Annotated in this window: 48 protein-coding genes and 1 tRNA gene (1 of these 49 running past the window's edge); 22 read left to right on the forward strand and 27 right to left on the reverse strand. The window is 32.6% G+C overall.

The window, feature by feature from the left end; all coding sequences use genetic code 11:
• The first annotated feature begins 148 nt into the window (after nucleotides 1-148).
• The 3 genes from istA to MODO_RS03525 all read left to right on the forward strand — a co-directional run bounded on the left by istA (nucleotide 149) and on the right by MODO_RS03525 (nucleotide 3578).
• A complete protein-coding gene (gene istA, locus MODO_RS03515) occupies nucleotides 149-1696 on the forward strand; it encodes an IS21 family transposase (protein WP_006260108.1) in 1548 nt (515 codons plus the stop codon).
• Between the two features lie 25 nt (nucleotides 1697-1721).
• Nucleotides 1722-2474: an IS21-like element helper ATPase IstB gene (gene istB / locus MODO_RS03520; protein WP_006260107.1), complete on the forward strand. Its 753-nt coding sequence runs from the start codon at nucleotides 1722-1724 to the stop codon at nucleotides 2472-2474.
• 426 nt (nucleotides 2475-2900) lie between these two features.
• Nucleotides 2901-3578 (forward strand): hypothetical protein, encoded by a 678-nt coding sequence (locus MODO_RS03525; RefSeq protein ID WP_006259092.1) that lies wholly within the window; start codon nucleotides 2901-2903, stop codon nucleotides 3576-3578.
• A 55-nt stretch (nucleotides 3579-3633) separates the two neighbouring features.
• Here the strand turns inward: MODO_RS03525 and MODO_RS03530 are convergent, their stop codons facing one another.
• Together MODO_RS03530 and MODO_RS03535 are read right to left on the reverse strand one after the other, a co-directional pair.
• Nucleotides 3634-4221, reverse strand: a complete 588-nt coding sequence (locus tag MODO_RS03530) for a hypothetical protein (protein WP_006259091.1) — start codon at nucleotides 4219-4221, stop codon at nucleotides 3634-3636.
• A gap of 671 nt (nucleotides 4222-4892) precedes the next feature.
• Nucleotides 4893-5903 carry a hypothetical protein gene (locus tag MODO_RS03535; RefSeq protein WP_006259089.1) on the reverse strand — a complete coding sequence of 337 codons (1011 nt, stop codon included), beginning with the start codon at nucleotides 5901-5903 and terminating at the stop codon, nucleotides 4893-4895.
• A gap of 247 nt (nucleotides 5904-6150) precedes the next feature.
• On the opposite strand from MODO_RS03535, the gene MODO_RS03540 reads away from it, so the two are divergent.
• The 7 genes from MODO_RS03540 (at nucleotide 6151) to MODO_RS03570 (ending at nucleotide 16962) form a co-directional block, all read left to right on the forward strand.
• Nucleotides 6151-7896 (forward strand): MFS transporter, encoded by a 1746-nt coding sequence (locus MODO_RS03540; protein WP_006259086.1) that lies wholly within the window; start codon nucleotides 6151-6153, stop codon nucleotides 7894-7896.
• Nucleotides 7897-8077: 181 nt separating this feature from the next.
• Nucleotides 8078-9205, forward strand: a complete 1128-nt coding sequence (locus MODO_RS03545; RefSeq protein ID WP_006259085.1) for a cysteine desulfurase family protein — start codon at nucleotides 8078-8080, stop codon at nucleotides 9203-9205.
• 166 nt (nucleotides 9206-9371) lie between these two features.
• Nucleotides 9372-10544: an AIR synthase related protein gene (locus MODO_RS03550; protein ID WP_006259084.1), complete on the forward strand. Its 1173-nt coding sequence runs from the start codon at nucleotides 9372-9374 to the stop codon at nucleotides 10542-10544.
• A 19-nt stretch (nucleotides 10545-10563) separates the two neighbouring features.
• Complete coding sequence (gene ruvX / locus MODO_RS03555; RefSeq protein WP_006259083.1) at nucleotides 10564-10971, forward strand: Holliday junction resolvase RuvX; 408 nt, start codon at nucleotides 10564-10566, stop codon at nucleotides 10969-10971.
• An 87-nt stretch (nucleotides 10972-11058) separates the two neighbouring features.
• Entirely contained in the window at nucleotides 11059-12555 is a 1497-nt protein-coding gene (locus tag MODO_RS03560; protein ID WP_256597098.1) for a malate:quinone oxidoreductase, read from the forward strand.
• 183 nt (nucleotides 12556-12738) lie between these two features.
• A complete protein-coding gene (locus MODO_RS03565) occupies nucleotides 12739-14757 on the forward strand; it encodes a tetratricopeptide repeat-containing sensor histidine kinase (RefSeq protein ID WP_006259081.1) in 2019 nt (672 codons plus the stop codon).
• Between the two features lie 216 nt (nucleotides 14758-14973).
• Nucleotides 14974-16962 carry a tetratricopeptide repeat-containing sensor histidine kinase gene (locus MODO_RS03570; RefSeq protein ID WP_230486152.1) on the forward strand — a complete coding sequence of 663 codons (1989 nt, stop codon included), beginning with the start codon at nucleotides 14974-14976 and terminating at the stop codon, nucleotides 16960-16962.
• Nucleotides 16963-17017: 55 nt separating this feature from the next.
• Here MODO_RS03570 and creD read toward each other — a convergent pair whose 3' ends face one another.
• The 3 genes from creD to MODO_RS03585 are packed head-to-tail and all read right to left on the reverse strand — an operon-like array spanning nucleotide 17018 to nucleotide 19289.
• Nucleotides 17018-18301: a cell envelope integrity protein CreD gene (gene creD, locus MODO_RS03575; protein ID WP_006259079.1), complete on the reverse strand. Its 1284-nt coding sequence runs from the start codon at nucleotides 18299-18301 to the stop codon at nucleotides 17018-17020.
• A gap of 50 nt (nucleotides 18302-18351) precedes the next feature.
• Complete coding sequence (locus MODO_RS03580) at nucleotides 18352-18651, reverse strand: winged helix-turn-helix domain-containing protein (protein WP_006259078.1); 300 nt, start codon at nucleotides 18649-18651, stop codon at nucleotides 18352-18354.
• A 14-nt stretch (nucleotides 18652-18665) separates the two neighbouring features.
• Entirely contained in the window at nucleotides 18666-19289 is a 624-nt protein-coding gene (locus MODO_RS03585) for a hypothetical protein (RefSeq protein WP_006259077.1), read from the reverse strand.
• Between the two features lie 513 nt (nucleotides 19290-19802).
• Between MODO_RS03585 and MODO_RS03590 the strand changes: the two genes are divergently transcribed.
• Nucleotides 19803-20570, forward strand: coding sequence for a hypothetical protein (locus MODO_RS03590; RefSeq protein ID WP_006259076.1), 768 nt, complete (start codon nucleotides 19803-19805; stop codon nucleotides 20568-20570).
• Between the two features lie 138 nt (nucleotides 20571-20708).
• Entirely contained in the window at nucleotides 20709-24143 is a 3435-nt protein-coding gene (locus tag MODO_RS03595) for a methylmalonyl-CoA mutase family protein (protein WP_006259075.1), read from the forward strand.
• A gap of 454 nt (nucleotides 24144-24597) precedes the next feature.
• Here MODO_RS03595 and pheT read toward each other — a convergent pair whose 3' ends face one another.
• From pheT to MODO_RS03610, 3 genes are all read right to left on the reverse strand, one after another.
• Nucleotides 24598-27033 (reverse strand): phenylalanine--tRNA ligase subunit beta, encoded by a 2436-nt coding sequence (pheT, locus tag MODO_RS03600; RefSeq protein ID WP_006259074.1) that lies wholly within the window; start codon nucleotides 27031-27033, stop codon nucleotides 24598-24600.
• 101 nt (nucleotides 27034-27134) lie between these two features.
• Nucleotides 27135-27548 (reverse strand): thiol-disulfide oxidoreductase DCC family protein, encoded by a 414-nt coding sequence (locus tag MODO_RS03605; RefSeq protein ID WP_006259073.1) that lies wholly within the window; start codon nucleotides 27546-27548, stop codon nucleotides 27135-27137.
• Nucleotides 27548-29722, reverse strand: coding sequence for an endonuclease MutS2 (locus tag MODO_RS03610; RefSeq protein ID WP_006259072.1), 2175 nt, complete (start codon nucleotides 29720-29722; stop codon nucleotides 27548-27550). Before MODO_RS03610 ends, MODO_RS03605 begins: the two co-directional genes overlap by 1 nt.
• Before the next feature lie 432 nt (nucleotides 29723-30154).
• On the opposite strand from MODO_RS03610, the gene MODO_RS03615 reads away from it, so the two are divergent.
• The 3 genes from MODO_RS03615 to MODO_RS03625 all read left to right on the forward strand — a co-directional run bounded on the left by MODO_RS03615 (nucleotide 30155) and on the right by MODO_RS03625 (nucleotide 32570).
• Nucleotides 30155-30712, forward strand: coding sequence for a Crp/Fnr family transcriptional regulator (locus MODO_RS03615; RefSeq protein WP_006259071.1), 558 nt, complete (start codon nucleotides 30155-30157; stop codon nucleotides 30710-30712).
• A 65-nt stretch (nucleotides 30713-30777) separates the two neighbouring features.
• Complete coding sequence (locus MODO_RS03620; protein ID WP_006259070.1) at nucleotides 30778-31176, forward strand: DUF3995 domain-containing protein; 399 nt, start codon at nucleotides 30778-30780, stop codon at nucleotides 31174-31176.
• A 128-nt stretch (nucleotides 31177-31304) separates the two neighbouring features.
• Nucleotides 31305-32570, forward strand: a complete 1266-nt coding sequence (locus MODO_RS03625; RefSeq protein WP_058699559.1) for an acetyl-CoA hydrolase/transferase family protein — start codon at nucleotides 31305-31307, stop codon at nucleotides 32568-32570.
• Between the two features lie 159 nt (nucleotides 32571-32729).
• On the opposite strand, the gene MODO_RS03630 is transcribed toward MODO_RS03625, so the two are convergent.
• A complete protein-coding gene (locus MODO_RS03630; protein WP_006259068.1) occupies nucleotides 32730-34178 on the reverse strand; it encodes a hypothetical protein in 1449 nt (482 codons plus the stop codon).
• A 62-nt stretch (nucleotides 34179-34240) separates the two neighbouring features.
• Between MODO_RS03630 and MODO_RS03635 the strand changes: the two genes are divergently transcribed.
• From MODO_RS03635 to MODO_RS03645, 3 genes are read left to right on the forward strand one after another with little or no spacing between them, the layout of a single operon-like run.
• Nucleotides 34241-35026, forward strand: coding sequence for an MBL fold metallo-hydrolase (locus MODO_RS03635; protein WP_006259067.1), 786 nt, complete (start codon nucleotides 34241-34243; stop codon nucleotides 35024-35026).
• Nucleotides 35027-35040: 14 nt separating this feature from the next.
• Nucleotides 35041-35535, forward strand: a complete 495-nt coding sequence (locus MODO_RS03640; protein ID WP_006261055.1) for a hypothetical protein — start codon at nucleotides 35041-35043, stop codon at nucleotides 35533-35535.
• A 27-nt stretch (nucleotides 35536-35562) separates the two neighbouring features.
• Nucleotides 35563-36105 (forward strand): hypothetical protein, encoded by a 543-nt coding sequence (locus tag MODO_RS03645; RefSeq protein ID WP_006259065.1) that lies wholly within the window; start codon nucleotides 35563-35565, stop codon nucleotides 36103-36105.
• 63 nt (nucleotides 36106-36168) lie between these two features.
• On the opposite strand, the gene MODO_RS03650 is transcribed toward MODO_RS03645, so the two are convergent.
• The 13 genes from MODO_RS03650 to porX all read right to left on the reverse strand — a co-directional run bounded on the left by MODO_RS03650 (nucleotide 36169) and on the right by porX (nucleotide 49282).
• Nucleotides 36169-36822, reverse strand: coding sequence for an alpha/beta hydrolase (locus MODO_RS03650; RefSeq protein ID WP_006259064.1), 654 nt, complete (start codon nucleotides 36820-36822; stop codon nucleotides 36169-36171).
• A gap of 2 nt (nucleotides 36823-36824) precedes the next feature.
• Nucleotides 36825-37169 (reverse strand): hypothetical protein, encoded by a 345-nt coding sequence (locus MODO_RS03655; RefSeq protein ID WP_006259063.1) that lies wholly within the window; start codon nucleotides 37167-37169, stop codon nucleotides 36825-36827.
• A 17-nt stretch (nucleotides 37170-37186) separates the two neighbouring features.
• On the reverse strand, nucleotides 37187-38437 hold the full coding sequence (locus MODO_RS03660; protein ID WP_006259062.1) for a dihydroorotase: 1251 nt from the start codon (nucleotides 38435-38437) through the stop codon (nucleotides 37187-37189).
• 114 nt (nucleotides 38438-38551) lie between these two features.
• Complete coding sequence (locus MODO_RS03665) at nucleotides 38552-39307, reverse strand: carboxypeptidase-like regulatory domain-containing protein (RefSeq protein WP_006259061.1); 756 nt, start codon at nucleotides 39305-39307, stop codon at nucleotides 38552-38554.
• 70 nt (nucleotides 39308-39377) lie between these two features.
• Nucleotides 39378-41261 (reverse strand): DEAD/DEAH box helicase, encoded by a 1884-nt coding sequence (locus MODO_RS03670; RefSeq protein ID WP_006259059.1) that lies wholly within the window; start codon nucleotides 41259-41261, stop codon nucleotides 39378-39380.
• A 502-nt stretch (nucleotides 41262-41763) separates the two neighbouring features.
• Complete coding sequence (locus MODO_RS03675) at nucleotides 41764-42342, reverse strand: non-canonical purine NTP diphosphatase (protein WP_006259058.1); 579 nt, start codon at nucleotides 42340-42342, stop codon at nucleotides 41764-41766.
• Nucleotides 42343-42356: 14 nt separating this feature from the next.
• Nucleotides 42357-44459 (reverse strand): ATP-dependent DNA helicase RecG, encoded by a 2103-nt coding sequence (gene recG / locus MODO_RS03680; protein WP_006259057.1) that lies wholly within the window; start codon nucleotides 44457-44459, stop codon nucleotides 42357-42359.
• A gap of 154 nt (nucleotides 44460-44613) precedes the next feature.
• Nucleotides 44614-45021 carry a DUF4377 domain-containing protein gene (locus tag MODO_RS03685; protein WP_006259056.1) on the reverse strand — a complete coding sequence of 136 codons (408 nt, stop codon included), beginning with the start codon at nucleotides 45019-45021 and terminating at the stop codon, nucleotides 44614-44616.
• A gap of 497 nt (nucleotides 45022-45518) precedes the next feature.
• Nucleotides 45519-45593 (reverse strand) — tRNA-Val (locus tag MODO_RS03690).
• 61 nt (nucleotides 45594-45654) lie between these two features.
• Nucleotides 45655-46029 (reverse strand): DUF4258 domain-containing protein, encoded by a 375-nt coding sequence (locus MODO_RS03695; protein ID WP_006259055.1) that lies wholly within the window; start codon nucleotides 46027-46029, stop codon nucleotides 45655-45657.
• A gap of 63 nt (nucleotides 46030-46092) precedes the next feature.
• Nucleotides 46093-47289: an alanine dehydrogenase gene (locus MODO_RS03700; protein WP_006259054.1), complete on the reverse strand. Its 1197-nt coding sequence runs from the start codon at nucleotides 47287-47289 to the stop codon at nucleotides 46093-46095.
• Nucleotides 47290-47303: 14 nt separating this feature from the next.
• Entirely contained in the window at nucleotides 47304-47723 is a 420-nt protein-coding gene (tsaE, locus tag MODO_RS03705) for a tRNA (adenosine(37)-N6)-threonylcarbamoyltransferase complex ATPase subunit type 1 TsaE (RefSeq protein ID WP_006259052.1), read from the reverse strand.
• 2 nt (nucleotides 47724-47725) lie between these two features.
• Nucleotides 47726-49282 (reverse strand): T9SS response regulator signal transducer PorX, encoded by a 1557-nt coding sequence (gene porX / locus MODO_RS03710; RefSeq protein ID WP_006259051.1) that lies wholly within the window; start codon nucleotides 49280-49282, stop codon nucleotides 47726-47728.
• A 145-nt stretch (nucleotides 49283-49427) separates the two neighbouring features.
• Here porX and MODO_RS03715 point away from each other — a divergent pair, with 145 nt between their 5' ends.
• The 4 genes from MODO_RS03715 to MODO_RS03730 all read left to right on the forward strand — a co-directional run bounded on the left by MODO_RS03715 (nucleotide 49428) and on the right by MODO_RS03730 (nucleotide 53401).
• Nucleotides 49428-50420, forward strand: coding sequence for a glycosyltransferase family 2 protein (locus MODO_RS03715; protein WP_006259050.1), 993 nt, complete (start codon nucleotides 49428-49430; stop codon nucleotides 50418-50420).
• 10 nt (nucleotides 50421-50430) lie between these two features.
• Entirely contained in the window at nucleotides 50431-51018 is a 588-nt protein-coding gene (gene coaE, locus MODO_RS03720; protein WP_006259049.1) for a dephospho-CoA kinase, read from the forward strand.
• Nucleotides 51019-51162: 144 nt separating this feature from the next.
• Nucleotides 51163-52671 carry a sensor histidine kinase gene (locus MODO_RS03725; protein ID WP_006259048.1) on the forward strand — a complete coding sequence of 503 codons (1509 nt, stop codon included), beginning with the start codon at nucleotides 51163-51165 and terminating at the stop codon, nucleotides 52669-52671.
• 7 nt (nucleotides 52672-52678) lie between these two features.
• Nucleotides 52679-53401, forward strand: coding sequence for a response regulator transcription factor (locus MODO_RS03730; protein ID WP_006259047.1), 723 nt, complete (start codon nucleotides 52679-52681; stop codon nucleotides 53399-53401).
• A 57-nt stretch (nucleotides 53402-53458) separates the two neighbouring features.
• On the opposite strand, the gene MODO_RS03735 is transcribed toward MODO_RS03730, so the two are convergent.
• The 5 genes from MODO_RS03735 to MODO_RS03755 form a co-directional block, all read right to left on the reverse strand.
• On the reverse strand, nucleotides 53459-54400 hold the full coding sequence (locus MODO_RS03735; RefSeq protein ID WP_006259046.1) for a LysR family transcriptional regulator: 942 nt from the start codon (nucleotides 54398-54400) through the stop codon (nucleotides 53459-53461).
• A gap of 51 nt (nucleotides 54401-54451) precedes the next feature.
• On the reverse strand, nucleotides 54452-55054 hold the full coding sequence (locus MODO_RS03740; RefSeq protein WP_006259045.1) for a DUF8845 family protein: 603 nt from the start codon (nucleotides 55052-55054) through the stop codon (nucleotides 54452-54454).
• A gap of 12 nt (nucleotides 55055-55066) precedes the next feature.
• On the reverse strand, nucleotides 55067-55561 hold the full coding sequence (locus tag MODO_RS03745) for an RNA polymerase sigma factor (RefSeq protein ID WP_006259044.1): 495 nt from the start codon (nucleotides 55559-55561) through the stop codon (nucleotides 55067-55069).
• A 107-nt stretch (nucleotides 55562-55668) separates the two neighbouring features.
• Nucleotides 55669-56784 carry a TlpA disulfide reductase family protein gene (locus MODO_RS03750; protein WP_006259043.1) on the reverse strand — a complete coding sequence of 372 codons (1116 nt, stop codon included), beginning with the start codon at nucleotides 56782-56784 and terminating at the stop codon, nucleotides 55669-55671.
• 136 nt (nucleotides 56785-56920) lie between these two features.
• On the reverse strand, nucleotides 56921-57671 hold the 3' portion of the coding sequence (locus MODO_RS03755; RefSeq protein WP_006259042.1) for a redoxin domain-containing protein. It continues 380 nt past the right edge of the window; the window shows 751 of its 1131 coding nt (coding positions 381-1131); its start codon lies off the right edge, out of view — the gene reads right to left on this strand; its stop codon occupies nucleotides 56921-56923.

Raw genomic sequence — 57671 nt, forward strand, 5'->3', positions numbered from 1 at the left:
TGGAGAATCCAGTGAAATTGACCACCTAATTCCGTTAAAAGTGATCACTTAATTCCGGTGGAAAGTGACCACCTAATTCCGGTGAAATTGACCACCTAAAAAACCAAGTTAAAACATGTCTAAATATCTTAGCTAAAATGCAAGAGATATGGCTAATAAAAAGATCGACATGTTACAATTAAAACAACTACTACGTCTATATACTCAAGGAGTAAGTAAACTTCAAATAAGTTCCCAATTAGGTCTTTCACGTAATACTGTTAAGAAATATATTACTCTCTTTACGACTTCAAAATTCACTTATGAAGAGATAAAAGAATTAAATGATACAGATATAGAAGATTTATTTGACACTAAAGAATTGGATTCTGATGAAAAAGAAGCAATCTTGTATAAATATTTCCCTTACTTTACTAAAGAACTACTTAAAACGGGAGTAACAAGACATATCTTGTGGCAAGAGTACCTTTTGAAACATCCTGAAGGTTATCGTTATTCTCAATTTTGCTATCATTTGCGAACTTGGCAGAAAAAAACATCTCCTTCTTTACACATGCAACACAAAGCTGGAGATAAGATGTTTGTTGATTACACAGGGAAAAAGTTGTCTATTATTGATAAATCTACAGGAGAAATAACTTCTGTAGAAGTATTTATTTCTATTCTTGGTTCAAGTAGAATGACTTATGTAGAAGCCAGTCTAACTCAAAATACAGAAGATTTTATATCAAGTCTCACCAATTCCTTACATTTTTATCAAGGAGTCCCACTTGCCATTGTACCTGACAACTTAAAAGCAGCTGTAACTAAAAGTGATAAATACGAACCTAAAATAGCTCATAATCTTCAAGACTTTGCTCTACATTATAACACAACTATTTTACCCGCAAGAAGTTATAAGCCAAAGGATAAAGCCTTAGTAGAGAATGCAGTAAAAACAATCTATACTCGTGTATTTGCTCCTCTTAGAAATAGAGAGTTCTTTAGTTTGCAAGAACTAAATCAAGCAATAGCAGAATTGTTAGAACAGCATAATGAAAAACTACTTTCACGAGAAAGAGTTTCAAGAAAAACGTTGTTTAAAGAAATTGAACAACCTGTTTTACAATCACTACCAGCACACAGGTATGAATTAAAATATGCTATAAAAGCAACTGTTCAAAAAATTAGTCACATCTACCTAAATAAAGATAAACACTACTATAGTGTTCCTTTCCATTATATTGGTAAAAAGGTAAATATTCTTTATAGCAAAGATATTGTTGATATATATCACAATCAAAGACTTATCGCTTCACACAATAGAGAATTAGGAAAGTATCGGTATACTACTGTAAAGGAACATATGCCTTCATCTCACCAATATATCACAGATTGGAATCCTACACAGTTTTTGAAATGGGGACAAGAAATAGGAGAATCTACACAAAAATATTTAGCAATGATATTAGATAAGCGACAGCACCCAGAACAATCATATAAGTCTTGTGCTGGAATTTTAAGCTTAGGTAAACGCTTTTCTAATATTCGATTAGAAAAAGCCTGTACACGGGGTTTAGAATACGAAAGATATAGTTATAAAATGATCAAAAGCATTTTAGAAAAGGGATTAGATGCTATTGAAGAACAACCATTAAACAAAGAAAGAGAAGTTCCTACTCATCAGAATATCAGAGGAGCAGCTTATTATCAATAGAACAATAATATTAAATTATAGAAACATGAATCAAACAACTTTAGAAAAATTAAAGTATTTAAAACTTTATGGAATGCATAGAGCATTCGCATCAACACTACAACTTCCTACTTCGGATTATACAAATGATCAACTTATTGCTTATTTAACTGATAGTGAATATGATGATAGGGAGAACAGAAAGATAGAAAGACTAATAAATACAGCTAAATTTAGATACAAAGCTTATATACAGGATATTAATATAGATTCATCCAGAAATATTGATAGGAATATGATTGATCGATTAGCTGCTTGTCAATTTATAAAACAGCAACAAAACGTATTAATTACTGGTAGTACAGGAGTAGGAAAAAGTTATATTGCTTCTGCAATTGGTTATCAAGCTTGTATGTTAGGATATAAAGTCATGTACTTTAGTATCAATAAACTATTCTCTAAATTAAAGATGGCTAAAGGAGATGGTTCTTTTTCTAAGGAAATAGATCGAATTGAAAAACAAGACCTAATTATATTAGATGATTTTGGATTACAACCCTTAGACAATCTTAAAAGACAAGATTTTATGGAAATTATTGAAGATCGCCATGGTAAGAGATCTACAATTATAGCTTCACAACTTCCCATTGAAACATGGCATGATATAATTGGAGAACAAACTATAGCTGACGCTATTTTAGATAGAATGGTACATAATTCTATTAGAATTGAACTTCATGGGGAGTCTTTAAGAAGTAAAAATACATTAGCAAAAATTCAACAAAACTCTATTAAATAACTATACTTATTTTTTGTATTTTTAACTGAAATATAAAACATGTTTTTGACTTGATTTTAGGTGGTCACTTTCCACCGGAATAACATGGTCACTTTCTCCGGAATCTACAATTAGATACTGGATCAAATACTTGGGATTTAGAAAACTATAGAGAAGAAAACAATCAGTTGATTTTGATTTTTAGGATATATCCAGAAGGAAATGTGTCCTACACCTTGACTGTTGATTTTGATCTCCAAAAAATTATTTATGAAGGACAATTATATGATTTTAATTCTTTAAATACTATTATAAGTAAATGAAAGAATAAATAGTTTTTAAATAAAATGGAACTTATTATAATTAACAGCTGTTTCACAATTAGGCAAGTGTATTTAGATAAGAAAATAGTATCTTTCAAGCTGTAAATAGAGAGTTAAACAATATATGGGACTACAGATAGGAGGTATAGTAATAGATAAAAATTATCAATCTGATTTGGAAGGGTTAGAAGTAATACTAAAAAGTAAGTTAGTACATGAAGAAGAAGTTACTTTTAAGAAGGCTACTGTTAGTGATAAGGAATCAGATATATTAGATATTTGTTTTTTAGAGGATGCTACTTTAGTTTTGGTATCGATAGGTATGGCTTCGCTAGTGTATAAAGCTTCTAAGCAGAAGGTGATGTCTTTCGTTATAGATGAGGAGATGATGTCGTTTAACCTTCATTATACAGAGAATGGTTTTTTGATTAGAACAGTGCTAGAAGTAGAAGGAGAGGTTGTAGAAAGTATAGGTGAACCATTGGAATATGAAGAGGTAGAAGAAAGTAAAATAGAACTAATATATCATCTAATAGAGGATATAATAGGTGAATATTTGTGGGATATAGAACCTCAGGAAAGATGTATGCGTTTTGGGTTAAAAGAAGATAAGGTAGAAGACGAAATATTTGTTACGAGCTCTTCTATACCTACTTTTGAATTCGAAGATCTAGGGGATGAAGAATATTCTTGTGATGAAAACAAAGTGGTCAATATGAATGAAGAAATCACTAAAGTTAAAAGGCAAAAGAAGTCGTCAATTATAAAGCAAGTTATAAAAGGATTAGGATTAAAGAATTAATCCTAATTTGATTTAAATATAAAAGGGAATCTACACGGTAGATTCCCTTTTATATTTATTCTTTTTTCTCAACTGGTTTGTTCTTGTTGATTTCATCTTGAAGTTGACGGCGTATTCTTTGTTCGCGTTCAAGAGAAGATTTTCTTAATTCTTCAAGTTCTTCTTCTGTCTCAGATAATTTTCTGTTTACTTCTCTGATTTCAGAAAAGCTTCTTTTAAAGCGATAGTATATTATTCCTAAAACAATAATTAGTATACCTATAATAGCCCATATAATCGTCAAGAAAGTTGATTTCTCTGAAGATATTCCTAAAACTTCAATATTCTTTGTAGTAGTTAATGAAGTTGAAAGAGAATCTCTAGTTATTTGTAACTGCGATGTTAAGCTTTCAACAGATTCTTTATGTTCTAAAGAAGCATCTTTATTATTAGCAATAGTTAGATGTAACTTAGTAAGAGAGTCATTTACATTTTTTTGTAATTGGTGCAATTTTTCTACCTCGACAATTTTAGACTTTTGCCAGTTTGTTGATTCGTTTAGTAAAGTATTAAATTGATTATCTATTGTATTTGTTCTTTCTTGTGCAAAGCTCGCCAAACTAATTGCAATTAAAGCAACAGTAAATGTGAATTTATTTCTCATCTATATTTTTTATTCTCGTATCTTCAGAGTGACACTTGTTAATATAATTTATTTAGCCCTTTCTTGTAAAATCTTCATTGTAGAAAATATCAAAACTAAAAAAGTGAATAGTACAATAACTTTTTACTCTTTGAATACTTTTAAAAATTATAGAAAGAATAAAGAACTATTATTTTATTTAAGACCTTTTTGGTTTTGTTTACATGTGCAATATATAAAATGTTTAGTATTATCTAAAATTGTTTTAAAATTCTAATAAAATTGAATGTAAATACTTCTAATGTTAGATATCAATATGCTTATTTGTATAAAAGTTGTGTTATATTGAATAAAATTGAAGATATTTAAAATATTTAAATTTTATTGTAGTAGCAATTTTTGAATTTTAGAGGGAATAAAAGTTAAAAAGTGCCATATAATTATGTAGTACAAAAATAAAAGTTAATCTTCTTTCTTTTTAAAGAAGCTTTAGAATCATTGTATTTGTTCCTATTTAGACTTTTAAATGGTTTTAATTTTAGCAATGCTATAGAGCTATTTAGTACCATTTTTTAGAACTTTGATGAATATTTATTTTTGTAATATTTATAAGAAAGGTTTAGTATTATTACTAATAATAAAAAAGTCGCTGTTTTTAACAGCGACTTTAAGTGTCCTAATATCGGATAGAATTATTTTTTATCTGTAACAATAGTTCCGAAAGGTAATGTCGGTTTTACGAATGTTCTATCCGTGTTACTTGCTTTTATGAATGTTAGGTTTCTTAGTGAGATCTCATGTAGTAATTTTGGTTCAGATCCATCTACAGGTTCAGTCCATCTAGATTTGATAACTATTTGCCCTTTAGGTGCAACCCAATATTCTTCTAATTTATTTGGGTTGTTAGTATTTGATCCAGGTATGTCTCCTTCATACTCACATACTTGATTTAGATTAATACCTGTACGACTATATTGTTTTATACTAAGTAGTCTTTTATCGTTTAGTTCTATAATACTTTCAGCCGTAGCTTCTGTTGGAAGATCATCTTCAGTGATATTCAAGATAAGAGCTTCTTTGTCTTTTAAGTTATATAATGAGTTGTTACAATTAAAATTGTTTAGACCATTACCATTGTTATTATCAAACTTAAAAGCTAAAGTTCTATTTGCATAAGTTGTAGATCCAAAAGTCATCTGATCATATTTAATACTAGTGTCTCCTTGATTAAAATGTATATTTAATAAAGAAAACGTGTACTGATAAATTAGGTTGACGCTATTATCAGTTGCTGTTGTATTATTATTAACCTGTACTGTTCTATCTATGATGACTGTTCCACCTGGAGATGCAGGTATACTCTGAATGACAGAAGGAGTAGCTGGAGGAGGAAGGTTACATATAGATGTGCCTTCTACTTTATCAGTATATTTTCTATAATCTAAGCTAGTATCTGTTCCACTAATCTCTACTCTAGCTCTGTTGATAGTTTCATCTTTCATGATGTTATCAGCATCAATAACAAGTATTAGTGCTTCATCATTCTGAAGTTTGTAGAAAATCTTATCAGCTCCTGGTGTAGTACATCTCTGTACAGCAGTTACGTTGTTAAAATCAATGTCTTTATAAACTAGATTACCATCATCACAAGAGGTAAGTAAAAACATAAAAGATATACCTGTAAGGGTAAAAAACTTTTTCATCAGTCGTGAATATATTATTGTATACAGCAAAAATAGTTTTTTTATTGCTATAAAATAGTTTGCATGGGTATATTATAATTTTTTATTATTATTTCTGGGTCATTTTTTACATTTTAGATGGTGTATTCAATGCTTATTAGGGATATAAAAGGAGTCAATAAAAAAAATGACTGTCTTTTTTATGCACAAATAGTATTTGTCTATATTTGAAAATGTTAATGTAATCGTAATAAACTCTTGTTATCACATGAATAATTCGACAGTAAAAACTAATTATCCTGCACTATATACTTTAGTTACGGTATTCTTCTTTTGGGGATTTTTTGGAGCAGGTAATAGTATTTTTATTCCATTTTGTAAAGCTTATTTCCACTTAGATCAATTTCAATCTCAATTAATTGATTTTGCTTTTTATACAGCATATTATTCAGGAGCTTTGATTTTGTTTATTTTAAGTACTATTAAGGGGAAGGATCTCGTAACAAGTTATGGTTATAAGAAATCAATTGTATTTGGTCTGCTGTTTTCAGCAATAGGGGCAGGATTAATGATTTGGGCAGTGAATGTAAATATTTATACTGCTTTGTTGATTGGGTTATTTGTAGTAGCTCTCGGTTTTTCGTTACAACAGATAGCGGCTAATCCTCTAGTGATTTCTGTAGGAGATCCTAAGACAGGGACGAGTAGAGTGAGCTTAGGGGGAGCGGTTAATTCACTGGGAGGAACTATAGGGCCATTGTTAATGGCGTTTGCTTTATTTGGAAGTACAGTCGCACTAACTGATGATCAAATACAACATCTGAGTCTGTCGAGTATGACAATGTTATATGCGGGAGTAGGAGCTCTTTTTGTAATTGCGGCAATGTTGTTTAGATTCTCAAAAAAAATACCTGATGGAGTGCGTATTGAGCCTATGGAACCAGCAAAGAAAGCAATAGGAACTTTAGTTACGATGACACTACTATTAATAATGATATATATTCCTGTATTTAATACCTATAGTCAATCAGCTAATGAACCAGTAGAATTATTGGTTAAAGAAAAGGAAGTTTTGAGCAATAAAGAAGTAGAGGCTTCTCAGTTAGTTGAAAAAGAGAAAGCAATCACTTTTTTAGATACTCAAATTGTTGAAATTAAAGAAGGGTTAGATAATAAACGAATTATGTTACTTTCGGCAGCTTTAGTGGTGATAGGAGGAAGTATTGGCTTTGCTTATCGAAGCAGTAGGAGAAATCAACAAGGTTGGGGAGCGATGCAATATCCACAGTTGCTTTTAGGGATGTTTGGTATTTTTGCATATGTTGGGGTAGAAGTAAGTATCGGAAGTAATTTAGGAGAGTTACTTAAGCTAGAAGAGTTTGGTAATCTCCAATCTTCTCAGATAACTCCTTATATATCGATGTATTGGGGAAGTTTGATGATTGGGAGATGGGCTGGTGCTGTGAGTGTATTTAATTTGTCTAAAGGGAAGCAATTATTAGCAATGATTATTGTTCCATTTTTAGCTTATTTTGCTGTTCTTGGGGCTAATTATTTGGCAGGTAATGATGTAACACCTTTGTATTACTATTCTGTTTGTGTGGTTTTACAAATTGTATTAACGTATTGGGCAAAGAATAAATCAGCGAGAACATTAATGCTGTTTAGTCTTTTTGGATTATTAGCAATGTTAGTCGGGTTGTTCAGTACTGGTATGATTGCTATTTATGCTTTTTTAGCTGGAGGTTTGGCTTGTAGTGTATTATGGCCAGCTATCTTTAATATTGCTATTATTGGCTTAGGTAAATATACTGCTCAAGGGTCTTCTCTGTTAATCATGATGATATTAGGTGGGGGTATTATTCCTCCGATTCAAGGAAAAGTTGCAGATATACTAGGTATTCACCAATCATACATAGTTAGTTTATTGTGTTTTGCATATTTGTTAGCTTTTGGTATAGTGGCAAAAAAGGTGCTTTCTAAGCAAAATATACAGATAGATGATATTAATTAGATTGACTTTACTTAAGAGTTGTAATTACTAATAGTTTTCAAATATAGCGTGAAAAGATGTTAATTCTATTGTAGTAATAATATCAGTTTTTACTACATTTGCGATTACGTGACAATAAAAGACAAGACAAAACAACTCTTTTTTAGAAAGAGCATAACAATAACTTACCAACAAAAAGAAAATGAAACACGTTTATCTTGATAATGCTGCGACTACATCCGTACGTCCAGAAGTAATCGAAGAGATGGTTAATGTACTTAGAAATGATTATGGTAATCCATCTTCAACATATGCTATCGGTAGACACGCTAAAGCTTTAGTGGAGAATGCTAGAAAAGTAATTGCAAAGCAATTCAATGCAACTTCTTCTGAGATTATCTTTACATCTTGTGGAACTGAAGGTAATAACTGGATTTTGCGTTCTGCAATTCGTGATTTAGGAGTTAAAAGAATTATCACTTCTAAATTAGAGCACCACGCTGTATTAAATACTGTAAAACAATTAAGTGCTGAGTTCGGTACAGAATTAGTTTTCTTAGATATCCAACCTTCTAGTGAAATTGATTATAATCAATTAGAAGAATTATTAAAAGATGAATCTAAACTTACATTAGTAAGTTTAATGCACGTTAATAATGAAGTAGGGACAGAATTAGATTTAAAAAGAGTAGCTACGTTATGCGAAGCTCATCATGCATTATTTCACTGTGATACTGTGCAGTCTATAGGTAAAACTAAAATTGATTTGGCAGAGACACCGATAGACTTTATTGTAGCTAGTGCTCATAAATTTCACGGACCAAAGGGGATTGGATTTGCTTTTATCCGTAAGAAAAATGTGCTAAAACCTGTGATGTTTGGTGGAGAACAAGAGAAAGGGTTAAGAGCAGGTACTGAAGGAGTACATCAAGTAGTAGGTATGGCTAAAGCTTTGGAAATGGCTTATGATTTATTAGAAGAAGAAAGAGCTCATATCACTAGTATCAAAGAATATTGTAAAGAAAGATTAGTAGAGGTATTTCCAGAAGTATGTTTTAATGGAAATAATGTAGGGTTTTACAATATCTTAAATGTATTATTACCTCTATCTGAGGAGAAAGCAGCTATGATGTTGTTCCAGTTAGACATGAAAGGAATTGCAGTGTCTAGAGGAAGTGCATGTCAATCAGGAAGTCAAAAACCTTCTCATGTATTGTCACAATTCTTATGTTCAGAAGACTTAAAGAAACCAAGTTTAAGACTTTCATTTGGGCATGAAAATACGAAAGAAGATATTGATGTTTTAATCGAAGTATTAAAAACAATCTAATCAGATTGTTGTTCAAATAGAATTTAAATCCACTCTCTGAGAGTGGATTTTTTGTTTTAAAAACTCACAGGCAGTAATCTTAACTAAAAAAAGAGAAAAGTTCACCAAAAATAAGATTGCTTTACATTAACATTAGCGCTAAATTTGCAGAAACAACACAACATTTATGAGTTCAAATAATAGATACGCACTACGCGGAGTTTCTGCTGAGAAAGAAGACGTTCATAATGCAATTAAGAACATTGATAAAGGATTATTTCCAAAGGCATTTTGTAAGATTATCCCAGATCATTTAACTGGGGATGAGGATTACTGTTTAATTATGCATGCTGATGGAGCGGGTACGAAGTCTTCTTTAGCTTATATGTATTGGAAAGAAACTGGAGATATTTCTGTATGGAAAGGAATTGCTCAAGATGCATTAATCATGAATATTGATGATTTATTGTGCGTAGGAGCGACAGATAATATTATGCTTTCTAGCACTATAGGGCGTAATAAAAATCTAGTTCCGGGAGAAGTTATTTCTGCTATTATCAATGGAACAGAGGAATTAATTAATGAATTGAAATCTTTTGGAGTAACAATTCACTCTACAGGAGGAGAGACTGCAGATGTAGGAGATTTAGTTCGTACGATTATTGTAGATTCTACTGTGACTGCACGTATGAAGAGAAGTGATGTTATTGATAATGCTAATATTCAAGCAGGTGATGTTATCGTAGGTTTAGAATCATTTGGACAAGCTACCTATGAAAAAGGGTATAATGGAGGTATGGGAAGTAATGGATTAACATCAGCTAGACATGATGTTTTTGATCATTCTTTAGCAGCAAAATATCCAGAGAGTTATGATTCATCTGTGCCTGAAGAATTAGTCTATTCAGGAAAAGTACATCTTACTGATGTAGTAGAGGGATCTCCTATAGACGCTGGTAAATTAGTATTGTCACCTACTCGTACTTATGCACCTATTATTAAGTCAATATTAAATAAATATAAATCAGATGATATTCATGGGATGATTCACTGTAGTGGAGGAGCACAGACAAAGATTCTTCACTTCGTGGATAAATTACATATCATCAAAGATAATATGTTTCCTGTTCCACCATTATTTAAGCTAATTCAAGAGCAATCTAACACAGATTGGAGAGAGATGTATCAAGTGTTTAACTCAGGTCATCGTATGGAATTATACGTAAGACCAGAAGTGGCAGCTGATATTATTGCTATCTCAGAATCTTTTAATGTAAAAGCTCAGATAGTTGGTAGAGTGGAAGCTTCAGAAGAGAAGAAACTAACAATCACTTCTGAATACGGAACATTTAAATACTAAAAAAAACATACAATATAAAATGGCAAGATTGCTTTCTATCGATTTCGGTAAAAAACGTACAGGTATAGCTGTAAGTGATGAACTTCAAATTATAGCCTCTGGATTAACTACAGTTGATACAGAGCAACTATTGCCATTTCTAAAAGATTATTTTTCTAAAGAGAAAGTGGAGAAGGTGATTATTGGAGAACCAAAACGCCTAAATAATGAACCTTCTGAAGTAGTACCTTTGTTGAATAGTTTTATTGAAAAGTTTAAGACGTCTTTTCCTGATATGCCAGTTGAGAGAATAGACGAGAGATTTACTTCTAAGATGGCTTTTCAAACAATGATAGATAGTGGTCTTAAAAAGAAACAAAGACAGAATAAAGCGTTGATCGATGAGATAGCAGCGACTATAATTCTACAAGACTACATGAGAAGATAAATGTTTTTTAATTTTATGATTATTTAAGATTAGTTGTAGATAATTTCTCTTAAATAAAGATTAGTTTTGCATATAAATAAATCCGATATAATGTCAAGTATACAAAAATCAGAGGCTGATGTTGTTTTGGTAGGGGCAGGTATTATGAGTGCTACTCTTGGGGTCCTACTGAAAGAGCTGAAACCAAACTTAAAAATTGAGGTTATTGAGCGTCTCGACAGTGCGGCTGCCGAAAGTTCTGATGCAATGAATAATGCCGGAACTGGACACTCTGCGTTTTGTGAATTAAATTATACGCCTGAAAAAGCAGACGGTACAATAGATGCTTCTAAGGCAATCAATATTGTAGAGCAATTCGAAGTTTCTCGTCAATTTTGGTCTTATTTGGTAAATAAGGGGGTCCTTAAAAATCCAAGTAATTTTATCCATACTGTACCTCATATGAGCTTTGTGTGGGGAGAAGATAACGTAAACTATTTAAGAAAACGTTATAATGAACTTCAAAAATATCCATTATTCCAAGGAATGGAATTCTCTGATAATAAAGAGAAAATAAAAGAATGGGCTCCATTAATTATAGAGAACAGAAAAGAAAATGAAGTATGTGCTGCTACACATATGAATCTTGGAACAGATGTTAACTTTGGTGATCTTACTCGTCAGTTATTTGACCATCTAAAGAGTGAAGATGGAGTTAATATGACTTTTAACTGTGAGGTTAAAGATATTACAAAAGTTGGTTCTGAATGGACTGTATCTGCAACAGATAGTAAAGGACAAAAAAAGGTAATCAAATCTAAATTTGTATTTGTTGGAGCAGGAGGTGGAGCGATTCTACTATTGCAAAAAGCAGATATTGCAGAAAGCAAAGGTTATGGAGGATTCCCTGTAGGAGGAGAATGGTTAGTATGTCGTAATCCTGAAGTTGTGAAAAAACACATGGCTAAAGTATATGGTAAAGCATCTGTAGGAGCGCCACCGATGTCTGTACCTCACTTAGATACTAGGTTTATTGATGGAAAACATTCATTACTTTTTGGACCTTACGCTGGTTTCTCTACTAAATTCTTAAAAAGAGGATCATATTGGGACTTAATTAAATCACTTGAATTTAATAATATTGGTCCAATGTTAGGAGCAGGTCTTCGCAATATGGATTTGACCAAATATTTGATAGAACAAGTATTACAGTCTTCAAAATCTCGTTATGCAGCATTAAGAGAATATTATCCAGATGCTAAAGAGGAAGATTGGAAATTAGAAAAAGCAGGACAACGTGTACAAGTTATCAAAAAAGATAAAGATGGAAAGGGAATCTTGCAGTTTGGTACTGAAGTAGTAAGTGCTGCTGATGGATCAATAGCAGCTTTATTAGGAGCTTCGCCAGGAGCATCTACCGCAACTCCAATTATGTTAAAGCTTTTATCACAATGTTTTAAAGAAGAGTTTAAGTCTGCTGAATGGCAAGCTAAATTTAAGGAAATGATTCCTACTTTTGGATTAAAGCTAAATGAACATCCTGAACTAGTAGCAAGTACTAGGGATAATACAAGTAAGACTTTGAAAATATATCCATATAATTAATAAAAAAGCACTCTATATAGAGTGCTTTTTTATTAATTATATGTTAGTATTATTTGTTTAGAGAAATAATATTTTAGTTATAAAGGCAAAGAATGTATATAACTATTATATTTACATACTTTGTCCTTTTAGTTATATAATTATTATTATCTGAATAAATGTTTAATATGCAGATGCTTAAAAATGACTTCTAAATCTCTTTACCTAATTCTTCCTTTCTGGGTATTAGTATTTGCTATATATGGTTGTGATAATTCAAAAAGGAATGATATTATAAATCATTCTATAAAGGAGTTTCTAAAAAACTATAATACTGATGCGGTAAATGACTTAATGCTAAAACAAGCTGATTCTATAGGAAAACTTGTTTTGTTATTGCCTAATTCCCGTGGTAATAGAGAGATAATAAAGGATTATATAAACAAAACTAAAGCTCATAAAAAGTATTGTGATCGGTTATATGACTATGCAGTTGAAGATCGTGATAGTATAGATATAGCAAATGCTTATTTATTGACAGGTCAGTATTATTTGAGTAATCTTGTATTTGATAGTGCTTACTATTATTATAATCAAGCTGAAAAACTATATCTCATAAAAAAGGATTCCTTAAATATTAGTTACACTTATTATATAAAGGCCTATGTACTTAATAAAAATGGTGTCTATTCAGAGGCAGAAAAACAAATTCTAAAATCTATTCGCTATAATACCAAAGAAATATCTATTCGAAGACGTCATCAACAGTATTTTACAATTGGAGATGTTTTTAGTGGATTAGGTATGTATGAGGATGCTTTACACTATTATAACCAAGCGTTCGAATTACTTTCAGATAAAACAATATTATCAGAGGAATCAGAAGCGTATATTAATCTTAGCAAAACTTATTTAGTTGATAATGTAGCAAAGGTGTATATAAAACAAGAAAAGTACCTCAAGGCTAAAGAACTACTATTAGAAGGTATAGCTAAGTATATAAATTTTAATGATGTAACTAGTGAAAGATATTACGCATATTTAGCTATTAGTTTAGCTTCTACTAAATTAAAAACAAATGATTACAAAGGGATACATGCTTTATTAAACGAGATAATAGAAATAGGAAAAAGGAATAAGAACCGAATAATTATCCATAAAGCTGAATTAGTTTTGGCAGAATATTATTTTGTAACAGGGCAAGTAAATTTAGGCTTCCCTTTAGTTGAAAGAATATTAGAAGAAGTTCGTAGTGTGGGAGATTTTGAAAATCAATTGAAGGCATTAGAATTATTAATATCCTATGATTCTGATAGATCAGACCAGTTTTTTATTGAATATGTTGAAATAAGTAAGAGATTTAAAGGAGAAGGAAATTTAATTCAAAATAGTTTTATAAGAATAAAACAAGAGGCAGACTCTTTGAATGAATTGAATAAAACATTACTAGAGCGAAATAGATTATTAAGTACAATTACTATTAGCTTATTTGTGATTGTTACTATTATTTTATTAGCTTATATATATCATTTAAAGATAAAAAAAATAGGGTTAATCAAGATGTTCCAACAAGATACTGAACAGTATTATAATTCAATTATAAACGTTCAGAAGTATTTGGCTGTAGCAAAAGATAGAGAACGTAAAATAATTGCGAAAGAATTAAACGATGGGGTAGTTAATAGGTTATTTGCAACTCGATTTACATTAATGCAATTAAAGAAAGAAGAAATTGATAATCATAAGGATGTTTTGGTAAATGAAGTTGTTGAAGTAGAGGATTATATAAGGAATATATCTCATAGTCTTGTTAATGAAGAAGGAGGGAAGGTACAGGGATTTCAACAGTTATTACAAGAACTTGTCTTAGTACAGAAAAGACAGTCAAATATTGATTTTAGTATACTAATAGATGCTAAATTAGATCTAGAATGTCTAGATCATAGAAAAAGAATAAATATTTATCGTTCGATACAAGAGGTTTTGTTAAATGTAGCTTTACATTCTAATGCGAGTAAGTGTGTCGTTGATATTAAGCTTAAAACTCCTGTAAGTTTTGAAATAGCGATTACGGATAATGGGACTGGTTTTGATACTAGGTCTATAAAAGGTGGATATGGACTACCGAATGTTAAGGAACGAATAGAGATTATAGAGGGGAAATTATTTGTGATTAGTAAGAAAGGTAGTGGAACGAAAATTCTCTTCATAATTTATTTCTAGAAATACAGAGAAATTAAATAAAGTATGTGTATTTCGTTGTAAATAGTATTATGTATTCGGTAATTAATAGTTAATTATATACTTTTTACTTTTACTAGATTACATATTAATAGTTCTCTATCTTTGTATGCTTTTTTTAATAAGTTATAGTGTCTTGTATTTAAAATGTTTAAACTAAGAGTCTTATATTTTGCAGTCTTGTGTATTTCTATGTCGATGATTCATTGTACACAGACTGAAACCAATAAAGAAGACTTAAAGTTAGAAGAAATAAACGCATTTATAAAGAGTTATAACAGATTTAATCCTACTGATAAAGATAAGGCTGCTGCAGACTCTTTAGGTAATGTTATATTAAACCTAAGGAATACTGAGCAGAGCAGAAATGCTTTGCGAAAATATATATTACTAACTAATGCAGATAAGCAGTATATAGAAGAACTCTTTAAAAGGTCTAGAAAAGCAGATGACAAGAAAAATGAAGCGCAAGCTTATTTCTTACGTGGTAAACGTTATGCCCAAAGTTTTCAAATAGATAGTACTTATTATAATTACACTAAAGCTGAGTTTTTGTTTAAGTCTATTCAGGATTCTGTAAACTTGCAAGAAGTGTATTCTCATAAAGCTATTATTCTTTTAAATAATAAAATCTTTACTGAAGGACAATCACAGATTCTTAAAGCGATGAATGTTAATAAAGAGCATAAAGATGCTCGTATTAAATATTCAGAATCTATTATAATGGCTAATGCTTTAGTAGGTTTAGAACAATTGCCAGAAGCTTTAAAGCAATTAGAATTATCTTTAAAACTTTTAGATAACCCTGAAATTGTAAAGTTTTTTTTACCTGATGCAATTAGGTTGAACAAAATTACGATTTACTATAATATAGCAGAGGTTTATATTAAGCAAGGCGAGTATAAAAAAGCCCAAAATTTAATACATAATGTTATTGATAAATATATCAATGAAAGTACTATATATGATGAGATGATGTTGGCACATTTGTTATATAACTTAACTCAAGCCGATATTAAGAGTAAACAATATGATGATGTAGAAAAGAATCTTGTTAGAGCAATCGATATACAATTGAAAAACAAGAATCTTCAGGATTATAATTCGTATAAAATTCTTTTAGCAGAGTATTTCTATCTAATTAAAAAAGAAGAACAAGGAAATCAACTTGTAAACGAGGTATTAGAATATGCTCATCAAAATAATAATCTAGGATTAGAAAAAGAAACTCTTACTGTATTATTAAAATACAAAAAAGAGCAATATAATACCAATTTTGTGAGATACGAGGAGTTGAATAAACTTATACTCGATGAGAATAATGTGATCAAGAATACTTTTGCAAGACTTAGTTTTGAAGCGGATTCTCTAGAAAGAGCAAATGAGCAATTACAAAATCAGAAGAATATTATTACGATGGTTTCTAGTGCTTTACTTGTACTTGCTATAACTATTTTCTTTGTTATTTTGTTTAGGCAAAAAGCAAAAGAAGTTTCTTTAGTCAAGTTGTTTCAGAAAGACACAGAGAAGTACTATGACTCTATTATCAATGTACAAAATGAATTAGCCGAAGCCCGTAATATAGAGCGTAAAGAAATAGCAAAAGAACTACATGACGGTGTTTTAAATAAGCTATTTGTCACTCGTTTTTTATTAATGCAGGTAAGTAAAGAGTCTGTAGAGACACATAAAGATTCCCTTATTAATGAAGTAAAAGAGGTAGAACAATATATAAGAGATGTTTCTCATGTATTAGGACATGAAGAGGATTTTAAAAATAAAGAGTTCAATGAACTAATTAGGGATCTAGTAGGGATTCAGAATAGAAATCAAGTAACTAAGTTTATATTATTTATGTCTAATGATATTTGCTTTAGTAGGTTAAGTATTAAGTTTAAAGTTCATATTTATAGAATTATACAAGAGTGTTTACAGAATGTACAGAAACATGCTAAGGCAACAGAATGTCAAGTATCTATACTGTTAAGAGAAGAAACGAGATTTGAGGTAATTATTAAAGATAATGGAGTAGGTTTTGATACAGATATAGTAAAGAGAGGGCTTGGATTTACTAATATAAAAGCAAGAACCCAATTGATGAATAGTAAGATTAATATTTCAAGTACAGAAGGTAAAGGAACTAGTATTTCTTTTACTATTGATTTAAACGAGTCAGTAGAGTGCTAGAATCTAGGTATTAGATAAATGAGGGAGGTCGCTATTAAGCGACCTCTCTCATTTATTATTCTTCACTAGTGAAGTTTATTCTTTTAGAAAAGTACATTAGTATGGCGATGATGGTGAATAATCCAATACTACCGACAATAAGTGCAGCTTCTTTTAATTGTAATAGGAAGAATAGAAATGCATATAACACAAATAATAATCCAAATATAGTTGCTGCAATACGCTTGTTTTTGCTCAATCCAAAGATAAATGATGTAATCAAAATTATAGTCGCTGATGCTGAAATAATATAAGCATAACTAAAGCCTATATATTCTGCAAAGGATAGGAGTAAGACGAAATTGATACATAAAGCTAACCCCACTAATGTGTAGTGTAAGATATTGATGCTTAGGTTTTTTATATTCTCCATAAAAAAGAAGGTAGCGAAGGTTAAGCCTATAAATAGTAAAGCATATTTAGTAGCTCGGTTTACTTTGCTATAAAAGTCATTCATTTGTAGAAATTTCATTCCAAAACTATAATCTGTCAACTGGGTAATTGTATTTAGATCAGAGCTGATTGGTATAGATTGAAAAATTGTCCATTTTGAATGCTCGTTTACGCTTTGTTTTTCATCGTTATCAGGTAGATAGTTTCCAATATATTTGATATCCTTATAGTCAGAAGTGACATTGACATTAGTCTGTTTAGCAGTTGCTAGAAAGTTAATCTCTGTAGAACCCTTTAACTGAATAGGAAAATTAATATTACTCAAATCTATATCCTCTTTATTGATATCGTAACTTAAGAAAGCAATACTAGAATTGATCCTTAGAGATCTATCCTGCTCAAAGTATTGTTGAGGGTTTTTATTGATAAGAATCTCTTGAGTGAAACCTTTACTATCTGATACAGAGAAGACAATCTTCGCATTTGTAAATGCTTCCTTATCTGCTAGATTTAACGTAGAGGCTAATTCATCTAGCGTAGGGAAGCTAGCTTTTACATTTAAGTTAGTGTTATAAAGTGCTACTTCATATAAGCTTCTTTTTTTAATTTGTGTTTTTATATCACCTGTAAAATCTTGTTTGATAGGAGTTTGTAAATAACTGTTTAATTGTTTCATTACTTTTCCATCCTCAGTAAGATGATTAGTATAGTATTCTACAAGGACAAAAGGACCGTATATGGTTTGTTTTTGTCCCCATTTAGAGGTTACTTCAGTCGTTACTTCACTCTGAAAGCTTTCACGTTCGGAGATTAGACTACTGATAAAAGGTAGTGTGATAAGTAACATAAGAGATAATACACTGATTATAACTCCTTTGATCATTGGTTTGTAATTTTCTTTTTTCATTTTATTAGAATTAAAAGTACTTTGTTTTTCAAAGTTGATGGGTAAAAAAATTATTTAAGCTTTTTAATTAAATTTTCTAAATAGGCTAGGTGTTGTTTAAAGGCAAGCTTACCTTCTTCAGTCACTGTATAAGTAGTATTTGTTTTTCTTCCAACAAATCCTTTTGTAACCGTTATATAATTACTTTCTTCTAGGTTCTTTAAATGAGAGGCAAGGTTTCCATCTGTTAGGTCTAGATATTCTTTTAGATCTTTAAACGATAGGGAGTCATTGACCATTAATCCACTCATAATACCTACGCGGATACGATTGTCAAAGACTTTGTTTAATTTTTCTAAATCGAATTTCATATTTGTGTTATAATTTATTTATCGTACTTATTCCATAAAATAATCCCGTAAAGCAAATGTACTAAACCGAACCCTATTGCCCATAGTAAAAGTGTGTAATCTAAGAAATAGAACGCTAGTAAACCTAGGACTATCTCTAGTGCAGCGATTGCTTTTACTTCTTTGACAGTGTCTTCTTGGACGCTAAATAGTGCTAACCCATAGAATAATAGTGTAGTAGGTAAAGCAAATTGTAGCAAATGATACTTATGTAATATTAAGCAAAGAATTCCGGCTATTATTAGCGGAATAGAGAAGCGTACTAATAAGCGCTTAGTGACTTGATTTAAAAACGATTTCCCTTGTTTGCGTGTTTTGCGTATTGTAAAGAAAAATCCACCTACCACAGCAATGACAAAGGTAGCGATAGCTAGCACTAATAGCATTTCTGCAGTATAAGCAGTTTGGTACGGATCTTCTAGTGTTAGATTTTCATAAGAGTACGTAGAGCTTGTCTGCCAATAGTATAAAACACTTGCAGCAATAAGGCCACATAAACCTACCCATATACCGCTCCAACCACTAAGGCTTAAAAACTTAGTAGAGCGCTCCATTATCGACTTGATTTGATTTAAATCTTCAATAGCTTTATTTGTCATAGTAAAAGTACTTTGAAATACAAAGTTAATAAAATAATGATATGTGCAACAAAAAAGTGAATATTTATTTTAATGGTTATAAATCTATACTAATACGCTCCATTATAATCTTAAACGAGTACTTATAGCTAGTTCAAAAATTATTTAAATACTATGTAAATTTGCTTGTTTTGATAAGTAGATTAGGTGTAATAAATAGCTTTAACTCAAAAAATCAAAGCAATGAAGATAAATCTAATTTTGAAAAAATAGGCAGTGTTCGCATAGTTATCGCATAGTGATGGCATACTGCTCGCATATTTTTGATGGTTTTTTATGCGACCGCTATGCGATAAAATTGTAATCCATATACTATTACTGTACTAATGTTTCTAAAAGCAGTGATATTGATGCTTTTTAGAAGTTGTTCTGTATCTAGGTAGGCGTTTGAGCTGTATTTTATGTCAGTTTACGTTTAAATGAAAGAATCATAAAGCGTAAATTTGTTACTTGCAGTCAATTAAATAATGAATTATGACACAGATTACTTCCTATACTTTCTCCACAGCTAAAGCTTTGACAGCAGAGCAGAACATAGACTATAATCATCAAGTAGATCAGTTTAATGTTTGGCCTGCTTATGTATTAGCAGATACAGTGAATCTAACATATTGGGATAGTATATATGAGTTGTTCGCTGATTATCAGTTTTATCTTTTAGAAGCAAATGTAGTTGTTGGTAATGGAAATTGTATTCCACTTCATCTTACTGCAGAAGAATTAGCTGACTTACCTGAAGGAGGATGGGATTGGGCTTTGGAAAAGGCGGTTAAAGATCATGAGAAAGGATTAATCCCAAATACACTTTGCGCATTGCAGATTGGGCTCAATAAGAATTATCAAGGTAAAGGCATTAGTCATAAGCTAATTCAATATATGAAAAGCATTGCTTTGTCTACAGAGATGAATGCTTTTATATTGCCCATTAGACCTAACTTAAAGACAAATTTTCCTTTGATTTCAATGGATGATTATATTCAGTGGGAGAATGAAGAAGGTTTGCCTTATGATGCATGGATACGTACACATATAAAAGGAGGAGCTCATATCGTGAAGATTTGTCAGCGTTCTATGGCTGTTGAAGGAAGTATTGCCGAGTGGGAAGAGTGGGCTAATATGAAGTTCAGAAGCTCTGGTGAATACATCTTACCTGTATTGCTTAATCCTATTCAGATAGATTTAGAAATGGATAAAGGTGAATATATAGAACCTAATGTATGGATGAGATATGAATTAGATTAACTCTGCAGGATTGTATAACGGGGTATAGGGGAGAATTATGTGTTGTTGATTTAAGCATAAGTAACTCAAATCTTTTGAGTGGAGTAGTGAAATTAGCGAATATTTATTATATTGGCATTCTACAAAAACTAAAAAATTATGCAACAAAATACACCCTATACGCCTACTAACAAGGTGCGTATAGTTACTGCGGCGGCTTTATTTGATGGCCATGATGCGGCGATTAATATTATGCGTCGTATTATCCAATCAACAGGATGTGAGGTTATTCACTTAGGACATGATAAGAGCGTTGAAGAGGTAGTGAATACGGCTATCCAAGAAGATGCTAATGCGATTGCAATGACTTCATATCAAGGAGGTCATAACGAGTATTTTAAATATATGTACGACCTGCTACAAGAAAAAGGAGCAGGACATATCCGAATCGTTGGAGGAGGAGGAGGAGTAATTCTTCCTAGTGAGATAAAAGAGTTGATGGATTATGGTATCACACGCTTATATTCTCCAGATGATGGACGTGCGATGGGATTACAAGGGATGATTAACGATATGGTAGGAAAGGCTGACTATCCTACAATGGACTTACAATTACCAGAAGGAAAAGATGTTTATCAATCTCTAGCAGATAAAGATGTAACTACGATAGCTCGTTTAATTTCGTTAGCTGAAAATAGAGAAGAAGATTTCCTTAAAGTATTCCAATACGACGAAAAGAAACATAAGAATACACCTATATTAGGTATTACAGGAACGGGAGGAGCAGGTAAGTCATCTATGGTAGATGAGTTAGTTCGCCGTTTCTTGATTGACTTCCCTGAAAAAACAGTTGCACTAGTATCTGTTGACCCTTCTAAGCGTAAGACAGGAGGAGCTTTATTAGGAGATCGTATTCGTATGAACTCGATTAATAATCCTCGTGTGTTTATGCGTTCTCTGGCTACTCGTCAGTCTAACTTAGCGTTATCTCGCTATGTTGAAGAAACACTTCAAGTACTTCAGGTTGCCAATTATGATTTAATTATTCTTGAAACTTCAGGAATTGGTCAGTCAGACACAGAGATTTTAGACCACTCAGATGCCTCTTTATACATTATGACTCCAGAGTTCGGAGCAGCTACGCAGTTAGAAAAGATTGATATGCTTGATTTCGCTGATATCGTTGCAATCAATAAGTTTGATAAGCGTGGGGCATTAGATGCTATTAGAGATGTAAAGAAACAATACCAACGCAACCATAACTTATGGGATGTAAACCCAGACGAAATGCCTGTATTTGGTACGATTGCTTCTCAGTTTAACGATCCTGGTACCAATGCTTTGTATAAAGCGATTATGGATAAAGTGGTAGAGAAGACAGGAGCAGACTTAAAGTCTAGTTTCGAAATCACTAAGGAGATGAGTGAGAAAGTATTCGTGATACCTCCTAACCGTACACGTTACTTATCTGAGATAGCGGAGAACAACCGTAAATATGATGAGACGGTATTAACTCAGAAAGAAGTAGCTCAGAAGTTATACGGTATTTTTAAAACAGTAGAAACAGTAGCTGGTAAATTGCCAGAAATAGATAAGTCAGGAATCGTAGAAGAAACAATAGCTTCTAAAGATGCTGATACACAATTGTTCATCAATCTTCTATTAAAGGAGTTTGACAAGGTGAAGATGAACTTAGACCCTTATAACTGGGAAGTGATTTTGACATGGGATCAGAAGGTGAACAAGTATAAAAACCCTGTGTACTCATTCAAAGTACGTGATAAGGAAATCAAGATAGCTACGCATTCAGAAAGTTTATCACATTTACAGATTCCTAAGATTGCACTGCCTAAGTATGAAGCTTGGGGAGATATCTTGCGTTGGTCATTACAAGAGAATGTACCAGGAGAATTTCCGTTTACTTCTGGACTTTATCCGTTTAAGCGTGAAGGAGAAGATCCTACACGTATGTTTGCAGGAGAAGGTGGGCCAGAGCGTACCAATAGACGTTTTCACTATGTGTCATTAGGTATGCCAGCTAAGCGTCTATCTACTGCGTTTGACTCTGTGACTTTATATGGTAATGATCCAGGACATCGCCCTGATATTTATGGTAAGATTGGTAATGCAGGGGTTTCTATCTGTTGTTTAGATGATGCGAAGAAGTTGTATTCAGGGTTTAACCTAGCACATGCTTTGACATCTGTATCGATGACTATTAACGGGCCAGCGCCTATGCTATTAGGATTCTTTATGAATGCTGCTATTGATCAACAGTGTGAAATCTATATCAAAGACAATGACTTAGTAGCTGAAGTTGAAGCAAAGATTGAAGCTATTTATAAAGCAAAAGGTGTAGAGAGACCTCGTTATAATGGTGAATTACCAGAGGGGAACGACGGTCTAGGATTGATGCTTTTAGGGGTAACAGGAGATCAAGTGTTGCCAAAAGAGGTGTACGCTGAGATTAAAAAGAATACGTTATCACAAGTTCGTGGTACGGTACAAGCGGATATCTTAAAAGAAGATCAAGCTCAGAATACTTGTATCTTCTCTACGGAGTTTGCACTTCGTTTAATGGGAGATGTACAAGAGTACTTCATTGAGAAGAATGTGCGTAACTTTTACTCTGTGTCTATCTCAGGATACCACATTGCAGAAGCAGGGGCAAACCCTATTACCCAGTTGGCATTTACATTAGCGAATGGATTTACTTATGTAGAATATTATTTAAGTAGAGGAATGGATATTAATGACTTTGGGCCAAACTTATCGTTCTTCTTTTCGAATGGTATTGATCCTGAGTATGCAGTAATTGGTCGTGTAGCGCGTCGTATTTGGGCAAAAGCACTGAAGAATAAGTATGGTGCTAATGAACGTGCACAGATGCTTAAATATCATATTCAGACTTCAGGGCGTTCATTACACGCACAAGAGATTGACTTTAATGATATTCGTACTACACTTCAAGCATTGTATGCTATCTATGACAACTGTAATTCACTTCACACTAACGCGTATGACGAGGCTATTACGACTCCTACGGAAGAATCTGTACGTAGAGCTATGGCAATACAGTTAATCATAAATAAAGAGCTAGGATTGGCTAAAAACGAGAATCCAATACAAGGGTCATTTATTATTGAAGAATTAACGGATTTAGTAGAGGCTGCTGTATTAGCAGAATTTGATAGAATTACAGAAAGAGGAGGAGTGTTAGGAGCAATGGAGACCATGTACCAACGTTCTAAGATTCAAGAAGAGTCATTGTACTATGAAACATTAAAACACAATGGTACGTTCCCTATTATTGGAGTGAATACTTTCTTGAGTTCTAAAGGATCTCCAACAGTAGTTCCTGCTGAAGTTATCCGTGCAACAGAGGAGGAGAAACTATTCCAAATCAAAACAAAAGAGAATTTGAATAAGGCTAATGAAGCTTTAGTAAAAGAAGAATTAGAGCGTATTCAAGAAGTAGCTATTCAAAATGGCAATATATTCGAAGCGCTAATGGATGCTTCTAAAGTCTGTTCGTTAGGTCAGATTACTTCAGCATTATTTGAAGTAGGAGGACAGTACAGACGTAATATGTAAGATTAATTTCTCGCTTATTTATATAAAGCCTGTGGACTGAATGTTCACAGGCTTTTTTTTGGTTTTCGGTGACTAGTATAGACGCAGTACTTTGCGTGTCACACAAGTTAAGAACAAATCTAAAAGCTGTATTATGTGACACGGAAGATATTCCGTCTCTACCTTATGTAAATTGTATTTTGACCTAGTGCTAATGGAGTGATACGACATATATTATGTGACACGGAAGATATTCCGTCTCTACCTTATGTAGATTGTATTTTGACCTAGTGTTAATGGAGTGATACGACATATATTATGTGATACGGAAGATATTCCGTCTCTACTTTATGTAGATTGTAGATATATGATGTGGGTATATGTTGCAAACTATGCAGAATCTAGAATGCACAAAAAAACGCCCTGCTAAAGATCTAGCAGGGCGTTTTTAAATATATACTATAAACGATTAGTATTATCTCAATTGAGCTTGTAAAACATTTTCTAATTGGTATTTTACTTTACCCATGATTTTGTCTACTTGACTATCAGTAAGTGTTTTTGTAACATCTTCCATGATAATAGAGATAGCGTATGATTTCTTACCATCTTCGATTTTCTCTCCTTGGTAAACGTCAAATAGAGTTACGTCTTTGATGACTGCTTTATCTACTTGTTTTACTAGGTTATAGATCTCTTCGAAAGTTACTGCTTCGTTGATTAATAATGCATAATCACGTTTAACTGAAGGGAATTTATTGATTTCAGCAATTTTGATTTTAGCAGAAACTACTTTTAATACATTATCCCAGTTAAATTCAGCGTAACAAACTTCTTGTTTGATATCAAAGTGTTTGGTTACTGATTTCTTCAGAATACCGAACTCTACGATTAATTCTTTTCCTATATAGTAAGCAATACCTTCTGAGAATAAATCTGATTCTACAGGTTGGGTACTTATCTTAGCTAAGCCTAAACGAGTGATAATACCATTGATATACCCTTTGAAGTCAAAGAAGCTAATTGGTTTTTGCTCAGAGTTCCAGCTTGCTTTCGTGATATTACCTGTAGCAAATACAGAAAAACGTTTGTACTCTTCGAAGTTGTTAAGCATCTTGTGGTATGTTTTACCAAACTCGAAGAATTTTAAATCACCACGTTTTCTATTTACGTTGTAAGAGATAGACTCTAATCCTCCGAATAATAATGACTGTCTCATTACTGATAAGTCATGACTTAGTGGGTTAAGGATATCTACTTGGTAATTAGATTTAATATTTTCGCTTAATTCTGTGTAGTCAGGAGTTGTTAATGAGTTATTCATAATCTCATTAAACCCTTGTGCTACCAACTGCTGAGCTACAATATTTGTTACTCTATGATCTTCTGTTCTAGAACTATTAGCGATAGTTGCATTTAATTTAGAAGAGAAAGTAATGTTGTTAAAACCATATACTCTCAAGATTTCTTCTATAACGTCAATCTCTCTAGTTACATCAGCACGATAAGCAGGAACAGTAATACCTATACCTACATCAGACATACTGTGAACTTTAATATCTAATGATACTAAGATTTTCTTGATTGTTTCTTTAGAAATTTCTTCTCCTAATAATCTATTGATATTATTGAAGTTTAAGAATACAGAATGTTCTTCTACTTTCTTAGGGTATAAGTCGATAATATCAGAAGTGATTTCTCCACCAGCTACTTGTTGGATTAATAAAGCGGCATGTTTAAGAGCATATTCAGTAATAGCAGGGTCAACACCTCTCTCAAAACGGAAAGATGAGTCTGTATTAAGGCCATGTCTTTTTGCTGCTTTTCTTACCGTAACTGGATTAAAATAAGCACTTTCTAAGAAAATATTTGATGTGCTTTCAGAAACAGCAGATTTGCTACCTCCGAATACACCTGCCATACACATTGGTCCATTCTCATCACAGATCATTAAGTCATCTTCGTGAAGAGTTCTTTCTACTCCGTCTAGAGTTACGAACTTAGTACCTGCAGCAACAGTTTTTACGATTACTTTACCACCTTTTATTTTAGCGGCATCAAAAGCATGTAATGGTTGTCCTAAATCGTGTAAAACGTAATTGGTAACGTCTACAATATTGTTTTTAGGAGTAATATCGATTGCTTTTAATCTATTTTGTAACCAGTCTGGAGAAGGTTTTACTTCTATACCAGAGATTGTTACACCACAGTAACGAGGTGCTTTTTTATAGTCTTCAACACTAACATCAATCTTAAGTGTTCTTCTTTCAACTTTAAATTTGCTAACAGAAGGAGTGATTAATTCTTTGTGTTGAGTTTCTTCTTTAGAATTTTGTAGTAGACCAGCTCTTAAGTCACGTGCTACTCCCCAGTGGCTCATAGCATCAGAGCGGTTAGGAGTAAGACCGATTTCAAAAACTTCGTCTGTAGCGATATTAAATAAAGTAGCAGCTGGTGTTCCAGGCTCCCATTTATCTTCTAAAACTAAAATACCGCTTCCATCTGTACCTAAACCAAGTTCTACTTCAGAGCAAATCATACCAAAGCTTTCTTCTCCACGAATCTTGCCTTTTTTGATTTGGAATGCATTTCCTTCTGCATCGAACAATTCTGTACCAATAGTAGCAACCGGTACTTTTTGCCCTGCAGCAACGTTCGGCGCACCACATACGATTTGTACTGGCTCACCTGTTCCTAAATCAACTTTTGTTACGTTTAATTTGTCTGCATTTGGATGTTTTGTACAAGATAATACGTGTCCAACAACAACTCCTCTTAGACCACCTTTAAGACTCTCATATGTAGTGATTCCTTCTACCTCAAGACCTAAGTCTGTTAAGATTTCTGAAGTTTCTTCTGGTGTTATGTCTAATTTAATGAATTGTTTTAACCAATTGTATGAAATATGCATTCGAGAATATTTTTTTATAAGTACGCAAATATACGCATTGCCAAAGTTTAAGTAAAATTATTTGTGATGAAAAAATCACAAATTAGCGTTAAGTGAAGAAATTATAGAAATTTCTGTTTAATATCCTCACTTGGTATCATACAGCTTTCTTTTTTTCCATACCATTTGTATCTATTTTTAGCGATATATTCGTATAGAGCATCTGTGATACCTGTTGGTAAGAATGAGAATATGCCGATCAGGGAGTACTTGCCTCCTAGAGCAGAAGCAATCTCAAAGGCAGCTTTTGATTTGATAAAATAGGCTACACCTGGTTCATATAGAACGATGCTGTCTATCTTAGTGCGGTCGATACCGATATAGTTTAGAATCTCTTTCCCTTTTTCTGAATCTAAGGCTACGAATCTAAACTGATCTTGGTGATCTGCTTTAATAACCTTATTGACGGTGCTGTCGCATAAATTGCAAACACCGTCAAATAAGATAATTTTTTTATTGCGAGGTATATCTAACATTATTTTTTGCGTTCTACCATTTCTAGTTGATCAAGGCTTACTTTAGATGTAAAGATACCATAATTAACTGTTGCTTTATTTTTTTCGATTACATCGATTGTTCCCACTGAACGACCATCTATCATACGAACGCGATCTCCCACTTTAAGAGGGAAGTTGGTTTTCTTCTGTGCATCTTGTAGTTGCTTTTTCGCCTTTTCTTCTTTCTTCTCTTTGCGAATCACTTCTACTTTTTGCTCCACTTCTTTAATTAGCTCTTTTTGTTGAGCTTCTTTTTCTTTCTTCTCTTTTATGGTAACCTTCTTGCGTTTAGAATTTTCAATCTCTACTACTTTTAGAACTTCTCCAAAAAGAGTTTTCTTACTTTTATTATTAAAGTATTTTTCAGACAAATCATCTAAGCGTTGACCTAGAGCTACTAAACGTTGATTAGAATCAAATAATTCCTGGTAACGCTCTAGTTTCTCTTGAATTTTAGCATTGATGGTCTCCATTTTCTTACTCTCATCTCTTGCCTTAGTCTCTTCCTCTTTTAAGTTCTGAGAAGTACGTTCTAGTTTATGTCTTTCTTTCTGTAGATTAGCGATAGTCTTGTCAAATCTAACTTTATCTCCTTCTACTTTTTTCTTGGCTCTATTAATTAAGCTAAACGGAATACCATTTTTCTGTGCAACTTCGAAGGTAAACGAGCTACCTGCTTGTCCAACGTTTAGTTTATACATTGGTTCTAATGATTTCTCATCAAATAGCATATTGGCATTCGTAGCATTCGGTAATTCATCTGCTAGTATTTTTAGATTGGTATAGTGAGTGGTAATAATACCATATGCCTCTCTATCATAGAACTCCTCTAAGAATACTTCTGCTAGTGCACCTCCTAGTTCTGGATCAGATCCTGTACCAAACTCATCAATTAAGAATAGCGTATTATCGTTACATTTCTTTAAGAAATAATTCATATTCTTAAGTCTATAACTGTAAGTACTTAAGTGATTCTCTATAGACTGATTATCTCCAATATCTGTCAGTATTCTATCGAATAAGAATGTTTTACTTCTTTCGTGTACCGGAATAAGTAATCCAGACTGTAACATTAGCTGTAATAATCCTACTGTTTTTAGTGTGATACTCTTACCACCAGCATTTGGTCCAGAGATAACGATTATTCTACTGCTTTGTTCTAGATTAATTGTTTGAGGATAGGTAGGCTTATTCTTCGCTCTATTGTTTAACAATAAAATAGGGTGATAAGCCTCTCTAAAGTACATTTCTCTTTCTTTGCTAATCTCAGGAAGTAAACCGTTGATTTTATTAGCATACTTTGCTTTTCCAGCAGTAACGTCGATATAGGTTAAGAAGCTTTGATACTCTAAAAGTAGATCTCTAAAAGGGCGAATAGCATCTGTTAGGTTTTTTAGAATACGTACGATTTCTTCGCGTTCTTCATACTCTAGGTTGTTTAACTCTCTAGAGAATCTCAAAGTAGCTTCAGGTTCGATATAGACAATACTTCCCGTTTTAGACGTTCCTAATACACTTCCTTTTACTTTACGTCTATGCATAGCGATTACTGCTAGTACACGTCTGTTTTCTACCACCGTTTCTCTGATATCGTCTAGATACCCAGAACTGTTGTATTGTGTAAGTGCTGCGCCAAAACTTTGGTTTATTTTACCACGAACTATATTGATGTTTTTGCGGATATTCAATAAATCTAACGAAGCATTGTCTTTGATTTCACCATATTTATCCAAGACATTATCTATCTCTTTAAGAATAGATTTCTCTAAAGGCGTTTGTTCTGCCTCATGGTATAAATTAGGGTAGTACTCCTCGAATTTTTTTAAATAAGAGATTAGGGTAATTGTAGTGTCTGTTAGGGTTTGTATCTTTTTAAAGCTACTTACTTCTAAGAAACTATTTTCAATGCCTAAAAATTTTAATTCGTAGTCTATACTGTCAAAGTAGTGATTCGGGATAATGTTATTATTGGTAAATGAAGAAACGTATTCTGAAGTCTGCTTTAATGCTCTCATCGTTCCTGCTTCTGTTTTAAGCGGGCATATCTCCATAGCAGCTTCTTTACCAGCCTCTGTAGTACAAAGGGCTGATACTGTTTCTAATACCGTATTGAATTCTAAATCTTGTAATGTTTTTTTGTTTATTGATGTCATTTTATTAAAATGAGAATATGTACAAAAATAACATTATTTGAGTGAATTAAAGATTTTTAATTCATTACAGACACAATTTTATACGAATGGTGTAGTAATAGGCGCTAAAATAAATTATAATTCTGTAGGCTATTTTAGAGCAGTTAGAATTGTAATTTGATATAAACTGCTTTGCAATGAGTCCGTACTGTGTCCGTTATGAGTCCGTTATTTGAGGCGAATTAACGGAGTTGCTACGAAAGTACTATTCATTTATGAAGTATTCATTAGAAGTGAAGTGGTAGCTAAAGGACTTGAGGAGTAAAGCTATTTATCATTTTAGGGAAAAGAATAATATTGTTGTTTTTAGCAGATTAAAACAGGGTATATTCTTGTTTTGATTTATAGAAGGAAATTTTACATTTGATAAGTCATTAATACACGTAGAAGAAAATGCAAAGTAATCATTTTGTCGATAGATTATTAGAGGATTTACAGGATAGCGTAATTTATAGAACGCTAACAAAAGGGGAAGAAATTCTTCAATTGGGAGAAGTTTGTGATTATGTTGGAATTGTTCGCAAAGGAAGCTTGAGGATGTATTATATAGATGCAGAAGGGGATGATGTATCTTTTGCATTTTATCTGTCTAATCATATATTTACTAACTATGAAGGTGTGTTGACTAGTGTACCATCCCAATTAACCATTGTAGCTACAAAGGAGACAGATGTAGAGCTAATCCGTAAGTCAGATCTCTTTGCGTATTATGAAACATCTATAGAGGCACAATTATTAGGTAGAAGAATGGCAGAGTTGATTTTCTTAGAAGCAAAGAAAAGAATAGATTTTCTCTTATTCTTAAACCCTGAACAACGCTATTTACAGTTGATAGAGAGTACTCCTGAGGTGTTTAAATGTATTCCACAAAAGTATATTGCAAGCTATATAGGGGTAAAGCCTCAGTCTCTGTCTCGCATCCGTAAAAGATTAAACGAAAAGGGATATTAACTTAAGTGAATGTTTTAGAGAAAAGGAAGGATGAACTTTGCGGTCATAATATTTAATAGATGACAATGAGTTTAGAAGTAATGATTAAGATAGTGAATACCGTTATTTTCTCATTCCTATCAGCCGTCCATATTTATTGGGCACTAGGAGGAACATGGGGTGTAGTAGGGGTACTTCCTACAAAAGATGGAGAGCGAAAACTTAATCCTTCACCTGTCGGTACTTTAGTAGTGGCAAGTGGCTTAGTTGTGTTTGCAGAAATTAGTCTAGGTGATGTATTAGCCTATAAATGGGGTTATTTGGTCATAGGAATTCTATTTGGATTGAGAGCAATAGGAGACTTTAATTATGTAGGGGTATTTAAAAAAGTAAAAAACAGTGTATTTGCTAAAAAAGATACGACGATCTTCATTCCTCTTTGTTTTTATTTGTCACTTAGTAATATATTTTTATATATGTCCTAAAAATCAGTAAATACAAGTGTTAACTGATATAAATCAGTTGATTTCTGATTTAAAAATACGTATTTTGGAAATGTTTTCTAAATAGAAGAAACGCCTTAGATGTTTAATTATTTTCAAGCATTTTTAATATGAAATATGTATCAGCTTCAGAAGCCGCTAAAGTCGTAAAATCAGGAGACCGAATTTATGTACATGCCGCTGCTGCAACTCCTAATATATTAACCAAAGCAATTAGTGATAGAGCAGAAGAACTGCGCAATGTAGAGTTCTGTCATATTCATACAGAAGGAGCAGCTCCTTATGCTGATCCTGCCTTGTCAGAGAGCTTTCACGTGAATTCTTTCTTTATTGGTAAGAACGTTCGTCATACTATTGCCGCTGGTAATGGTTCTTATACTCCCGTTTTTCTTAGCGAAGTGCCTAATCTGTTTCGCAAAGGAGCTTTAAAAGTAGATGTAGTTCTTATTCAGGTATCACCACCAGACGAACATGGTTTTTGTTCATTGGGTACATCAGTAGAAGCTACTGTTGCTGCTATGGAGTGCGCAAAGGTGGTAATCGCTCAAGTGAATAAATATATGCCACGTACTTTCGGAGATAGTGTATTACATATATCTAAGATAGATATGGCGGTAGAGCATCATACTGCTATCTATGCACAGAAACAAGCTGTTATTACGGATACAGAAGCGCTAATAGGAGATCATGTGGCTGCTCTGATAGAAGACGAGAGTACATTACAGATGGGGATAGGTTCTATTCCTAATGCAGTATTGTCTAGACTTACTAATCACAAGAATTTAGGATTGCACACAGAGATGTTTTCTGATGGTGTAATTGATTTAATAGAGAGTGGAGTAATTGACTGTTCTAAGAAAACAATAGCGAAAGGAAGAGCTTTAGCTACTTTCTTAATTGGATCAGAACGTTTATATAGATTTGTGGATAACAACCCGTTTATCGTAATGAAAGAGTCTAGTTATGTAAACGATACGGCTATTATTCGTCAGAACCCAAAAGTAGTAGCGATTAACTCTGCATTAGAAGTAGATGTGACAGGGCAGATTTGTGCTGATTCTCTAGGGGTACATATGTATTCTGGAGTAGGAGGACAGATGGATTTTGTGAGAGGAGCTTCTTTGAGTAAAGGTGGAAAGGCAATTATAGCCTTGTCATCTACTAGTAATAAAGGGCATAATCGTATCGTACCTTTCTTAAAACAAGGAGCAGGAGTGGTGACTACTCGTGCCCATGCACAGTATATCGTTACAGAATATGGAGTAGCAGACTTGTATGGCAAGACGTTGAAACAACGTGTAGATGCAATGGTGGAGATTGCTCACCCTGATTTTAGAGAAGAAATTCTCAAAACTTATCACGACAGTATCAAATAGTTTTTATAATTGATTACAAAAGAAAACCAGCGTCATAATTGGTTTTCTGACCTAGAGCGTTATCGCTATTAAGGGTATTTCCTATAGTTAACAATTATTTGATTTGTGAGAATAAATAGGAATGAAAAAGCCATTACACATGTAATGGCTTTTTTATATTTACTTTCTTTTATATCCGAATAATTCTTTTTCTTGGATGATTTTAGAAATACCTTCTGGTAATTTGTCTTCCCATCCATTTTGATTTTGTTGTAGCAACTTCAGAACATCTCTTGAGAAGATAGATAAATGATCTTTTTCATAATCTTCAATATCGATGATTTGGTTGTTCTTTTTGAAGAATTTATACAACTCTTTAATATGTAAGTCCACTTTTAGATTAGTAGAGTCTACTATTTGTTCTTCGTTACCTATCATAGGGTATAGGTAGATCTTCATTGTGTTTCTAAATAGCTTTCCTAGACCTTCTAATATACCTCCTGTAAGATGAGTGTAGTATTTCTCTTCAAAAATATTTAATAAGCTACTAACTCCCATTGCTAATGCAATCTTCTGATCAGTATATTTAGAGAAGTATTCTGTAAGTTTATAATATTCTTGGAAATTAGAGATCATTACAGTTTGTCCAAGAGAACACAATAAGTCTGCTCTATCTAAGAAGTCTATTTCGTCTAATGAACCTTCTGCTAAAAGGTTAGACAAGGTAATTTCAAAAACAACTTTAGTGTTTTCTTTAGCTAAGTTGTTTTGTGTCATGAATTTATCTAAAGACTTCTGATACATATCCATATTAACGATAGTAACAGGTCTAAAGCTACCTCTAAGTGCTAGTATGTTTTGTTTGTACAAAATGTTAGCTGCTAGTTCACTACGTCCACTAGGGCTGAACATTACAGCGTCAGTCATTCCATTTTTAACTAACTGTAAGCTCATTAATCGATTATCTACTGTCTCAAAGATAGGACCAGAGAAGTTAATACTATCGATTTCGATTTGGTCTTTATCTAAGTGATCATAAAGACTGTGAATTAGCTTTTTAGCGTCATGGTGTTGGTAGAATGCACCATAAATCAGATTCACACCTAAGATACCTAAAGTCTCTTGTTGTAGTTTAGAATCTGTCTCTTTGAACTGTATGTGTAGTACTATCTTGTTATACGCTTGGTTAGAAGCTGTCTGAAACATAATACCTACCCATCCATGCCCTTTGTTTTTCTTAGCGTAGTCAATTGTTGCTACTGTATTAGCGTAGCTAAAGAAAGTCTTATTAGGATTCTCTTCGCGTATTAATCTTTCTTCAATTTTTCTTGTCTCATAATCAAGCATTTTGATTAGGCGACTTTCTGTAACATAACGTCCATCTTCTTCTACAGAATAGATAGCGTCACTAAATACTTTATCATAAGCGGACATCGCTTTGGCTACTGTTCTAGAAGAACCACCAGCTCTAAAGAAGTGACGGACTGTCTCTTGTCCTGCACCAATTTCTGCAAATGTTCCGTAAATATCGTTGTTAAGGTTGATTTTTAGTGCTTTATCTGAAATGGCAGGGTGATGTTCTATTACTCTATCCCCATTTAGTACTAAATCTTCAGCAAAGTTTTTCATGAATTAGCTATTTTAAACAAACCTAACAAATATCGTACAACAAAAAAAGATAAACCGTACTTTTGTGGAAAATTTATGTCATTTTGGAAGTATATTTTTTAGGAACGGGTACTTCACAGGGTATTCCGATAATAGGTATAGATCATCCAGTAGCTCACAGTATAGATCCGAGGGATAAAAGGTTGAGAACATCTGTATTGGTTAAGTGGGATGAACACACTATTTTGATTGACTGTGGACCTGATTTTAGACAACAAATGTTGACTGCTGGGTGTAGTAAATTAGATGCAATATTCTTTACTCACGAACATGCTGATCACATCGCAGGATTAGACGAAATAAGACCATTAACTATCTTGCATGGCTCGTTGCCAATCTATGCTCAAGAAAGAGTAATAAAAGCCTTAGAGAGAAGATATGATTATATTTTTACCAAAGAAGATAGATATCCTGGGGCTCCTAGTGTAGAAGAGCATAGTATTACTTCACAAGATACCATTATGATAGGGAAGAAGACTATTATTCCTATTGATGTAATGCATGGGCCTTTGCCTATATTGGGGTATAGATTGGGAGATTTAGTCTATATCACAGATGCTAAGTACATCACAGACGAAGAGGTCGAAAAGATAAAAGGATGTAAGGTTTTAATTGTAAATGCTTTGCGTATTAAGGATCACCCTACTCATTTTAGTTTAGAGGAGTCGCTTGCTTTTATTGATAAAATAAAACCAGAGAAAGCTTATTTAACTCATATAGCACAAGACTTAGGTTTTCATAAAGATGTAGAAAATATACTTCCAAAAGATGTATATTTGGCGTACGACAATTTAAAAATCACTATATAATTTATTATCACATTATGAAACATAAAGCTTTCTTTTACCTATTCCTTTTTTCACTTGTAATTCTTGTTCTTCTATATGCCAATAATAAGAATATGTATAAGATGGAGGGGAAGAAGATAGAAATAGCTCATAAACGCATTGATATTGTTCGAGATTCATTAAAAGAAGTTACTAAGGATTTTAATGAGGCAAATTATTTTTCTATCGAATACAATGAAGATGCACAGGAGTATTTTAATTACAAAACAATAGATCAATCTCTAACTTCTATAAAAGAAGAGGTATTAGCTTTAAACCATCAAGATAATGGTAATCCATTAGTTCCTTATGGAGTGATTAATGGAGAGAAATGTGTGATTAATAAAGTTAAAGTTCTAAATCATAGATGGATAATTGCAGATTTTTATGCAGGAGCTGTTCATGGAGAAGTTTTAATTAAGTATTTTTACACAGAGGGTAAACCTACTGAGTTTAAGACCATAGATACTGTTATGTATGCTACTAAGTAGTGTCGTCTAATATAAAAATAGAGTAGTATGAAAAAGTCAATAAGTTTGTTTGTTATATTGTTGCTTACCATGACGTCCTGTGATTTCATCTTGAAAGATAATAAAGATGATAATGAAAAAGGAATGGTCATAACAGACGGAAGTACTGAGATCGTAACGCTGGATGAAGATGATGAAGTATTGGGGTGTGCTTATTCAGCTGGATATCGTTGGAGTGAGTTAGAGAATAACTGTATTCGTATATTCGAGATAGGTTTTAGACTTAATCCAATAGGGTTAGAAGAGGATACAACAGAGGATAATGCTTTAGAGGATAATAGCGTTAGCTGTTTTGTTACTTATGCTAAGGATAAGAAGAAAGCAGAAATATTCTTACCAAATCATAAAAAGGGGATTGTTCTAGAACTTACTAAAGATAAGAGTGCTTATATCAACGATGGTTGGGAATTATCTAATGAAGGGATGGTTTTAAAGCACAAAGGAGAGACTGCCTTTACAGCGGCAAAGACTATAGAATTAAAAATCATTAACTCTGACCAACCAGTAGAGGAAGATGTTCATGAAGAATAAAACATAATCAAGTTATGTATAAAAAAGTAAGGCTAGTGTATAACACTAGCCTTACTTTTTATATTACTCTTCTAAAAGGAATTCTTTGAAATCTCTGAAGTTTAGTGGATGTACTCCATGTCCTACAGGGTATTCTTTATAAGTGTGCTTGACAGCTAAACTTGTAAGAATCGTAGGTGTTCTTCTTGCCCAATCAATAGGTATAACCTGGTCAACTGTTCCATGAGAGGCAAATAACCTCAATTTACTTAAGTTGTTTTCTTTATAGTTTTTTGCAATGATATTTTCATTGAAGTAACCACTTAAAGCAACTACTTTATTTACCTTTTCAGGATAAGATAAAGCGATAGCATAGCTAAGTATAGCTCCTTGGCTAAACCCGACTAAGTTAACATTGTTTGCATCGATAGGGTATTTTGCTACAAGCTCGTCAATAAAACGTACAATTAAATCTCTAGATTCAATCGCTTGGTTATCATCTGAGAATTTGTTAGCATCTGCATCAAAGGTAATAGCGTACCAAGCATATCCGTAAGGAGGTACTGTGTATGGTGCGCGTGCAGATATTACATAGTAGTCATCTGGTAATTCAGGAGCGAAAGAGAATAAGTCTTCTTCATTGCTACCATATCCATGTAATAAGATAATTACTGGGTTTTTGTCCTTTATTACTTTAGGCTCTTGAATTAAGTATGAAATTGAAAGTGATGTATCCATAATTAAGCTGATAATTTGTCAAACCATTTTTGGAAATATACGCCAATTTTTGGTAATGGCTTAATTTCACCTGTTACAGCACCAATAAAGCTATATGTCCAAAGAGAAATAAAACAAAAATAGAAAGGAGCAGAAATAAGCCAAGTATCAAAGTTACTTGCCATTGAACCTAGGGCAAGAAAGAATAAGGTTAGACCAAATGCTTGCTTAATATAAAAACCAGAGAATCTATTCTTTGGTTCAAGGTTCATAAATATTGCGATTAAAGTTCCTAAGATAAAAATATGGGCAATAGCTGCCATTGTTCTACCTGTTTCAATTTCCTTTTCGTTAAAAGTCTTCAGCATTATGTATATTGATTAATTTATTTTAGAGTTTTTTTGTCTCCGTTTACTACTCCGTATACTTCACCATTCATTGGATGGTTTAAGAAAGCAGAGTTTTTAGATTTTGACAAGATGTTTTCTTTTGTAAAACTGTATTCTTTTGAAGGATTAAATAAAGTGATATTTACTTTATTACCTTCTTTGATAGATAGTGTGTCTATTTTGAAGATAGTTCTAGCACTAGTCAGCTTATCTACTATAACTTCTAAAGGTAGTACTGTATTCAGTGCAGCAAATGCTGATTCTAAACCAATAGTTCCATTAGAAGCACTGTTGAATTCTAGTTTTTTGTGTTCAATGTCTAGCGGGTTGTGCTCTGAAGTGATACAGTCAATAGTTCCATCTAGTACTCCATTGATCAAAGCTTGTCTAGTAGCTTCGTCTCTTAGTGGAGGATATACTTTAAAACGAGTATCGAAGTCTGCTAGTTTTTCATCTGTCATAGTTAATAAATGAACAGCAGTACTACAAGTAACGTTTAACCCTTTTGATTTTGCTTCTTTGATTAACTCTACAGATTTTGCAGTTGATATTGTAGGGAAGTGTACTTTTCCTCCAGTATATTCTAATAAAAATAGATTACGTGCTATTTGTAACTCTTCTGCCAGTGTAGGGATTCCTTTTAAGCCTAATTTAGTGCTTTCTACGCCTTCATTAGCTACTCCTTTACCTTTTATGCTATTATCTTGTGAAAAGGCGATAATTAGCCCGTCAAAGTCTTGCACATATTGCAGAGCAATTTTTAGTACATTGGCGTTTTGAATAGGTTTTTTGTAATCACCAAAAGCAATAGCTCCTGCATTTTTCATGTCAAATAACTCTGCTAGGTCTGTTCCTTCTGATTTTACTGTAAGTGCTCCAATAGGAAATACCTCTGTGGTCTGTCCAAAAGCTTTTTGTTTAATAAAACTTACTATACTTTGTGAATCAGTGATAGGGTGGGTGTTAGGTTCAACTGCAATCTGTGTAAATCCACTTTTAGCAGCTACTTCTAAACCGTGAGCGATATTCTCTCTTTCTTCGAATCCTGGCTCTCCTAAACAAACAGAACTGTCAAACCAACCTTGAGAAACGTGTAGGTTATCATACTTGATTTGTTCGAATTGGTCATTTTCTATTTGATTAGCGATTTTAGTAATAAGGCCATTTTCGACTTGAATGTCAACTGTCTGGTTGTGAAATGGGCTAGTAGGATCGATTACTTTTGCAGCTTTTAAAATGATATTCATTTTCTGTGAAGTAGTTTTTAATTAGTGATGTGTTGTTATTTGTACAAAAATAGGTTTTATTTCTATTTTATCATATTTACAATTCGTGAAAAAAGAGCAAAAAAAATACATCCCTTAATTGGATGCATTTTTCTTTTTTGAAGCTAATAGCTTAGAATTATCATAGCAATCATTTAATGCTTGATAAATCTGGAAGTCTGTAGCGGTATAGATAAATTTATCAGTGTAATTACAGTTTTGAAGAGACTTTACGATATCCTCTCTTGTGATTTCTAATAAACCACAAACAATCTCTCTGTCATATCTGGTCTGCATTAAAGCAATCATGTTCTGATCTTCTTTAATAGCTTCGATTTTCTTAAGTTTTTTATCTTTTCCTTTAAATAGGTTGTACACAGCATCAACAGGGCTAAAGAAAGTACCCATAGCCGTACCATAATAAGGAGTTTTATTTTGTCTATAGAAGTCAAACTGCATTTTTTCGTTTAATTCAATTAGTTTGGTATCCACTTCTAAGTACCCAGTTAAGTCAAATTTCTTAATAAGAATTTCGTCTAGTTCTATTGTGTTTTCTGTAAAGTAAATCTTTAGATTCTCGTTGTTTAACCAATCGTTGGTTACTTTAAGTTTAATAGGGATATAGCCAGGGTAGGATAGGTGTATAGAATCATTAAGATTGGCTTCTACTGTGAAAGAACCATCTCTCTTACTGATTGTACCTTTGACTTGGCTAATATTGATGACATTCACATCATCTACTGGCAAAAATGATTTGTCATTTAAAATAGTTCCTTTAACACTAGTGCGATCTTGAGCCGCTACAGTTAAAACAGAAAGTATTATAAATAAAAAAACTGTAAAATTTCTCATACTTTTTAAGATTGCCTAAAAGTAAAAGATATTTTACAGTTTTGTATGCTATTTTAAAAAAATTAACAAATTAGTTTCTTCTAGTTCTTCTAGATGAATCTCCTTCGCTACTTCTTCTAGATCCGCGTTCGTTACGAGGAGCTCTTTCTGATGATCTGTCTGATCTTCTTTCTCCACGTCCTTCAGATGATGATCTATCCGATCTTCTCTCTCCGCCTCTGAATCCTCCTTCAGATGATCTGTTAGATGATCTTCTTTCACCACCTCTAAATCCACCTTCAGATCTTCTTTCTCCACCTCTGAATCCTCCTTTACGGTTGTTATGGTCACGGCGTCCACCGTTTCTACCACCATCATTGTTAGAGATTTCAACATTCACACGGCGTCCTTGGTATTCAAGACCGTTTAATGTTTCCATTACTTTTTCAGCGTGTTCAGCTTCAGTATTGAAGAATGAGAAACCATCTTTTACATCAACTTTGAATAAGTCATCACGACCTAACTCTAAAGTATCACGTAAGAAATCTTTTAACGTCATCCAGTCTAGGTTATCTTTAGCACCTAAGTTAACGAAGAAACGTACTGCTCCATCTGTAGGAACTTCTTTAGAATTGTTTCTTCCAGCAGATACACTAGATAAGCTGTTAGAAGCTTTTTGGTAGTATTCTAAGAATCTATTAAACTCAACAGAAACTACTTTTTTAATGATTTCTTCTTTGTCGAAGTCTTTTAATAACTCAGTAATTGCAGGTAAATAAGCTTCAATTTCTGTGTTAACTTCTACTTCTTTAATTCTATTGGCTAAGTGGAATAATTGAATTTCACAAATCTCAATTCCAGATGGAACTGGTTTCTCTTCAAATTTAGTTTTGATGATTCTTTCGATTTGTTGAATTTTTCTTAATTCACTTTTCGTTACGATAACCATAGAAGTACCAGATTTACCAGCACGTCCTGTACGTCCACTACGGTGAGTATACGTTTCGATTTCGTCAGGTAATTGGTAGTTTACTACGTGAGTAATGTCATCTACGTCGATACCACGAGCAGCAACGTCAGTAGCTACAAGCATTTGTATCTGTTTACCACGGAATGATTTCATTACTGCGTCACGTTGAGCTTGAGATAAGTCTCCGTGTAATGCAGCAGCGTTGTATCCATCCTCGATAAGTTTTTCAGCAATAGATTGCGTATCTCTCTTCGTTCTACAGAACACTACAGAGAAAATATCTGGATTGGCATCTGCTAAACGTTTAAGCGCTGGGTAGCGATCTCTAGCAGATACTAAATAAAATTCATGACTTACATTAGTATTACCTTGGTTTTTATGACCTACAGTAATTTCTTCTGGAGTTTTCATGAACTCTCTTGCGATGCGCGCAACCTCTTGCGGCATAGTAGCAGAGAATAACCATGTGTTTTTTTCTTTTGGAGTATCCGCTAAAATAGACGTGATATCTTCATAGAATCCCATGTTAAGCATTTCATCTGCTTCATCTAGGATACAGTAATTAATGTTTTTAATGTTAACCATACCACGGTTAATCATGTCTTGCATTCTACCAGGAGTAGCGACGATAATTTGTGCTCCACGTTTTACGTCTTTAGCCTGTTCTGTAATGCTAGCCCCTCCATAAACAGCTACTGAATGAAGTCCTTTTACATACTTCGAGTACTGTTTGATTTCGTTTGCGATTTGCAAACATAACTCTCTAGTCGGCGATAAGATAAGACCTTGTGTATTCTTATTAGAAACGTCTATCTTCTGAATCAAAGGAAAACCAAAAGCTGCGGTTTTCCCAGTCCCCGTTTGGGCTAACGCAACAATGTCGGTATCTTTCTCTAATAGTAATGGAATCGCCTTTTGCTGGATCTCTGATGGATTTTCAAATCCCATATCCTTGATCGCAGATAAAAGAGATTCATTTAATCCTAATTGTTCGAAATTGTTCATATAAATATTAAAATAGCCGCAAATATACTACTATTCAAATTATAATTGTAGTTATTGCAGGTTTATTATTCGAAAATAATTTAAACGCTTGTTTTGAGCGTTTTTTTTAAAGATAATGTAATGATATATCTTCCTTTATATAATTTTTATTTTGCTTAAAAGTGTCTATATCATGTGTGTTGTGTAATGATAAGTACTTTTTATACACTTTATATATCTTTCTTTTATTTAACATATACCGAGACAGCCTCAGTCTAGTTTTATGGTATTTAATTCACTTTATTCTTAATAAGTCATTCAGACATAGCGAAAAGTATGCCGAAAAGTTCAAGATATGCAAAAAAGTGGGGAGTAGTAGATAAGAAAAGTAAGTATTTATGTTTTGAGAAATAAGAGAAATATCAAAGATTCTAATGAAGGATAGGGGAGTAACTAAAAATATGCTCTGAAATGGTGTATAAACCATAAAGAGCATATTTAGATAAATTTTATTCTCCTGCTGCTATGATTTTTTTAATAAAAAGTCAACTAACTGACGAACTGCTTTTCCTCTATGGCTAATACCGTTTTTTGCATTGATATCGATTTCAGCAAAAGATTGGTTCATTCCATCTGCTACGAAGATTGGATCATAACCGAATCCTTCTGTACCTTGTCTCTCTCTTAATAGCTGACCATCTATAATACCAGTAAAGTAATACGTTTCTGTATGTAGGTTTAGGCAAATTACTGTTTTAAAGTTAGCTTTTCTGTTATCTTCTTTTTGAAGTACCTCAAGCAATTTATCTATATTGTCATTGTCATTTTTTTGTTCTCCTGCATAACGAGCTGAGTATACTCCTGGTGCACCGTTTAAAGCATCTACTTCTAATCCTGAATCATCAGCAAAACAGTCATATCCATAATGTCTTTTGACAAAATCAGCTTTTAGTTTAGCGTTGCCTTCTATAGTATCAGCTGTCTCAGGAATGTCGATATTACATCCAATATCTTCTAAACTTAAGATTTCAATTGTATCAGGTAATTGATTTCTAATTTCTTTAATCTTGTTTTTGTTGTTTGATGCGAAAACTAATTTCATAAGTGTTGTGTGTTTTAGCTTATATAGTTCCAGATAGTGGTTTTACTATTTAGAATGTTTAATTTATTTTTGATTCTTTGGTTTTCAGGTTCTTCTAGTGTAGGGTCTTCTTTTAACAGCTGTACAGCATGATGTCTTGCATAAAGCATAATCTCTTGATCCTTGACAATATCAGCTATTTTTAAAGGAAGGGTACCACTCTGTTGAGTTCCCATAATATCACCTGGGCCACGCAATTTTAAATCTACTTCTGAGATTTCGAAACCATCATTAGTACGACACATCGTTTCCATTCTGATCTTAGAGTCATTACTTAGCTTATCTCCTGTCATTAGGATACAATAACTCTGTTCTGCTCCACGACCTACACGTCCTCTAAGCTGATGTAGTTGTGATAATCCAAAGCGCTCTGCACTTTCGATAATCATAACGGATGCATTAGGCACATTCACTCCAACCTCAATCACAGTAGTGGCTACCATAATATTTGTCTCTCCTTTAATGAATCTGTCCATCTCTCTATCCTTTTCTGCAGGAGTCATCTGTCCATGAACAATGCTGACACTGTATTCTGGTAAAGGGAAGTCTCGTGATATGGCTTCATATCCTTCCATTAGGTTTTTATAGTCTAATGTTTCGCTTTCATCTATTAAGGGATAGACGATATAAACTTGCCTTCCTTTGGCAATTTCTGTTTTTAAGAAGTGCCATACAGCTAAGCGTTTACCTTCGAAGTAATGATTAGTTTGTATTGGTTTACGCCCTGGTGGAAGTTCATCAATAACAGAAATATCTAAGTCTCCATATAAACTCATAGCTAATGTACGAGGTATCGGTGTAGCAGTCATGACCAACACGTGGGGAGGTAATTCATTTTTATGCCATAGTTTAGATCGCTGTTCTACTCCGAATCGGTGTTGTTCATCAATGATAGCTAAACCTAGATTTTTAAAGATAACTTTATCTTCAAATAAGGCGTGTGTACCGATAAGTATATGTAGCTCTCCAGAAGCTAATTCTTCGTGCAATACACGTCTCTCAGCCGTTTTAGTAGATCCTGTAAGTAATTTTATCTTTAGCCCTAAAGGTTCTCCTAGTTCTTTAATCCCGACATAATGTTGGGTTGCTAAAATTTCTGTAGGAGCTACGATACACGCTTGGAATCCGTTGTCTAATGCTAGAAGACAACTCATAAAAGCAACTATTGTTTTTCCAGATCCCACATCTCCTTGCAAGAGACGATTCATTTGTGCTGGAGCACCTACATCATTCCTGATTTCTTTCAAAACTCGTTTTTGAGCTCCAGTAAGAGGGAAGGGGAGGTGTTCGCTATAAAAAGTATTAAAGTAATCGCCTACTTTCTCAAAAGGGTATCCTTTAATTTTGTCTTTTCGTGCTATGTTTTTAATCAATAACTGTAATTGAACATAGAATAATTCTTCAAACTTTAGTCTAAATTGAGCCTTATTCAACATATCCATATTTTTAGGAAAGTGGATATTAATTAAGGCTTCTTGCATCGAAATCAAGTTGAGCTTTCTCTTGAATTCATCAGATAAGGTATCTATAAAGAGAGGATGTGTCTCTTTGACAAGTTGCATCATCATCTTGATGATAGACTTATTAGATATTCTTGCTCCGAATTTTTCAGTAGAAGGATAGACAGCTTGCATTGCGTTAGCAATGTTTTTCTGATGTTCTTCTAAAAGATCTAGTTCCGGATGTGGCATAGAGAAGGTATTGTTAAAGCTATTAAGCTTTCCAAATGCCACATAAGGAGTATTTAGTTTTAAATTCTCTTGTATCCATTTGTATCCTTGAAACCAAACTAACTCTATTTGTCCAGTACCGTCTGTAAAGGTTGCGACAAGGCGCTTTCCTCGTTTTTGTTCTACAGTTTTGATATGGATAATTTTACCGACTATCTGAACTTCACTATTGTTATTATAAAGTTCATTTATTTTATAATACTGTGTTCTGTCGATATATCTGTTTGGGTATAGGTGTAGTAAATCTCTATAGGTGAATATACCTAGTTCGCGTTTAAATAAGTCAGCGCGCTGTGGACCAACTCCTTTAAGGTATTCTATAGGTGTATCAAGTAGATTCTTAGACATATTATTCAAAATAAATACACGGCTAAGATACGAATTAGAAGCCCTTCGGACAATTAAGAGTAAATATTTAAGGGGAATTGCTATAGATTTTAGCGGAAGCTAAGATTGTACTTAGGTTAAAAGAATAAAAAAGCGAGCCTAAGCTCGCTAGATATTATTTTTTAGTTTTAGAAATTTCTTTTACTAGAATGTATTTGATAGAAGATGCATCAGCTGGTGGGTTTTCTACTTTTTCACGTTTTACTTCGATTACATATTCATATCCTTCTTCATAGTTAAATCCTTCGATTCCTCCATACATATTTAACCATTCGTCAGAACCTTCTTCTTTGTACTGCATACATTTCATTGGTGCTACACCTGTACAATCTACTAGTTTAGAAGCAATCGTATAAGTTACGTTACCTAATTCTTCTTTAGGTGTTGCTTCGGTAGACTCAATAGGAGTTGTAGTTTGTTCTGTTGGCTCTACTGCAGGAGCTGTAGTTCCTGATTCTCCATCTTTTTTGCAAGAGGTAAATGATAAACCTACAACAGCAGCTAATAATAAAATCTTTTTCATGATAAATGCTTTTTATTTATATCAAATGTACAAAAAATATTTTTTTTGAAGTAAAGTACTCAGAATAATTAAGTTTTAACGATAGTTCGATTAAAAGATTCTAAACATTATTGTGTGATGGAACTGTATTAGAGCAATATCAATATGTGCGAGTAGATTAAAGTAGCAACAGGAGTTAAAATTTTTAAATGAATGTATGAGTTTTGCTTTTGCCACTTATGAATAAAAGAAGAGCGCTTAGCTTGCAGTTCCTTGCGGATTCCTTGGAGATTCCTTGAGGTTTTCTTGCCTAGAGAGCCTTTTTGTCGAAGAAAGGTGCAAGAAACCCTCAAGCAATCCCCTAGAAGGTCAGAACAAAACGACTCTTGGTTTATGAATAGACGCTGTGGAGAAATAGATTTTTTGCGTACTTAGTTTAGAAAGATGTATCTTAGAATGTAATATAAAGAGTAGGAGATGGTATAAAAAAAGCCTCACTAAAAGTGAAGCTTATAAAGTGGGCGATGAGGGATTCGAACCCCCGACCCCCTCGGTGTAAACGAGGTGCTCTGAACCAACTGAGCTAATCGCCCGAAATAGGATTGCAAATATAAAGATGTTTTTAAATAATGCAATGCCTAATGTGAAATATTTTTACATTTTTTCAATATCGTAAAGTACAATCTTATCTGTGTAGTTTATGACTTTGATTAATATGTTTTCATTTTGTTCATTTCTGCCTATAATGACATAAAGTTTACCTTTCTCAAAGTCAATATTACTTTCTGAAAAGTTCACATCTCCATATTGTAGAGATTTACGGATGTCATCGTTAGATACCCAACCTTCTTTAAACTTAGCTTCTACTGTCTTTGAATAAGTAACTGGTTTACTTCTCAAATCTTTTAAAACCCTACAATTAGGTAAATAACAAAATTCTGTTTTCTTCTCACCGAAGAAATAAAATAAGAACATTCCTCCTATAAGTAACCCAAATAAATAGTATGCTAAACGCTGTGTAAACTTCATTTCTTAAAAAATTTACACAAAAGTAGCAATTCAATACAGTAAAACTAAAGATTTATAAAATATTTAAAAGGTGAAAAGGTGAATGTCTTTATAATCAAGGTTAAACCATTCCGCAACATTTCGATTGGTAACTAATCCTTTATAACTATATATACCAGATTTAATGACGCTTTCACAGTTCACAGTACCGTCTAAATCACCACAATCTGTGTATTCTAATAATAAAGGTGTGATAATATTGCTAAGAGCCATGGATGCTGTTCTACTATATCTAGAAGTGATATTTGGTACTCCATAGTGTATTACACCACTTTTTATAATGGTAGGATGATCATGGGTAGTTAATTCGGATGTCTCGAAACACCCTCCTGTATCAATAGATACATCTATAATTACAGCACCATTTTTCATATTATCTACCATAGACTCACTTACTACTATAGGTGCTCGATTTTTACCTCGTATTGCACCGATAGCAACATCACATCTCATAAGAGCTTTGTGTAATATTTTTTCTTGGATCGTAGAAGTAGAAATTCGTTGCGATAGGTTGTTCTGAAGCCTGCGCAGCTTCTGTATAGAATTGTCAAATACTCTTACATTTGCTCCCATTCCTATAGCAGTGCGAGCGGCGTTTTCGGCTACTAGTCCTGCTCCGAGTATAACTACCTCAGTGGGAACTACCCCAGCGATATTCCCAAATAATAATCCTTTACCATTATTAGTTGTGGTCATCAGTTCAGAAGCTATCAGGATAGATGCGGTACCAGCTATTTCACTTAAAGCACTAACAGCAGGATAGGTTCCATTCTCATCGTGAATAAAATCAAAGCCAATAGCAGATATCTTTTTTTTAGAAAGGGTCTCGAAATACTGTCTAGTTAGTGTTTTTAATTGGATAGTAGACCATACAACTGTGTATGGTGCCATTAGTTTTACTTCTTCTAGAGTAGGTGGAGCAACTTTAACAATGACAGGACAACTAAAAATTTTCTTTGTATCACTAGTAAGTTCGGCTCCTGCTTTGCTATAATCTAAATCAGAATAGTTAGCGGCTTCTCCTGCTCCCTTTTCAATAAGCACACGATGCCCATAGGTACTTAAAGTCTGTACTGCTTCTGGAGTGATACAGATTCTTTTCTCTATCAGGGTATTTTCTTTAGGAACTCCTATAAAAAGTTCACTTTTCTTGCGCTCTACCATCAGACATTCCTCTTGCGGAATTAAGTCTTTCATTGAAAAAGGAGTTAAGGTTGCCATTCTGTTTCTGTTTATTAATTATTATTCAAAATCAGTTTTCTATCACCATTTTCTAAAATAGAAATTTCTATTGTAGCATGTTCGTCAGGAATAATATGAGGAGTCTTTTCAGGCCATTCGATAAAGCACCAATGATTAGAATCTAAATATTCGTCCATTCCCATATCATAAGCTTCTTCTTCTGAGTTTAAACGATATAAGTCAAAGTGATATACTCTGTCTTTAGAAGTTGTAGAATGATACTCATTCACAATAGAAAAAGTAGGACTACTCGTCATGTCTTCTACACCTAGCTGTTTACTTATTTCTTTAATAAGTGTGGTTTTTCCTGCCCCCATTTGTGCATCAAATAATACGATGCGATGTTTTAACTTACTTAATATATCAGTAGCTACTTCTTGAATTTGATTTAAAGAAAAAACTATCTCAGTCATTGTTATACTTTTGGATTTAATACTATAAATGGAACGATCATTTCTTCTAAAGAAATACCTCCATGCTGGTAAGTGTTTCTAAAATAAGCTGCATAATAATTGAAATTATTCTGATATGCTAAGAAGAAATCATTCTTTGCAAAAATAAATGAACTACTTACATTAATGTTAGGTAATTGAACTTTTTTTGGATCTTTAACATGATAGACATCTTTAGCCTCAAAGGTCAAGCTCTTACCTGTTTTATATCTAAGGTTTAAACTAGTGTTTTTGTCTCCAATAACTTTAGAAGGATTTTTACAGTTAATTGTACCATGATCTGTTGTAATGATTAACTTATATCCAAGTGCCTGTGCTTGTTGAATTATTTCAAACAAAGGAGAGTTTCTGAACCAACTAACAGTAAGTGAACGGTATGCTTTATCGTTAGAAGCTAATTCTTTAATTACTTCCATTTCAGTTTTAGCATGAGATAGCATGTCCACAAAATTGTATACTATTGTGATTAGTTTATTGTCTTTTAAAGCCTTGAAATTATCAGCTAATTTTCTTCCTTCTTTTAGATTGGTGATTTTGTGGTATTCATTCTTAATATTTAATCTCAATCTTTGTAATTGATGTTGTAGGAATTCATTCTCAAACAAATTCTTTCCTCCTTCATCCGTATCATTCTTCCAATATTGTGGAAGTTGTTCAGACATTTCTAGAGGTGTCATTCCTGAAAATATAGCATTTCTAGCATACTGTGTAGCAGTAGGTAAAATAGAGAAGAAGCTGTTCTCGCTCTCTACTTTATAGTGATTTGTTACGATTGCTTCGAATGCTCTCCATTGATCATACCTTAAGTTGTCAATAACAATAAAAAGTAATTTAGAATCTTCTTTCTTTAATTCAGGAGCAACCCATTTTCTGAATATTTGATGAGAGAAAACAGGACTGTCTTCAGGATCATTAATCCAGCTCTCATAATTTTTTTCTACGAATTTGCCAAACAAACTATTAGCTTCAGTTTTCTGAGAGTCTAGTATATTGAATAGGTTTTGATCTTCAATGTTTTCTAACTTCTGTTCCCAATAAAGCAATTTTCTATAAATAGAGATCCAATCTTCATAATCTCTAGCTTGCATTAGATCCATTGATATGTTTCTAAATTCTTTTTGGTAACTAAGAGAAGATTTCTCGGAGATTAGACGAGAGTCATCTAGGTTTTTCTTTAGTGAAAGTAGGATTTGGTTAGGATTAACAGGTTTGATTAAGTAATCAGATATTTTAGCACCAATTGCTTCTTCCATGATATACTCTTCTTCACTTTTAGTAATCATGATAATCGGAGTATTGCTTTTGATGGTTTTAATTTCATTTAAAGTCTCAAGACCAGAAAGTCCAGGCATATTCTCATCTAAGAAAACAATGTCGTATTGGTTCTCTTTAAATAAATCTATAGCATCTTGTCCATTAGTACAAGTAGTTACGATATAGTCTTTTTTTTCTAAAAATAGGATATGAGGTTTTAATAAATCCACTTCATCATCCACCCATAATATATGAATTTTGTTCATTGTAGTTGTTTTAGTATCTCTAAAAATATTATTAATTATAATAAAAAGAGATTTTAGATTAAAATAGTATTGATAAATATAGGAATGAATTTCCGTATTACAATAGTTAACGATATTTTTGTGATTGTATTATAAAAAATTATAAATGTATTTTTCGTTCATTATTCCTGTTTACAATCGACCAGACGAGGTGGATGAGTTATTGGAGAGTTTGACAAAGCAAACATATAAGGAGGCTTTTGAAGTGGTAATTGTAGAGGATGGGTCTAAAGAAGATTCGCGTGCTGTTGTTAGTAAGTATGAGGATAGACTAGAGATATCTTATTATTATAAAGCGAATTCTGGGCCAGGGGCTTCGCGCAATTATGGCATGGAACGAGCAAAGGGAGAGTACTTTATTGTATTAGACTCCGATTGTATTATTCCACAAGAGTATTTAACTACAGTGGATCAGTATCTCAAGGAAGAGTATGTGGACTGTTTTGGAGGACCCGATGCGGCGTTAGCGAGTTTTAGCGATGTACAGAAAGCAATAAATTATTCTATGACCTCTGTTCTAACTACAGGTGGAATAAGAGGAGCTAGTGAACGTATAGGAAAGTTTCAGCCAAGAAGTTTTAATATGGGAATTTCAAAAAAAGCTTTTTTAGCTAGTGGTGGTTTTGGTAAAATACACCCTGGAGAAGACCCTGATTTGACAATTAGGTTATGGAAGTTAGGATTCGATACTCAGTTGTTTAGTAAGGCCTATGTTTATCACAAAAGGAGAATTGATTGGAATAAATTTTTTATTCAGGTCAATAAGTTTGGAAAGGCACGTCCGATATTAAATCAACGTTATCCTGAAACGTCAAAGATAACATATTGGTTTCCAGCTTTATTTATGGCAGGCTTATTGTTAAGTATTATAATGACATATTATACATTTGTTTTTATTTTATGTTATATCTTTTATTTTATGTTTGTTTTTTTAGGTTGTTTAATAAAAGAGAAGAATTTTAAGATAAGTTTATTAGCACTTGTGGCAATTTTTATACAATTTTACGGCTACGGTATAGGCTTTGTGAAATCTAGTTATATTTTATTTGTAAAAAGACAAGAAGCAGAAGTCGGAATGCCAGAAATGTTTTTTAAATAATATATAAGGTATGGCACTTATAGTTGGACTAACTGGAGGAATAGGCAGTGGAAAGACCACTGTAGCTAATATGTTTGCAGAAGAGGGGATTCCTATTTATATAGCAGATGAAAGAGCTAAACAGATTATGGATCGGGCTGATGTAGTGGAAGCAGTACAATCTATCTTTAAAGAAAACGTTAAGATAGGAGAGGTGTTAGATCGCAAAAAAATAAGAGAAATTGTTTTTGATAATAAAGAATTACTAAATCAATTAAATCAAATTGTACACCCAGAGGTTAAGAAGGATTTTGAGCGTTGGAAGGAGGAAAATGACGCTTTTCCGTTTGTAATTAAGGAGAGTGCAGTTCTTTTTGAAAATAATTTGAATAAACAATGTGATTTAGTTATCTTAGTTACAGCTCCTGAGGAAGTACGCTTAGCCCGTGTAATGGCAAGGGATGGAGTATCTTTAGATAACGTTGAAAGTATTATGAGGAACCAATTGAAAGATTCTGACAAAATACCCTTTAGTGATTATGTTATTACTAATATTAATAAAGATTTGGTAAAAAAAGAGGTGAAAATGATAATTAATGATATAATAATCAAAATTTAAACAATTACATCCGTTAATTTTATGTTAATCGCCGTGTAGAGTATTTTTTTTAATGTTAATTTTGAAAAAATAATGAGTAAGGTCAAATTTCGACTTTTAGTAGGGATAATGAGTTTTTCTCTTATAGGAATAATCATTGTTCAAATGTATTGGATAGTTAGCTCTTATAGAAATAATGAAGAGCAGTTTAAGTATCATGTACAACAAGTATTAGGAAATGTAGGTAGTGGACTACAACAAAATGAAGCTACGGAGTTTTATAGAATGTATAATCAACTTAAAGATAGTATAGGAACGCCACCTAAACAAAGTGAGTTGAAACAATATTACATAGTAGAACGAAATCCTACTACTAATGAACAAATAGTATACTCGAATATTTTAGTCTTAGAAGATTATAATATAAAGAGTTCGTTCTTTGATAAGAAAGCAGATAGTTTAAAAGTCAAGAATTTCGTTTCAAAACGAAAAACAGAGATTTATAAAGGAGATGATTTAGATAGGAGTAGTCTTAAGCAAAATTATCCTGACGAGGTTATAGAACAATCTGGTAATCTAGATATTTTAGATAAAGCACAATTTGATATTTACTTTAAGGATATTGTTGCTCTAAGAAGTATAGATGAAAGGATTTCTAAAGCTAAATTGAGAGAGCTCTTAGAGAAAGAGCTTAAACAATATGGGGTTAATGCTAAGTTTGAATTTGGTATTTATAACAAAGGGTTATCAACCAAGATTAAGTCAGAAGATTTTATTTATGAAGAAGGTTCTACTTATGGAGTGCCAATCTTCACAGATAATGAGAATAGAAGTAAATACCAACTGTATATTACTTTTCCAGAAAAGAGTAAGTATTTATTCTCTTCGTTAATAGGGATAACACTATTGTCAATTTTGTTTACGATGGTTATTATCGCAGCATATTTGAATGCGATTAATCAATTGATTAAACAAAAGCAAATATCTGAGATTAAGACAGATTTCATTAACAATATGACTCATGAGTTTAAAACGCCTATAGCTACAATTAATTTAGCTTTAGATGCAATTAAAAACCCAAAGGTTATAAATGATCCAGAAAAAGTTGATCGTTATTTGAAAATGATTCGAGACGAGAATAAAAGAATGCATGCGCAAGTTGAAAATGTTCTTCAAATCTCAAAATTAGAACGACGTGAGTTTAATGTAGACAAAGAAGCAATGGATGTCCATGAAGTGATAGAAAATGCTGTAGATCACGTAGGATTAATTATTCAGGATAGAGGAGGAGAAATAAACTTGAACTTAGATGCTCGTAGAAGTGATGTGTTAGGAAATGATTTTCACTTTACTAGTGTGATAGTAAATATTTTAGATAATGCTATCAAGTACTCTAAGGATGTGCCAATTATAGATGTGTATACTGAAAATGTAAAAGATTTTATCTTAATCAAAATTCAGGATCACGGTGTAGGAATGAGTAAACAGGCTCAGAAGAGAATCTTCGACAAGTTTTACAGAGAGCACACAGGTGATTTACACAACGTAAAAGGTCATGGTCTAGGACTAGCATATGTTCAACAAATTGTAGAGGTACACAATTCTCAAGTTTATGTTGAGAGTGAAAAAGGAAAAGGAAGTACCTTTATTATAAAAATGCCATTAATAAATTAAATATAACATGGAAACAACAAACAACAAAAAGATTTTATTAGTAGAAGATGATCCGAATTTCGGTGCAATCTTAAAAGATTATTTAGCCATCAATGATTTCGAAGTTACTTTAGCTAAGAATGGAATGGAAGGATTCGAAAAATTCAAAAGAGATACTTTTGATTTATGTATCCTAGATGTTATGATGCCTTATAAAGATGGATTTACTCTAGCCAAGGAGATCCGTGATAAAAATAAAGAGGTGCCTATCATTTTCCTTACAGCGAAGTCAATGAAAGAAGATGTATTGAAAGGTTATAAAGTAGGAGCTGATGACTACCTAAACAAGCCATTCGATTCTGAAGTATTATTAATGAAAATCAAAGCGATTATTCATAGAAAATCGTCTGAAGTTAAAACAGATAATACGAAGTTCGAATTCCAAATTGGTAAATTCCATTTAAATTCTAAGTTGAGATTCTTAACTTTTGAAAATGATGAGCCAATTAAATTATCTCCAAAAGAGAATGAATTGTTAAAGATGTTAGCAATTTATGAAAATGATTTAATGCCACGTGAAGTAGCGTTAACTAAGATTTGGAGAGATGACAACTATTTCACTTCTCGTAGTATGGACGTATACATCGCTAAATTAAGAAAGTATCTTAAATTAGACGAAACAGTAGAAATCTTAAACATTCACGGAGAAGGATTTAGACTTGTAGTGAAAGAAAAAGAAGAAAATAATTAATTAAGCCACAAAAAAGGGAAGCATTTGCTTCCCTTTTTTATTTTATATAAGTTAAAGTTATTGATTCTTTTTCGGACTAATAATTTTAACGTCTTGAAATGCTATTGCTCCTCTTATAATACTTAAAATAACCTCATATAAAGCATTAATAATTTGAAGCTTTAATTCGTTGTCTGTATAGATTAAACTAATCTCTCTAGCAGGCTTTGGATCAGCAAACTGTATTAAGTTATTTTTGTCATCTTGATTTAAAGAAAGTGTGTGTAGGTATGGTAATAGTGTGTAACCTAGACCTTCTTTAGATAGATTTATTAAAGTTTCAAAACTTCCGCTTTGTAATTTAAAGTTTTTGCTTTCTGCAGTAGATTTGCTGTTACAGATATTGATTATACCATCTCTAAAACAATGTCCATCTTGTAGTAAAAGTAACTTTCTTAGATCTAGGTCTCCTTGATGAAGTTCTGCTCCCATTTCTTGTCTAAAATTTGCAGGAACATATCCTACAAATGGTTCGTAGAATAGAACTCTTTCTTTAATGTCAGACTCTTCTAAGGGAGTAGCAACTATAGCAGCATCCAGATATCCATTGCGAAGTTTCTGAATAATCTCTTCAGTTGTATATTCTTCTATAATTAGGTTGACCTTATTGTACTTATTTAGAAATGTTTTTAGGAACATAGGAAGTAGAGTAGGGGCTATAGTAGGTATCATTCCTAGTTTAAACTCTCCCCCAATAAATCCTTTTTCTAGATCAATAAGATCTTTAATTCGATCTGATTCATTGACAATTTTCTTTGCCTGTTGAATAATAACTTGACCGATAGCCGTAGGCTGAATAGGTTTTGTACTTCGGTCAAATATTTGTACCTCGAGTTCTTCCTCTAACTTTTGGATTTGCATACTTAATGTAGGCTGTGTAACAAAAGTTTTTTCTGCAGCAAGCGTGAAGTTTTTATGTTCTGCTACTGCTAATACATATATTAATTGTGTTATCGTCATTCTTTAAAACCAATATTTTGTCTAAGTTATGCAAAATAAAGGAAAATGTTTTTATTCATAATCTATTTTCTCTAGTTCCGTATAGTTTTTCATTAATCGTTTGATTAATAAACCATAGATTAGACGGTAGTATAACCATAGTAATCCTAAAAATACACCACATATAATAATAACAATCACTGCGCTAATTAAAGCCGTAGGTAAGGTCAACTTATCATCATGTGTCAGTATATCAATCAATATAATAATGAAAGCTATAAAGAAGATAATTAGGTTAGTATAGATATAATAGTTAACTGTCTTTTTTGTCTTTAGAATAGATTCCATTAATAATTTAGTGGAATCAGCTACAGATATTTTTTTATAATTTAAATAGAAAATAGTAATAAATATCACTGATATTCCTAATGATAACCAATCTAAGTTATTGATCATAAAAGCATAGATAGGGCCAATATCATTTCTATTTACGTCTGATCCGAATAAATAACTAAAACCATTTAATACAATAAATTCGATTATACTAATGATAAATATCCACATGACGATAGAAGACGATTTCTTATGTATCATCTTTTGTATCTCTTCAGTAGAGATCTTAGGGAATTTTTGGTCGCTATTCCAGTGTTTTTTTAATAAATCTAACTCCTTCATATTCTATTGCCTCTAGGGATTTAATATCTTTTTAAGTTTGCTTTTTATTCTATTCATTTTTACCCTAGCATTGACTTCACTAATACCTAAAGTTTCTGCTATTTCTTCATAATTCTTATCTTCTAAATACATGAATACTAATGCTTTTTCGATATCATTTAGCTGTTGAAGAGCTTTATACATTAGTTTTAATTGCTCTTCTTCTTGATAATTGTATTCAGAATATTCAAATTTGCAAAATGTACTATCGTAAGGTATGGTGCTTAGTTCTCTTGTTTTTTTACGATATAACGAGATGGCTGTATTTAATGCTACTCTATAAGCCCATGTAGAGAACTTAGAATCTCCTCTAAACTTTGGGTAAGCGTGCCATAGTTGAATAGAAATTTCTTGGAACAAGTCTTTATGAGCTGCTTCATCGACTGTATATAGTCGACAGACTTTGTGGATAAGGTTTTGATTCTTATCCAAAAGAGCAACGAATTCTTGTTCCAAATGTTTGTTCATGCCTATAAGTAGTCTAATGTTACGATTTGTTACAATATTTTTAAAAAATATATTTTTAGTTATAGAGTAATCAGTTTAGGATAATTATTAGAACATGAGCGCAGATATTATTTTCCTAAATATTTAGTAAGTAATTGGTCAAAGTCTACTTCTAAGTGGTTAATATCTATTACAGTTCCATTCTCGTCTAAAACAAATACTGTTGGAATATTTTTAACTCCATATTGTAGTTGAATTTCATAAAGATTATAGATATGAAGCCAATTAAGACCTTCTTTTTGTATGCTTTCTATCCATTCCTCTTTATTATCATCTAAGGCAATACTAAAGATGTTCAAGCCTTTATCATGATACTTTTCATAAATAGATTTTATGGTAGGCAGTGTTTCGTGACATGCAGGACACCACGGAGCCCAGAAGTGAATAATGGTTACTTTACCAAGATTATCGTATAGTGAAATCACTTCTCCATTAGGATCTTTACCTGAGATGTCTAACGCTTTATCTCCAATTTTTACTAAAGTATTGGCAGCAGAATTGTCTAATAGGTTTTTAATAGCTATACCTATATTAGATTGCTTAATATTATCAGCTAGTTGATTATAATATAATTTAGCCTCATTAGTATCTATATTTTTATTGTCTATTCGCTGAAATAAAATTACAGAAGACGTGAATGAATTGCTATGTTGAGTTAGTTGATTTGTGATAATGTCATTAATGTCTTTTACATAGACTTTAAATTCATTTGATAACCTTTCAAGAACTTCTCTGTTATTATCTTTTATAGCTTGAGTTAAAAGGTCTTGATTAGCATCTCTATAAGCATTAGCTTTTTTCTGAACTCTCTTTATATTATTGTGAAAAGCATTTAATTCATTATTGTTTTTTGTACCAATAGCAGAGGTGCTTAGATCATCATTATAGTCATATTGAAAATTAATAATACCATTTTCTAAAACTACTAATTCCGTAACGTTTTCAGATAACTCTAATAGTGCATAAGTAGGGTAAGTTGTGTTACCTTTAAATTCGAATGAGTTGTTTTTTAAACGAACAGAATCTATTGCGTCAAAATTATTAGTTTCAGGATTTAAAACTTTTAAATAGATCATTTCTCCCTCAGGAATGTTTTTTGCTATTCCCTTTATTAGAAAACCTTTATCTTTTATAGTAAAACTCATTAATAGAAAGGCTATAATTACTAAAGGTAGTGTTCTCATTGGATGTATTTTTAATATAATTTGTAAAGATTAAATATAATAAAATATTACTGATTATAACGGAGATATTAGAGTATTAAAAAAGGGTTATAGAAACTTCTATAACCCTTTTATTTTCTATATCTTAAGTAGATATTTATTTGTCTAAGATTTCTTGAACTTTAGCTCTAAGTTTTTTACCTCTTAAGTTTTTAGCGATTACAACACCATTTTCATCAAGTAGATAAGTCGCTGGAATGGCACGTACCTCATAATTTTGAGCGATTGGCTCTTCCCAGAACTTTAAGTTAGAGATTTGATTCCAAGTTAATTTATCTTTAGCAATTGCTTCGATCCATTTTGCTTTATCCTTATCTAAAGAAACACCAATGATGTTTAATCCTTTAGGGTGGTATTCTTCATATAGAGCTACTACATTAGGATTCTCTGTTCTACAAGGACCACACCATGATGCCCAGAAATCAATAATAGTTAATTTACCTAAACTTTCTTTTAAAGAAATTTCTTTTCCTTCTGGAGATGGAGCACTGAAATCAGGAGCTTTGTCACCAATTTTTACTTTAGCATCAGGAATAGCGTCTAATGCTGTTTTAAAAGCTTTTGCTACAGTAGTGTTCTTTAATGTTTCATCAAATTTATTGAATTTTTCAACTAATTCTTCTTTGATGTATTGTCCTGAACCAACTGTTTTTGATAAATAGACTAAAGTAGTTAATGAATTAGCGTTATTATCAATGTAATCTTCTACATACTCATCATACTTTTCTGCTAATGCCATATAACCATTGATAATAGCATCTTTTTTAGCTTGGTCTTGAGCTTCGTTAGCTTGTTTAAAAGCCTCTTGGTTATCACCTTGGTATTGGACTATAGCTCGCTCTAATTCG

This window comes from Myroides odoratimimus (assembly GCF_001485415.1).
Taxonomy (GTDB): Bacteria; Bacteroidota; Bacteroidia; order Flavobacteriales; family Flavobacteriaceae; genus Flavobacterium; species Flavobacterium odoratimimum.

Excerpts from the sequence above, each read along its gene's own strand:
- istA (WP_006260108.1), top strand. The coding sequence starts at position 149 with ATGGCTAATAAAAAGATCGACATGTTACAATTAAAACAACTACTACGT.
- istB (WP_006260107.1), top strand. The coding sequence starts at position 1,722 with ATGAATCAAACAACTTTAGAAAAATTAAAGTATTTAAAACTTTATGGA.
- MODO_RS03525 (WP_006259092.1), top strand. The coding sequence starts at position 2,901 with ATGGGACTACAGATAGGAGGTATAGTAATAGATAAAAATTATCAATCT.
- MODO_RS03530 (WP_006259091.1), bottom strand. The coding sequence starts at position 4,221 with ATGAGAAATAAATTCACATTTACTGTTGCTTTAATTGCAATTAGTTTG.
- MODO_RS03535 (WP_006259089.1), bottom strand. The coding sequence starts at position 5,903 with ATGAAAAAGTTTTTTACCCTTACAGGTATATCTTTTATGTTTTTACTT.
- MODO_RS03540 (WP_006259086.1), top strand. The coding sequence starts at position 6,151 with ATGAATAATTCGACAGTAAAAACTAATTATCCTGCACTATATACTTTA.
- MODO_RS03545 (WP_006259085.1), top strand. The coding sequence starts at position 8,078 with ATGAAACACGTTTATCTTGATAATGCTGCGACTACATCCGTACGTCCA.
- MODO_RS03550 (WP_006259084.1), top strand. The coding sequence starts at position 9,372 with ATGAGTTCAAATAATAGATACGCACTACGCGGAGTTTCTGCTGAGAAA.
- ruvX (WP_006259083.1), top strand. The coding sequence starts at position 10,564 with ATGGCAAGATTGCTTTCTATCGATTTCGGTAAAAAACGTACAGGTATA.
- MODO_RS03565 (WP_006259081.1), top strand. The coding sequence starts at position 12,739 with ATGACTTCTAAATCTCTTTACCTAATTCTTCCTTTCTGGGTATTAGTA.
- MODO_RS03570 (WP_230486152.1), top strand. The coding sequence starts at position 14,974 with ATGATTCATTGTACACAGACTGAAACCAATAAAGAAGACTTAAAGTTA.
- creD (WP_006259079.1), bottom strand. The coding sequence starts at position 18,301 with ATGAAAAAAGAAAATTACAAACCAATGATCAAAGGAGTTATAATCAGT.
- MODO_RS03580 (WP_006259078.1), bottom strand. The coding sequence starts at position 18,651 with ATGAAATTCGATTTAGAAAAATTAAACAAAGTCTTTGACAATCGTATC.
- MODO_RS03585 (WP_006259077.1), bottom strand. The coding sequence starts at position 19,289 with ATGACAAATAAAGCTATTGAAGATTTAAATCAAATCAAGTCGATAATG.
- MODO_RS03590 (WP_006259076.1), top strand. The coding sequence starts at position 19,803 with ATGACACAGATTACTTCCTATACTTTCTCCACAGCTAAAGCTTTGACA.
- MODO_RS03595 (WP_006259075.1), top strand. The coding sequence starts at position 20,709 with ATGCAACAAAATACACCCTATACGCCTACTAACAAGGTGCGTATAGTT.
- pheT (WP_006259074.1), bottom strand. The coding sequence starts at position 27,033 with ATGCATATTTCATACAATTGGTTAAAACAATTCATTAAATTAGACATA.
- MODO_RS03605 (WP_006259073.1), bottom strand. The coding sequence starts at position 27,548 with ATGTTAGATATACCTCGCAATAAAAAAATTATCTTATTTGACGGTGTT.
- MODO_RS03610 (WP_006259072.1), bottom strand. The coding sequence starts at position 29,722 with ATGACATCAATAAACAAAAAAACATTACAAGATTTAGAATTCAATACG.
- MODO_RS03615 (WP_006259071.1), top strand. The coding sequence starts at position 30,155 with ATGCAAAGTAATCATTTTGTCGATAGATTATTAGAGGATTTACAGGAT.
- MODO_RS03620 (WP_006259070.1), top strand. The coding sequence starts at position 30,778 with ATGAGTTTAGAAGTAATGATTAAGATAGTGAATACCGTTATTTTCTCA.
- MODO_RS03625 (WP_058699559.1), top strand. The coding sequence starts at position 31,305 with ATGAAATATGTATCAGCTTCAGAAGCCGCTAAAGTCGTAAAATCAGGA.
- MODO_RS03630 (WP_006259068.1), bottom strand. The coding sequence starts at position 34,178 with ATGAAAAACTTTGCTGAAGATTTAGTACTAAATGGGGATAGAGTAATA.
- MODO_RS03640 (WP_006261055.1), top strand. The coding sequence starts at position 35,041 with ATGAAACATAAAGCTTTCTTTTACCTATTCCTTTTTTCACTTGTAATT.
- MODO_RS03645 (WP_006259065.1), top strand. The coding sequence starts at position 35,563 with ATGAAAAAGTCAATAAGTTTGTTTGTTATATTGTTGCTTACCATGACG.
- MODO_RS03650 (WP_006259064.1), bottom strand. The coding sequence starts at position 36,822 with ATGGATACATCACTTTCAATTTCATACTTAATTCAAGAGCCTAAAGTA.
- MODO_RS03655 (WP_006259063.1), bottom strand. The coding sequence starts at position 37,169 with ATGCTGAAGACTTTTAACGAAAAGGAAATTGAAACAGGTAGAACAATG.
- MODO_RS03660 (WP_006259062.1), bottom strand. The coding sequence starts at position 38,437 with ATGAATATCATTTTAAAAGCTGCAAAAGTAATCGATCCTACTAGCCCA.
- MODO_RS03665 (WP_006259061.1), bottom strand. The coding sequence starts at position 39,307 with ATGAGAAATTTTACAGTTTTTTTATTTATAATACTTTCTGTTTTAACT.
- MODO_RS03670 (WP_006259059.1), bottom strand. The coding sequence starts at position 41,261 with ATGAACAATTTCGAACAATTAGGATTAAATGAATCTCTTTTATCTGCG.
- MODO_RS03675 (WP_006259058.1), bottom strand. The coding sequence starts at position 42,342 with ATGAAATTAGTTTTCGCATCAAACAACAAAAACAAGATTAAAGAAATT.
- recG (WP_006259057.1), bottom strand. The coding sequence starts at position 44,459 with ATGTCTAAGAATCTACTTGATACACCTATAGAATACCTTAAAGGAGTT.
- MODO_RS03685 (WP_006259056.1), bottom strand. The coding sequence starts at position 45,021 with ATGAAAAAGATTTTATTATTAGCTGCTGTTGTAGGTTTATCATTTACC.
- MODO_RS03695 (WP_006259055.1), bottom strand. The coding sequence starts at position 46,029 with ATGAAGTTTACACAGCGTTTAGCATACTATTTATTTGGGTTACTTATA.
- MODO_RS03700 (WP_006259054.1), bottom strand. The coding sequence starts at position 47,289 with ATGGCAACCTTAACTCCTTTTTCAATGAAAGACTTAATTCCGCAAGAG.
- tsaE (WP_006259052.1), bottom strand. The coding sequence starts at position 47,723 with ATGACTGAGATAGTTTTTTCTTTAAATCAAATTCAAGAAGTAGCTACT.
- porX (WP_006259051.1), bottom strand. The coding sequence starts at position 49,282 with ATGAACAAAATTCATATATTATGGGTGGATGATGAAGTGGATTTATTA.
- MODO_RS03715 (WP_006259050.1), top strand. The coding sequence starts at position 49,428 with ATGTATTTTTCGTTCATTATTCCTGTTTACAATCGACCAGACGAGGTG.
- coaE (WP_006259049.1), top strand. The coding sequence starts at position 50,431 with ATGGCACTTATAGTTGGACTAACTGGAGGAATAGGCAGTGGAAAGACC.
- MODO_RS03725 (WP_006259048.1), top strand. The coding sequence starts at position 51,163 with ATGTATTGGATAGTTAGCTCTTATAGAAATAATGAAGAGCAGTTTAAG.
- MODO_RS03730 (WP_006259047.1), top strand. The coding sequence starts at position 52,679 with ATGGAAACAACAAACAACAAAAAGATTTTATTAGTAGAAGATGATCCG.
- MODO_RS03735 (WP_006259046.1), bottom strand. The coding sequence starts at position 54,400 with ATGACGATAACACAATTAATATATGTATTAGCAGTAGCAGAACATAAA.
- MODO_RS03740 (WP_006259045.1), bottom strand. The coding sequence starts at position 55,054 with ATGAAGGAGTTAGATTTATTAAAAAAACACTGGAATAGCGACCAAAAA.
- MODO_RS03745 (WP_006259044.1), bottom strand. The coding sequence starts at position 55,561 with ATGAACAAACATTTGGAACAAGAATTCGTTGCTCTTTTGGATAAGAAT.
- MODO_RS03750 (WP_006259043.1), bottom strand. The coding sequence starts at position 56,784 with ATGAGAACACTACCTTTAGTAATTATAGCCTTTCTATTAATGAGTTTT.